Below are 57,671 nucleotides of genomic sequence, written 5' to 3'. Positions count from 1 at the left end.
ATTTTCGCTCAGCATTTCATTGGGCTGTTCATTCCAGAAGCGGTCAAATTGCTCCTTGTATGCAGGCAGTTCTGCATTCAGGCCTTGATTCTCAATCAGCGCAAAAAGCGTTTTCGCCAGTTCCAAAGCGGATGTATCCCCAGTGGCACGATAATACTCACTCAGTGAGTACACGCCAAAGGATTGCGTATACACATGTTTACTTGTGTCCAGCGGTTCCCCTTTGGCATCCACCATCCAGTACACCCCCCCATGCTCCGTATCCAGCACATGGTTCGCAAGAAACCGATACGCGTGCTCGGCGTGTTCACGCCAGATCTCATTCCCGGTTACCCGGTAGGCTGCTGCAAAAGACCAGAGCTGCCGAGCGGTAGCGATGCCGCCTTTTGGTGCGAGGCGATCCACTTGTAGATCATTGCCGACCCAGCCATAGAAGCCGCCGTTGTCATGATCCTTGAGGGCAGACCAGAACGGTAGAATACGGTTCTCCCAATGTTCCTTTATTTCAGTTTTGATGCCGTTGGTGTGAATCATAAGTGAGCGCTCCTTTAAAGAACAGGATTCGGAATAAATTAAGTTAACGTTAACTTTACTAAACAATATTAGTATCGGATAAAAGTGTTGTCAACGAGTCACCAAAGAAAAACTTTTTGTTAAGTAACAAATAATTTAATTGACAGGTAAGCGTTACCATAATAAAATTCATTTTGTAACCTTAACGATAACTTTAATTAACTTCAGAAAAGGGGTCGAATCAAATGAGAAAAAACAAAGGCTGGATGCTTCTGCTCACCATGCTGCTCATCACTTCTCTGCTCGCAGCTTGTTCTTCCGGAGGGGGATCACAAGCAGGAGAGGAAATCAGTACAGATCCTGCGGATATCAAGGGTGAAATTACCGTTCTTACGCAGCGTACCGATATTGTGGATACCGTATTTAAAGATTACGCCGCAGAGTTCAATAAGGAATATCCGGATGTCAAAGTAAACTTTCAGGCATTGGCCGATTACGAGGGACAAGTGAAGATCCGTATGAGTACCAAGGATTACGGTGATGTGCTGATGATCCCAACCAGTGTGCCGATTGCGGATATACCCGACTTCTTCGAACCGCTGGGCACATATGATGAGCTGAAGGAAAAGTATACAGGGATTGAAGAACGTATGGTGGATGGCCAGGTGTATGGCATCCCTACGGTCATTACGTTCTCGGGAATTATTTATAACAAACAGGTATTCAAAGACGCAGGCATTGCGGAAGTACCGAAAACACCCGAGCAATTCCAGGCTGCACTTCAGCTGGTGAAAGACAATACAGATGCAATCCCGCTGTACACCAACTATGCTTCTGGCTGGGCTTTGACACAATGGGAAGCAGATCTGCCGACAGTTGCAGGCAGTGTGGACTACGTTAACATTGACCAACCAAATACGGATGAGAACTTCGTGGCTGGCAAGCCGCACTATGAACTGTACAAAGTACTTTATGATGCAGCCAAGAATGGCCTGATCGAGAAAGACCCAACCACAACCGACTGGGAAAGCTCCAAAGCTGACTTGGCGAACGGCAAAATTGCAACGATGGCGCTTGGATCATGGGCCATTACACAAATTCAAGGCTTGACGGATACACCGGACAATATCGGTTTCTTGCCATTCCCTACCAATGCAAATGACGTGGTTGTTCCGCTCGCTGCAGACTACAACATCGGCATGAACGTGAACAGCGAGAACAAACCTGCTGCAAAAGCCTGGATCGACTGGTTCCTGGCGAAATCCAATTACGCCGTCGAGCAGGGCGGAGGCATGAGTGCGGACAAAAATGCAGAATTGCCGCCGATTCTGGATCAATACAAAGACGTTCAATTCTCCACGCTGACTCCTGCCAAAGAAGGACAAGAAGGTTTGGTTGACAAAATCGACAACGAAGGTGAGATTGGCCTCTGGCAGCCAGACTTCAAGAAACGCATTATCGAAGCTGCCATCGGTAATCGCAGCGAATCGTATGATGACATCATGAAGGATCTGAATGACAAATGGGTGAAAGCACGGGCGGAACTCGTGAAATAAACAGATTCCCGGGGTACATCGATATGTAAAGGCGTCACCTGTGACCGACCACCGCTGACATACAGCGAGGCACATTGCCTTTGCTGAGGCTAAGGAGAGAGAGGGTTGTCTATTTCCTTACGGCATTTTGCATCTGGAAGCAGTATATCGGATGTAAAATGCCATCTTCGGTGGTTGATTATCTAGCCGAATATGTTAATTGGACGGGAGTTTTCTTTGATATAAAGCGGTAGAACCGCTTGGAGGTGTGGAGAGCATGAAATATTTGAAGATTTCGAATTGGGGTTACTCAGCGCAACGCATATTTATTATCTGTGCCTTTTCAATCATTCCGCTGGCACTGCTGTTTACGTTTGCTTATTTACCTGTCATTAACATGTTCAAATACAGCTTTACCGATTGGAACGGATATAGCAAAAGGTTCGATTATGTTGGGTTTGAGAACTACACACGAATATTCAGCGACCCTGAGTATTTTAAAGTGTTTATTGTCAGTCTGTATTATTTTGTGGCTACCTTCGTACAAATGGGCCTGGCCCTCTACTTTGCAACGATTCTGAGCTTCAAAATCCGCGGCAAAAACTTTTTTAAAGGCATATTGTTCTTCCCCTATCTGCTGAATGGCGTAGCCATCGGATTTATCTTCCTCTTTTTCTTCAAACCGGATGGCACCCTCGATACACTCATGCAGGCCGTAGGGCTTGGACAATACACCCAGCTCTGGCTTGGGAATCCGAACATTATTAATGTGTCGCTCGCAGGCGCATCGGTGTGGAGATACATGGGCTTTAACTTCATCATCTTCCTGGGTGCAATTTCTTCCATTCAAAAGGACGTGTATGAAGCTTCGGATATTGACGGGGCCAATCGCTGGCAGCAGTTCCGCCATATCATCCTGCCGAGTATTACGCGTATCCTGCAGCTCAATCTGATCTTGGCGATTAGCGGCGCAATCAGTGCGTTCGATATTCCATATATCATGACCGATGGCTCCAACGGCAGTGAGACGTTTGTCATCCAGACGGTTCACCTCGCATTCAAGTACGGCAAGCTGGGCTTGGCATCAGCGATGGCTGTTGTGCTCCTGTTTATTGTTATTCTTGTTACGCTGGTTCAGCGTGTCACCATGAAAGGGGAGGAATGAACGTGCACCAATTCAAATACACCCTTGCGAGCATATTCAAATATGCTTCACTCATTCTCGCAGCGTTCATTGCGCTTGTACCCATCGTTGTTGTGCTGTTTGCATCACTCAAAACCAACGCAGAGTACGCGACCAGCAGTCCACTTGCCCCACCAGCCAACTGGCTAAACTTTGCGAACTATACCAAGGCTTTTGTGGACGGCAACATGCTGGTCGGTTTCAAAAATACAATTATCATCCTGATCATCTCCATTGTGGGTGCCACGTTAACAGGCTCCATGATCGCGTATGTGCTGGATCGATTCAAATTTAAAGGCAAAAAAATTATGGTCGCTGCATTCCTGCTCGCCACGTTAATCCCAAGTGTAACAACACAGGTGGCTACATTCCAGATTATCAACGCGCTCGATCTGTTCAACACCCGATGGGCAGCTATCGTCATGTACCTGGGTACAGATATCATCGCGGTCTATATTTTCCTGCAATTCCTGGGTTCCATCTCGAACGCACTGGATGAATCCGCCATGCTGGACGGGGCCTCCTACTTCACAATTTATTGGAGAATTATTCTGCCACTGCTGAAACCGGCGATTGTAACGGTCATTATCGTAAAAGGTGTTAACATCTACAACGACTTCTACACGCCATTCCTGTATATGCCCAAGACAGATTTGCAGGTCATATCCACGGCTCTTTTCAAATTCAAGGGACCGTTCGGATCACAGTGGGAGGTCATCAGCGCGGGGATCATGATTGCCATCATTCCAACGATGATCATCTTCCTGCTGTTACAGAAGTACATCTACAATGGCTTCGCACAAGGCTCAGTTAAATAAAAAAACAAAAGGCTATATGAAATGCATATGAGAATACACAGGAACGGAGAGGGCAGAAAAAACTTGGAGAAACGGAGTGGTCGCATTTATAACCGGATTTTCCCCTTTTATAAGGGGATCAAAAAAATCTGGGGATAACGGCGATCGGAAGGTTGTTCTGTCATCAAAGTGGTCTAGTGTAAGTTTAAGTATTCATTTCATAAAGCCTAACCGAAGGGAGAAATGAAACGATGACAGTTGTCGATATGAAAAATGTACATATTGTTGGAGAGGCATTACCGAATATGCCTTGGGAGGATAAACCGGAGGGAACGGAAGGTCCGGTGTGGAGGCACTCCGCCAACCCGATTGTGCCGCGTAACCCGGTCAAGGGGGTTGCCCGTATTTTTAACAGTGCAGTGATTCCATATGAAGGGAAATTCATTGGAGTATTCCGCGCAGAAACGATCAATGGCCGCCCACACCTGCACATGGGATCGAGTGAGGATGGTCTGGAATGGAAAATTGAAGAGGAACGCATTACTTTTGTGGATGAGAAGGGCGATCCCTTCATGCCGAACTATGCATACGACCCACGTCTGGTGAAAGTGGAAGATACGTATTACATCATCTGGTGTACCGATTTCTACGGGGCTGCGCTGGGCTTGGCGAAGACGGATGATTTCAAAACATTTGTGCGTCTCGAAAATCCGATGCTGCCGTTCAATCGCAATGGCGTGTTGTTTCCACGCAAAATCAATGACAACTATGTGATGTTATCTAGACCAAGCGACAGCGGACATACGCCGTTCGGGGATATTTTTCTGAGCGAAAGTCCGGATCTCGTGTACTGGGGCAAGCACCGTCATGTCATGAGCAAAGGCGGTCAGGGCTGGTGGCAGTCGGTCAAAATTGGCGGCGGTCCGGCACCGATCGAAACGTCCGAAGGCTGGCTGATGTTCTACCACGGCGTAACCGGGACTTGTAATGGTTTTGTCTACAGCATGGGTGCGGTCATTCTGGATCTGGATGAGCCATCGAAAGTAAAATATCGTTCCTCCAACTTTGTACTGACACCGGAAAAGTGGTACGAGGAGCAAGGGTTTGTAGACAATGTCGTCTTCCCGTGCGCCACATTGCATGATGCGGAGACTGGACGGATCGCCATCTATTATGGTGCAGCCGACACATACGTTGGAGTAGCTTATACCACTGTCGAAGAGGTCGTGAACTACGTCATTGAGACCGACGAAGTCATTGCCGGAGACCGTGAGGAAGGCAAGCTTTAATTGGAGTGAAACAATTTAAAATGAAGCTATGGTTTACACAACAACGGAGAGTGCAGAACCAATCTGAAGAAGCGGAGCGTTCGCATTTATCTCCGGATTTTACCCTTAATAAAGGGATTAAAAGAAAATCCGGGGATAACGGCGATCAGAGGATGGTGCTGCAATCGAAGTGACGAGTGGAAAGATCGTCTGTTCATTTTAGAAATATGTTGAACATGGAAGGGGCTTTAAAACGCAATGCCTATGGAATACATCAAGGGGTTCACATTTGGCTGGATGAGTGGCAGGGGTGAATTCCGCAAGCCGGAAGCGAAAGAGTCCTTGCGTCTGATGGCTGAACGGACAGGCAGTTCGCATGTTATTTTTGCACTGGCGGCCCATCAGGATCATCCGCAGGCCGTAGAGGTCAAGTATCGGGGTGCACATCTGGTGGAGGATGATGAACTGGTGGATATGATCCGTTACGCCCGTACGCTCGGGCTGCGCGTTATTCTGAAACCAACTGTTAATTGCACCGATGGGACATGGCGTGCACATATTAACTTTTTTGATATCGATGTGCCGTGTGAGCCGAAATGGAGAGACTGGTTCCGCAGCTATACAGCGTATCAGAAGCACTATGCAGCCATTGCAGAACGTGAGAAATGCGAGATGTTTATTGTGGGCTGTGAAATGGTGCAATCCGAGCGCCGGGATCAGGAATGGCGCGAGGTCATCGCGGGAGTGCGTGAAGTATATTCTGGGCTTATATCCTATAACACCGACAAGTACCAGGAAGGCCATGTGAAATGGTGGGATGCCGTGGACGTCATCTCGTCGAGCGGATATTATCCCATTGGAGACTGGGAAGCGCAATTGGATCGAATTGAACAGGTCATTGCACCCTACGGCAAACCTTTCTTCTTCGCGGAAGCGGGCTGTCCAAGCCGCAGTGGGTCAGCCCAGGTACCGAACGACTGGGGGCTGGAAGGTGAGGTTAACGCGGAGGAACAGGCGCAGTTCTATGAAGCGATGTTCCGTCATGCCAGCCAGCGGGATTGGGTACGGGGCTTTGGTCTGTGGGACTGGAGTGCGAATCTGCATCAGGAGCAGGATGCCCTGAACGACGATGGATATGGCGTTTATGGTAAACCGGCGGAGCAGGTTATTCGCCGTTTCTACCAAGGCATTGCTTTCGAGGTATAGAACAACCCATGACCTAACTGGTTCTATGAACCGTGATGTGAATGGAAGGGGAACGTTGGCAAGGGGACGTATGTGGAGATAAATCTTAGGGTTATCATCTGCATCGTCTCTTTTCCTTATGCTCGTAAAGGCCCTGATCGGCTGAGAATGAAAATATTTGAGTTGATGACAGGAGTGGGATTGATGGGCGATATGCCTTTGGAACATTTAAAAGCATACAACGGAAGCAGTCCGAAACCGGGTGATTTCGATGCGTATTGGGAGCGTGCCCTTGCGGAGCTGGACGCTCAATCGCTAGCATATGAACTGGTGCCTGCCAATTACGAGTCACCCCTTGCGGAGTGTTTCCACCTGTACTTCACGGGTGTAGGCGGTGCTCGCATACATGGTATGCTGGCTCGACCCAAAACAGGAGCTATGAATGTGAAAGGGCCAGGAATGGCGATGTTTCATGGATACTCTGGCGACAGCGGAGACTGGTTTGACAAGGTTGCCTATGCCGCCCATGGCGTGACGGTGCTGGCGATGGATTGTCGAGGTCAGGGCGGTCTATCCGAGGATAATCTGCATGTTCAGGGAACGACCATTCGAGGACATATTATTCGAGGAATCGATGATCCCGACCCTGACAAGCTGTATTATCGGAATGTATTCCTGGATACCGTGCAGACGGTACGCATCCTGATGTCGATGCCGCAGGTGGATGCAGAACGAATGGGTGTGTATGGCTGTTCTCAGGGAGGTGCTTTGGCAACGGCCTGTGCTTCGCTCGAACCACGCGTGAAGCTGGCGGTGCCTGTCTATCCTTTTTTATCAGATTACAAGCGTGCATGGGAACAGGGGGCTTCGACCTCTGCTTACGAAGAACTCATCTATTATTTCCGCTTCTTTGATCCGAATCATATGCGGGAGGAAGAGATATTCAACAAGCTTGGCTATATTGATATCGCCAATCTGTCCAGTCGCATTCAGGCCAAGGTGCTGTTCGTCACGGGCTTGGCAGATACAATCTGTCCGCCTTCGACCCAGTTTGCCGTCTACAACCGGATTCAATCCGAGAAAGAGCTGCTGATCTATCACGAATACGGTCATGAATATTTACCGCGACTGTCGGATAAAACCTTGCAGGCTTTTCTGAACCTGTAGAGCGTTCTCTGTGAACTGGAGGATGGTTCCATCTGTGATCAGCTCGACGTGGGCATTGTTCGAAATTCTCCATACAAAGAAGAACCTGCCTCTATCTTGGGCGGGTTCTTCTTTTTGTCATCATAAATATTAGGGTGTGTGGAATTACAACACTCTGCTTTAATTGTGGTACTAAAATTTTGAATTAATGAAGGGGAATGGTGTAAAACGTACGTTTTCCATCCACGTTGGTATACCAGATGATGCGGTTATCGGTCACAATGGGATCCGTCTCAGATAATACATAGTGAGGTAAGCTTTGGATTTCCCCTAATGTATTGCCTTGTCCGTCAATCTCAACATATTTGGCATCCTGGAGATGGTTATTCACATCGAATTCTTGCCAAAGAACGATCATGTTATTGTCAGAACGTTTGATCAATTTAGGTATAGAAGCCATATGGTCGCTTCCAACATATTTACTCAAGGTAACCTGTTTTGCAGCAGCGCTATTAAAATTGGCTTTCGGCATCAGGCTAAGAATAATGTCCCGTTGATCTCGGGGTAACCCAACCATCTCGTAAGAAGTATAATCTGTTACATAAGAGTGATCTATGGAGTTCATGGCAACGATGTAATAGTCATTGGACATTTCAAAGCCTCCGAGAGATACTCCCGTCATGTTTGCACCAATTCGGCCTGGAATCTTGAATGCGTCTGCTTCGGTATAGTCCGATCCACTACCACGATGGATAACTACAGAGCGAGGGTAGGCATCCCCATGATCCACAAGGACAGGTATGCTTCCATCGAACTGTACATACTGATCAAAAGAATGGCTCACATGATTCTTCTGGAACCGGCCCAAGTCATTTGTGACAGTCATTGTTGAAGTGTTGACTTGAATCGTTAACTGAGACTGATGGTTAAGTCCATCGGATGTAGTGTAACGTTTGCGTGCAGTGTGGAAGATGAGTGTGTTGTCCTGCTCTGCCATTCTTCCCGAACCGGAAGCAAACGGGTTTATTGTATAGCTCTCTCCACCTTTAATTGAGACACTATCTATTCGCTTGAAATTTTTGTCATAACGAACGATTCGGATAACTTCCTTATCATCGTTTTCTTCCTTATTTTCCTGTCCAAAGGCAATGTAGTTGTAGATTTTACCGCTATAGAACCCTCCAAACAACGGAAGCTCCAATTCAACCTTATGATTGTCGATTAACTCAAATTTTGTATTGTAAGTTTCAATGGTCACTCCCTGATTGGCCTCGACGACACTAACCGTTTGATCCCCGTTATTTATGAGATAGGAGAGGATTGGGCTCTTCCATCTTGGGAATTCAGACGATACGACATTGTCATTGATTGTGGTTGTAACGTTTGCGCGATATGTATTCTCAACGGCTTTGGAAAAAATATTAATCTGATTGGAGGTTTCATCGAACTCAACTTCAAAAGGTATTTGTACAGCTAAATCTCTAAGTTGGAAATAATTAGATCCATCTATATTGTATGCTTTAAGTTGTTGAGGAGCTCCATTAACGATTACTTTGGCATTGGACAAAATAGCTGTGTAGCTCTTGTTTGAAGAGTAGGACGTTTGTTTAATCGAATCATCAGGAGTATAAGACTGCTCCTTCACGATCTCGATCGAGTTGGTTCTCGTATTCCATGTGACATCAAACTCACTTGTTGTTCCTGATAAATGCTTGGAAATATCTCTTAGACTGTAATAGTTGCTTCCTGCAATATTGAAACCGGATAATCGTATTGTTTTTCCATTTACAGTAACATTGCTTTTGGTAACGCTAGCTTCTGCTTTCGCTTTAACAGAATTGGCGTAGGTAGATGTGCTCGAAGCTGGAAAAGCTACGAATAAAGCCAATAGTACGAACCATATCTTTCTCATTTTCGTGATCCTCCATGCTTTTTATGATGTTATGAGACGACCATTGAATCTATGGATACCTCCTTTTATGGCAACACTGTCACAACGTCTTATTTTAAGCGTACTCTCCATATTATGGAAGGATACAATTGGATATTTTCTAAGCGATGGAGGATGTACATTCTGATCGAATTTTATAATTTAACTACTTATTTCATCTTCCGTCCAAGCTGCTCAATCTTCTCCAACCATTTCTTTCTCTGTTCCTCAGTCTGTTTGCCCACAAGATCTACAGGTGTTATGCGGACAGGTTTGATGCCTGTCAGCGCAAACGTGGAGATCTTCATCATTTTGTGTGCGGGCTCACCTTGGAACCATTTGTAGTACCAGTTCGGACCATCCATGGTGGTTATCATGCGAGCGGTGCGGCCTTTGAGCAGCTGATCCGGGAAAAGTTTACCTTTGTGATATTTGAAGGCATAGCCTGGCATGAAGATGCGGTCGATGAATCCTTTGAACAAAGCTGGCGGTCCTCCCCACCAAATCGGGAATACCCATACGAGATGCTCTGCCCATTTAATCGCCTCTTGTGCTTCTAGCAAGTCCGGTTCGAGCGGCAGTTTATTACGATAGCCTCCCTCTAGATTCATGTTGAACTCCAGTTCGTTGAGGGTAATCATGCGGACCTCGGCACCTGCTTGCACAGCACCTTTCCGATAAGCTTCGGCGATTGCGCCATTGTAACTGGGGGAAACGGGGTTGCCTTGGATAATTAGTATTTTCTTCATAATGGGACACGTCCTGTCTATTTTAGTTAATGAACACTAACCTCATGTGCAAAAAGAAAAGGTCACGAATGACCTGATAACCGTTCAGGGATTTCCTGAAATCCGGATGACGCTTGTCTTGTATATAGGTGAAACCTCATACCATCGTTTATGCCTGATCTGATCGGAACGATTTCAAAGATGCAATCTGTCGGGTGTTATCCCAACTCAGCTGTTACCTGGCCCAACATCGATGCCAGACGATGAATGGTTTCCCCGGTGTAAGGTACCAACAACTCCGGCAGTTCTCCTTGCATACTGGAGACGGCCATGCGTGTAATGGCGCCAATAATCAGAACAGCCGTGAGCCGAGAATCCTGATCCGGCAGTTCACCTCGCATAATTCCTTGATCGATTAGATCCATCAACGCATCCAGCGGCTGACGGTAATCCTCACTGTTTCCAGCTTCAATGAAAATCTCGTGATTTTGTGAGATCAACAGCAGTCCGTAGGGATCTTCATCATGCAAGTGGAGAACTTCGGTAATCAGTTGTCGGAAGCGTTCGAGCACCGGACCATCCTGGCGAACATACCCGTCAATTAAGGCGGTATAATCCGCACAGTATTGTGTGAAGGCTTCAAGGGCAACGGCATCTTTGTTTTTAAAATGTTTGTAGATCGCCGCATCCGTTACTCCGGCGGCGTCACCGATCTCTTTGACGGAAATGCCGTCAACGCCTTTGGTTGCAAACAAGCGCATCGCCGCTTGTAGGATGTCTTTCTTTTTGCTGTCTACATGAGGTTTGTTCTTCATGATTGTATAGTAAGTGATTACTAACTAAATTGCAACTGCCATTTTAGAATCTCTTATTTAACGCTAGGAAAAGTGCTTTCGCTTAAAGCTTGCAGGCTTATGAACGGCAACGTATGATGGATAGAAATAATAACGGATAGACGGGCAAGGAACATGGATGGAAGTAAGGCTGCAAAGGCAAACATGAATAGCACCAGCTCCAGGCCTGGGGAACGAAATGGAAGGTGAATGGCGTGAATGAAGACGTGCAGGCGCATCGCTGGGTAACTCCCGAAGGGACGTTGAATGAGCAATATATAACAAGCAGGGAACAACTCTACAAAGGCATGAATGGTAAATATGTGGAGCGTTTCACTCTTCATAACGGGGAAAGTTATATTTTCAAACCGCTGACCAATCCTGCACAATATGGGCGCGAGCAATGGATGTCGAGGCATGTGCTGTCTGTATTGCCCCCTATATATCCAGCGCTAATTGCTGCATCAGACTGCAAAATTGACGCGGAACAGAGCTGGATCATCTATGAGGATCTGGGCGAACTGGTACATGATTCGCGGGAAGAGACGATGCTGGCTGCTGCTGTACATATGGCGGAGTGGCACTCATTATCTGTTGCTGATTGGGGCGAACTGCCCCGAGTGGGTCAGAAACCGCCAATTGGGGACATATTGGATGATCTGCTTAGGCAAAAGGAATCCACCGCTGAATTGTTGTCCAAGCTGGAGATCACACTGTCACCATCGGATTGGCACAACATCGCCGCGCTAATCCATACAGCTGAGGAGAAGTTACCTTGTGTTTTGTGTCACGGAGATCTCCATCCCGGCAACATGGCGGATGTGAATGGCAGGCTGGTCATTATCGATTGGGAGCATGCGCATCTGAATACGGCTCTCTGGGACGTGTACCATCTGGTGGATCTATCACATCCGCTGTTCCCGAGAACCGTTACGCCTGAGCTGCGGGAGCGGATTATTGATGTTTATCTAGACGGGCTGAAGCGCCATAGCGTTCAGGTTGAACGGGTTTCTTTTAAAAGGTGGTACCGTGCGTATGCCATTGTATTCTCGCTCTGGATGCTGCGTCTGATTGATGGGGATCTGAGAAGCGCAGACTGTGTATGGCCGGAGGAACAGCTGCGGAACCAGTGGCACGAGACGGCAATGACGCTGAAACAGTGCATGAAGCTGTTTTGATGGGAATAGAAATGAGGGGTGCAGAACATGCGTAAAGTAGGACTCGTAATGCGTAAAATTCAATTCACGGAGGCACAGGGCCCGCGCGTATTTGCCGATCGGTTGAAGCAGATTGGGCTGGAGCTGGGCGTGGAGATTGTGTTCATTTCGCCGGAGCGCCATGTCAGCGGGTATGACTGGTTGCCAGGTTATGAGCATGAGAAAGGTGACCTGGTGAACTATGATATCGTATTGGATCAGATCTATAGCCAAAATATAGAGCATGTCATCTACACCGTATCCGGGTTTACGTTCCTGAAGATGTTTCTTCCGAAGAGTGTGTTGTTCCCGCACAGCTTTCCCGACCCGGCGCTGACGGGGTATGAGATGATGAAGCCATTTTATACGATGGTGGATAAAGCGATTGTGCAGACGGAGTTCCTAAAAACAGAACTGGGCCGCAATTTCGGTGTACATGACGTGAACGTTATCCCGATCGGCTTCAATGAAGAACTGGCGCACCGCCACTATGACCCGAGTCAGGTCGTACATAATCGTGTGCTCTGGATCGGTCGGGATGAGGCGAATCGCCGCCCGGATCTCGTGCTGGAATATGCCCGGCAGAACCCGGACAAGGAAGTGTATATGGTTTTTGGCGGCAGACGGTACGAAGAGAGCATGAAAAAGTACGATATCCCGGACAACGTGAAGTTGAAGTTCGCGCTAACACAGGATGAGGTATTCACCCTGATGAACTCGTCCAAGGTATATTGGAGCTGTTCGGCCTTTGATACGTTTGCGATGCCGCTGACCGAAGCGATGGCGATGGGCAAAATGGTTGTGAAGCCGGAGCATGCTTGCTACGGCCACATCCGTTCCACACATGCTTTTGCAGGCAATGAGGATAACTGGTTTGAACTGGTGAACATGGCGGCTGCGGCGCCGCGCAGTGTGTCGGAAGACAACCGGGAGTATGCGTTTGGTGCTTTCTCGCGCACGATTATGAAAGAGGGATACCGGGAGTTTTTCGCCAACTGGTTGAAGTGACCCATATAAATGCAGGTATAAACGGTTTGCAAAAGGCTTCTAATCGGGTAGGGAATCCGATCAGGAGCCTTTTCTTTGTGCCTGAATCAACGGGTGTTCCGCTAGCGCTGAACAGGAGGTATATTAATTTGACCCGAATGAAATGGACATATTTTAGTATTTATCAAAAAAAATAGGGGTGTTATGCTGTGAGCGTAAGGAAGGAGTGATCCCCAAATGAAAGCGCTGTCTGCGAGAGAATATCAGATTTTGCATTTTCTATTGGAGCGTAGGGATTTCGTTCCGGTCAAAGAAATAGCCAGTCACATGAACTGGTCCGAAAAAACCATTTACAGGGAACTAAACGCCCTGGAGCACAATTTGGATACTCGCGGAATTCGCCTTGAACGGAAGCCGGGAACAGGTATTGCGCTGGCTTTAACTCAGGAACAGACGATGGAACTGAGGAGCACGCAATGGATTCCGGGAAAAAAGGTGGTGACGACCCTTTCCGTTGAGGCGAGGAGAATCAAAATATTGACGAATTTATTATATGATTCTCCTGAAGAAACCTCCATTAACAAACTGTCAGAAGAATACTTTATTGGCAAGGCATCAATTGTGAATGATCTCAAGGCCATTGAAGAACGAATTGAACCCTTTCATCTGCGACTGGAAAAAAGCCAACTCGGCACCCGTCTGATTGGTTCGGAGATTGACATTCGCAAAGCCATGGCTTCTCTCATTCATGAACTTGTGAGTGAAGAACGGAAGGAAGAACAAGAGCATCAGTCCCGGATTGATGGCAACACACTGGGTGAATTGATCGAGCATTTTGGCTACGATCCGGTAAAAGGAATTCAACGCATTCTGGAAGAAACCGAGCTGCAATTAGGATATACGATAGGCGACCCATATTACATCAACATGCTGACTCACCTGCTGATTTGTATCCGCAGACTGAAGAGTGGCAAAGTCATTCAACTGGCTGATGGAATTTCTGAACATCCAGTAACCGACCCAACTGTGCATTCGATCGCGAAAGACATGGCCAACAGGATCAGGGAACAATACGGATTGGAATTGCCAAGTGAAGAGATCTATTTCATCTATCAATATCTGATTTCGTCAGGAATGAGTGTCCCGTCCCTTAACCTTGAGTTGTCAGGTCTGATGGACAAAGCTTGTCCGGAGTCCAAAGTGATGGTCAAGGAATTGATTCAGACCGTATCTGGTATGATCCGACGTGACCTTACAACAGATGAACAGTTGTACAAGGGTCTGATTATTCATTTTAAACCGATGCTGAACCGTCTAAAATACAACATTTCCATTAAAAATCCTCTATTGGAGGAGATAAGCAAGGAGTATGCCGAGATCTTCTCCCTGGTCCGTTTGGGAATGCTGCCCATTGCCCAAGCCTGTGGGTTGAATACGTTTAGTGATGACGAGATAAGTTACCTGGTACTTTATTTTCAGGCATCCATTGAGAAAAGCAGCAAAAAGAAAAGAGTTATTCTGGTCTGCTCTACTGGAATAGGCACCTCTCATTTGCTGAAAAACCGGATCAACCGTTCATTTCCCGAATGGGAAGTCGTTGATGTCATTTCGGTAAGCTGGTTCAAGCGCACGGAGGATTGGACGGGAATTGATCTGATCATATCTACCGTTAAACTGGAGCATCAGGATCTGCCGGTTGTGTATGTCTCGGCGCTCTTAAATGATACGGATGTCAGCCTAATCAAGGCCAAGTTTAACGAGGAGAAGTTGAATCAGCATCAAAACAAGGTGTTTTCATTTCCGCTGCTCGGGGCGTACGTTCACCCTTCTTGTTTGCAGATTGAAACAAATACGAAGGCACCGTTTGCAGAAGGGGCAGCGTCCCGTCTGAAGTTGTTTACATCCATACTCAAACATGTAGGCGCTAACATGGAGAATCGGGCGTTTGCCGAGGCCAAGCTGAATAATCATTTGTCGGTTTTTCTGATCCGCAGTGATGTGAACGTTAATCCAGTCGTCGGTTTTAATATTGTTCAAGGTGGAGCGGCAAATAGCAAACTGGAAATTGTAATCGCTTTCTCAAAAGATGAACCAATAACTGAATTGCTGATCGAAATACAGAGTCTGTTGATGTGCAGGCGTATGTATGAACAGATCATGAGAGTGACTACACCTATGGAGCTTGTCGGGATATTACAGTCGAAGCACGATCAGGAGGAGGACCATGATGGATATAACCAAGATTATCAACGAACGGTTGATTAAGCTGGATCTACAAGCTCGAACCAAGGATGAAGCTATTGAGGAACTGGCGGATTTGCTGGAGAAGGATGGTGCGCTGTCCTCCAAAGAGGAGTTTATCAAGGACGTCTATGCAAGAGAGGAAGAAGGCCAGACCGGTCTGGAGAATCATGTTGCCATTCCTCATGGCAAGTCAGCTGCTGTTCTTAAAACCTCGCTCACCATCGGGCGGACAAAGCACCCGCTTGAATGGGAAACCCTGGACGGCAAACCTGTCCATGTCGTTATTTTGTTTGCCGTACGACTTGTGGACCGGAATACAACCCACATGAAACTGTTGGTCCAGGTTGCCAGTATGCTTGCTGATGAGGAGGTATTGGAACGTTTGATGTATGAGCCTAATCCGGCCCGGATTATGGAGCTGTTTGCAAGCAGGGAGAGCGTATCTTAGAATAAGTGACTTTCTGGATTTTAATTAAATGGAGCGCACCTACATCATTTGGAGGGATACTGATGAACATTGTAGCCGTAGCCGCATGCACTGCTGGTATTGCCCACACGTATATTGCCAAGGAAAAATTGATCAAAGGCGCGAAAGCCCGTGGACATGAGATTAAAGTGGAGACTCAAGGCACCATAGGAACTGAAAACGAGCTTTCCAGGGAAGAGATCAAAGATGCTGATGTTGTCATTGTGGCCGCAGATATCAAGATCGGTGGAGAAGAACGGTTCAAAGGCAAGCGGATCATTCGGGTGAAAACCGAAACGGTTATTAAAGCGCCGATTAAATTCATTGAAAAGGTGGAGCAGTCTTTAGGGGTATCCTCATAAAAAGGGAGGCGAGACGATGAGCGCTAAATCCAATAACGCAGGTTCAGTGATCAAAGGCCATTTGTTAACCGGAATTTCCTATATGATTCCTTTGATCGTTGCTTCAGGGCTGTGTATCGCGCTGGGTCAAATATTAGGAGGAGCTGATGTGGGCAAGGCGGAAGGGACCATTCCGTATATGATTAACCAAATTGGCGGTTGGGGAATGGGACTGGTTGTACCTTTAATTTGCGCAGCGATTGCTTATTCGATCTCCGACCGTCCCGGAATTGCCCCAGGATTAATTGTTGGTTTTATATGCAGTCAGATTCAAGCGGGGTTCATCGGTGGGATGTTGGGAGGATTCCTCGTAGGTTATGTCGTTATTGGCATCCGAAAATATGTAAAGCTGCCAAAGTCCATGCAGGGATTAATGCCCGTCCTTGTTATTCCGTTTCTGGCCACATTGATTTCCGGTTTGTGTATCTTCCTTGTTATTGGTCAGCCGATTGTCTGGCTGCAGGACAGCCTCACCCATGTGCTTGAATCGATGCAGGGGGGCTCCAAATTTGCGCTCGGGGCCATTCTGGGCTTGATGGCTACCTTTGACTTTGGAGGACCTGTTAATAAAACGATGTCGCTGTTTGCCGATGGAATGCTGGTCCAAGGTATCTATGGGCCGGAGGCTGTAAAGTTTGTCGGCTCGATTATTCCACCACTGGGGATCACCCTATCGTACTTCCTGACGAGAAACAAATACACAGCAGCAGAAAAGGAATCGTTAAAGGCTGCATTTCCGATGGGAATCTGTATGGTTACGGAGGGAGTCATTCCGATTGCAGCAAGGGATCTGGTCCGGGTGGTGACTTCCTGTGTCATTGGCTCAGCGATAGCAGGTGGTCTGATTATGATCTGGGGCGTTGAGGCTCCGGTGCCGCACGGCGGATTGTTCGTTGTTCCCCTTTTTACGCATCCGTGGCTGTTTATGCTGTCTCTTCTCATTGGTACCGGAATCTGTGGAATAACCTTATCCCTATTAAAGAAGCCAGTAACGGCTGTGGATGAAGAATTCGACGACACGGAAGATGAAAGCGTAAGCTTTGATGACATTGTGTTCAAAGTGGAGTAAGGCCTCCAAGATGAGAGCGCTTACTACTAAATCTATACACTAATCCAAAGGAGATGTGAACTTATGTTGATTACGATGAAGGAATTGCTACAGGTAGCCAAGGAACACAAATTCGCGGTAGGGGCATTTAACGTGGCAGACAGCACATTTTTGAGAGCGGTGATTGAGGAGGCCGAACATTCCAATTCACCGGCTATCATCGCCATCCACCCCACGGAACTTGAATTTCTGACGGATGAATTTTTCGCATATGCCCGCCAGCGTGCACATGCCAGCCATGTTCCACTGGTGATCCATCTTGATCATGGCGGGTCCATTGCTGATATCATCCGGGCGATCAAGTGTGGATTCACCTCCGTCATGATTGACGGTTCCCTGCTCCCTTATGAAGACAATGTGGCTATTACAAAACAGGCGGTGGAAATTGCACACGCGGTCGGCGTCTCTGTTGAAGGGGAATTGGGAACGATTGGGCAGACCGGTAACTCTATCGAAGGCGGCGTATCTGTAGTAACTTACACGGACCCGGCTCAGGCGGAAGATTTTGTGGCACGCACAGGGATCGACACGTTAGCAGTAGCCATCGGTACAGCCCATGGCATATATCCCAAGCATATTAAACCGGAGCTGCAAATGGATATCCTGAGAGAAATCAATCAATTGGTAGACATCCCTCTCGTTCTTCATGGGGGGTCCGCTAACCCGGATCAGGAGGTTTCCGACTCCGTTCAGCTGGGCATTTGTAAAATCAATATTTCGAGCGATATGAAATATTCATACTTCAAAAAAGCTCGTGAAATTTTGAGTACAACGGAGTTATGGGACCCTAATGCCATTTATCCGGAATGCATTGCCGAGGCCCAAAGCGTCATTCGCTATAAAATGAATCTGTTCAATTCGGTTGGCAAAGCGGATTTATACAATGGACTGCGTTATGAACAACGCCAGGCTGAAAGTGTAAGTCTTTACTGAGCCTGCTGGCAGGAACAAGGCATCATAAGAAATATGCCAATTGGATATCATGAAACCTCTTTGAAGCTCTCCTTCACGAATTCGATTTATCGTGAATGGAGGGCTTCATTATGTGATAAACTCTACACGTATCCAGAATGCTGAGTGTCAGTGGTCATTCGGAGGAATGTATGGAGGAGAAGGGGGCGTATAAGTGAAAGGTCTTATTATATTGATACTCCTTATTTGGCTCGCATTGCTGCTTATTGAATGGCTTATCTATCGATTGCAAGGTCGGCGGATGACAAGGGCTCAATATATTATGCCTTGTGTGGCCTTACTGGGTGGAGCCATCGTTATCATGATCAGCGTCGATATTGGCGGCTGGAACGGGATTGGCTATGCTCTGCTGGGGGTATCGATTGCAACTTCCGGCCTGCTCACCCTGATCACGATCATTATTGTGGACCTGGTTATGCGGCGGCACAGAAGGAACTAATCGGAACGGTTTAGTTGCTGTACAGTAAGAGTGAATTGGGCGACTGACGGTTGCAGAAATGCATTCGTCTGTGATATAGTGACCTTAATTATGACAAGGGAGGTGAAGACAGGTGAATCACGCGATGCTTAACAACCGTATTAGCCAGCTGCCGATTGCTATGGCTGGCATTGTTCATACTTTTCCAATCAACGGGAGAAGTCTGTCCAATTTTGAATATACGGAAATTAACATTTGCGAGAAGATGCCTGCCTTGACCTCATTCGGACGATAAGCAATTTTGCTTGAATTCTGAAGGGCCGCGGAGCTAACCTCCTGCGGCTCTTTTTGTGTTGCGGTCAGGATCTTCCAATCCATAGGAGGAACCTTATTATGATGATTATTAGCGCACAACAACTGACCCAATACCACGGAGCACATCTGGTGCTGGACGGCATTACGTTTGAAATTATGGAGGGCGACAAGGTCGCCCTGATCGGCCGCAACGGAAGTGGTAAAACGACATTAATGCGTCTGATGGCACGACTGAACCAGCCGGATGAAGGACAATTGATGATCAAGAAGGATACACGTATCGGGTACGTGGCTCAGGTGCCGGAAGGAATGGATGATTACACGGTGCTGGATGTGCTGAGTCTTGGATTCAGGGAGCTTATGGAATGTCGGAGTCAAATGAAGGAAATGGAGCAGCAGATGTCCGATCCGGACTGCGCAGCTGATCCAAACCAATTGGAGCGTCTGTTGAAACGGTATGCGGCATTGCAGGATCAGTTTGAACGCGAGGGTGGATATGAGATGGATGCCCGGATCGATCAGGTGGCGGACGGTCTGGATATTGCCAAGGAGCATTACGGATGGCGTTTTGGTTCGTTGTCTGGTGGTGAACAGACCCGGGTTGTGTTGGCTTCACAGCTAATTGTAAGACCTGATCTGTTATTGCTGGATGAGCCGACCAACCATTTGGATCTGGAACGGGTGGAATGGCTGGAAGGATTTTTGCGCGAGTACACAGGTACGATGATCCTGATCTCACATGATCGCTACTTTTTGGACCGTGTAGCATCCCGGACGTTGGAACTGGAGGATGGAGAGGCGCAGACGTCAGCTGGTGGTTATTCGGAATATATGAAAGTGAAGGAACAACGATTGCTGCAGCAATTCGAGGAGTTCAAGGAGCAGCAGAAGGTGATCAAAAAAATGAAAGAAACGATCCGCCAGCTGGAGGAATGGGGCCGTGTGGGCGGTAATGAAAAGTTCTTTCGGCGGGCTGCCTCCATGCGCAAAGCATTGGAGCGGATGGAACAGGTGAAGCGACCTGTGCTAGAGCGCCGTAATGCAGACTTCGATGTGCGTCCAACGGATCGCACAGGCAAACGCGTGGCTGTCATGGAACAGGTCGAAAAGGCTTATGGGGAACGCCTTATTCTGCGAGGAGTCTCTGGATTGCTCGAATATGGCGATAAAATTGCCCTGATTGGACGCAATGGTTCAGGCAAAACGACGTTGTTCAAGCTGCTGCTGGGACAGGAGCAACTGACTGCAGGCAACCTGGAGTGGGGGGCACGTGTGGACGTCGGTTATTTGGCCCAGCAGGAGGAACCTTCCAATCCGAAGCTGAACGTACTTGAATATTTCCGTCTGGAAGCAGGTGTGGAGGAAGGAGAAGCACGCGGCATTTTGGCCCGATATCTATTCTATGGAGCAGATGTATTTCGCTCGGTAGGACAGTTATCCGGTGGGGAATGGACACGACTAAGGCTGGCTCTGCTGGTTCAGCGCAAGCCGAATGTGCTTTTGCTGGATGAACCAACCAACCATCTGGATATCGCTTCAAGGGAAGCGCTCGAAGAGTCGCTCGTTGATTTCGAAGGAACGGTGCTTGCCATCTCGCATGACCGTTACTTCGTCAATCGACTTGCTTCCCGTGTGTGGGAATTGGAGAATGGGCGGATGACCGCTTATCTTGGGGACTATGAAGCCTATCGGGAGAAGAAGCTTGATCTGCAAATCCGCGCAGCGGCGACAAATCAGCCTATAGCAGCTGTAGCGACTCCACCCCGTGGGAGTTCAAAACCTGCACAAGAGACGAAGTCTGGTAGAACAGCTGATATGAAGCACCAATCTCAAAAGCTGTCCGCTGAACAATTGGAGCAGAGACTGGCCCGCCTTGAGGGGCAGATTCAGGCGCTGGATCACCAGCTAGAATCCGTACAGAACAATCCAATCGATCTGGAACAACTGTGGAACGAACGCGAGCGGCTTTCTGGTGAATACAATGATATATTGGCCCAGTGGGCAGAGCTGTGAGACAGGTCAATCATGGAGCTGATCCTAAGATAGATCTTGAAATAGGTGAAGAAGGTGAGAAGGCTGGAGAATTGTTCTCTGGCCTCTTTGCTTTTTTACATGTCAGCGGGAACAGTGTAACTTTTTTCCTTCTCATGCGTTTAATACGTTTGTGTTATTGAAACGGCTCCTCTTAGAGCTTACAGAAAGGCAGGTTATCATTATTTATTATTCATTGACTTATCGGAATTGGTCAGATGACCGGCAGGTGGAGACGGGGGTATTGGAGCAGGTATCGGTCACTCGCGATGAGCTGTTCATGCGCAAGCTGGTTGATGCTACCCTGATGAAAAATAAGCTCTGGGCGCATCTATCCAATGAATGCGAGGATCGTCGGGAGCATGCAGTCTACGTGACCGAGTATCACAATCAAATGCGAGAGGAATTCGGTACAGCGGTTGCGGACGCTGCACTGGCAATGTGTAAAATGTCTTCCATGTACAGCGCGGAATATATGCTGTGGAATGGGAGCGCATTTCAGGAATTGGACGTGGCGGAATCCTCCTCGTACACGATGGAGCTTGCCGAGCAGCTGCTGGACCATTACATGGTCCGGGGCGGTACGACCTATGAATTTGTGTATTCCGTGCTGGATGCGGATCGCAAGAAAGTGTTGTTTTTTATGAAGGAGGTGGATCTGTAATGGCCGAAAATCCTATATCCAAACCGGGTTCGCGCGCCAAGCTGGTTGCCTTCTCGCTAATGCTTGCCGTTCCAGCCGTATTATCCGGTTGCAGCAGCAATAGCGATGAATGTGACCCGGAATACGATACCGGATGTGAGTATGATTCCAGTAGTGGACACTATTACTACGGTGGCGGATCGTCCTATCGGAGCAATAAGGACAGCAGTTCCTACAGTAAATCCAGTTCGAAGTCGAGCGGCTTTGGCAGCTTCTTCCGCAGTTCGGGAGGTTAGAACCATATGAGGCATGTTTACCAACTGCCGTTCAGTCATGAAGAAGTATTCAGGGGCGAAGCAGGACAACAAGTTCCCTATCACCGAATGTATGGCAAGCAATATGCTGTACCTGCGTTAACGGTCTATTCCCCTGTGGAGATGCAGGAACTGCGTACAGCAGTTGAGGCTGTAGACGGGATTTATTGCAAGGTCATGCGTTTTATCCAGCAGTACATGCCCGACTCCTTTCTGGAGCACCAGTTAGGTATTCATCCAGGCCTTATTCCAACGGCGCGTATGGAGAAGGTGACAGGGGGAATCACTCGACAGGACTGGATTATTGGGGAAGCCGGGATTAAATGTATTGAAAATAATACGGATACCCCAACCGGCATACCTGAAGCAGCTGCATTGGAAGGTATTTTGGTGAGGATGGCTGAAAAAATATCGTTCCATGCTCCATCCAAAGGAATGGATGAATGTATCCGGGAATGCTTTCGCCGCTGGCTGGATGCTTACGCACAGCAGGGTTTGCTGGGCCCGGTGACCTTTACTTCATTTGGGGAGCATGTGGAGGACCGTACCAATACAGAGTACCTGATGAAACGGTGTCAGGAAGCGGGATATGAAACGTTCTACGCTCCACTGGAGGAGCTGGAGATTATTCCGGGCGAGGCGCTCTACCATCAAGGGCGTGAGATTAACCTTCTGTACCGTCTCTATCCTCTGGAGTATCTGATCGATGATCGAGATGAAACGACGGGGGTGGACATCGGTGCAGCGCTGCTTGGGCTGGTACAGGATGGGCGCTTAGGGCTGATGAATCCTGCACAGCATGTGCTGATGCAGAGCAAGGGCTTCATGGCTGCGATCTGGTCGCTCTATGAACGCAATGAACAAACCCCAGAGTATTGCGGGTTTCGGCTGTTTAACGATGCAGAGTTGTCTGCAATCTCCCGGTATCTGCTACCGACTTATTTCGAAGCCGGGCCATTCGAATGGAGCGCAATGCCTTATGTGGCAAAAGGCTATTGGGGCCGTGAAGGTCGAGGCACCTCGCTGCTGGGTGAGGAGTCGGTTCATAATGCGGGCCAAACGGATGTCTCTAATCAGCTGGACGTCCACATAAAATCCAATATAGCAGCTGAAATGCACGAAGATGAGGAGATTGCAGCCTATTATAATAACCAGCCTAAAATTTATCAGCAGCTGGTTCCGATGGAGCAAGCCGTGATTCAGACAGAGGATGGCGAGTACAGCGGCTATTTGCTTACAGGGGTGTTTGTCATTGGTGGACGCTTTGCTGGAGTGCTGCCCCGGATCGGGGAGAAGGTCACCGGAGATATGGCCTATTATTGTGCGGCTGTAGTCAATGAACGGATGGAAGATGAGGAGGAGAAATAATGGACAATTTGGGATTGAATCTGCTGAATGTAGCGATAGGTATTGGCATTCTGCTGATTGTATTGGTGTGTGGGTATTTTGCTTTTAGCCGGTTGACCCGGTATAACGATAGTGAGGAAATTGCGAAAGGCAACGAGGCAGCGGGCATGTATATGGGCAGTAAATTGCTGGGCCTGTGTATCATTGTGGGCATGGTGTCCTTCTCCACACATTCGTGGCTGGATATGCTGCTGTGGTCAGCGCTGGGGATCATTATTCTGTGTCTGGTCTATATTATATTTGACTTCCTGACGCCAAAAATGCGGGTATGTGACGAAATCGCACGAGGCAATATGGCGGTAGCACAGCTGCTGCGTTCCATTATCATCGGTGTTTCCATCGTCATCGGTACGTTTTTGATGTAAAATAAACCCTAGCGATAAACGATAATTTAGATTGAATATCCAACCAAGAAGGAGCGCGGCATCATGAGAAAAGTCATCATCGATACAGATACAGCAGGAGACGATACGATTGCGATTCTGACAGCACTGCACCATTTCCAGGTGGAGGGCATTACAATTACAGGTGGTAACGTGCAGTTTGACCAGGAGGTTGAAAATGCTCTGTACACGGTACAGGTTGCAGGACATGGCGGCAAGGTGCCTGTGTACAAAGGGTGCGAACGCCCATTGATGGCCTATGGCAAGGCCCAACACCGGACGGTGGAAGACGTACATGGCGATGACGGCATGGGCGGCGCCCATTTCCCGAAGGCGGACCAGCGTCCAGAGGCAGGGCATGCGGTTGATTTTATCATTGAAAAGGTACACGAACAGCCTGGTGAGATCTCGCTTTTGGCGATTGCACCCCTGACCAACATTGCGATGGCCATTCAGAAGGACCCCACGATTATCCCGGAAATTGCTCACCTCTACATCATGGGAGGAACGAATAATGCACTGGGCAATATCACACCAGCTGCGGAGTATAACTTCTATGTGGACCCGGAAGCAGCCAAAATTGTACTGCACGCGGGCATTCCGATCACCATGGTTGGCTGGGAGATGTGTACCCAATATTCTGTTATGGATGATGACGATCATGCTGAGATTGCAGCACTGGGTACATCCGGTGCGAATTTCTTCACCGCCATCAACAAAGTGGTCATGCAGTTCAACAAATCGGTACATAAACTGAATGGTACCACTCACCCAGATACCTTGCTGATGGCTGTTGCCGCAGATGAGTCACTGATGACCAAATCCGGTCAGTATTACGTGGATGTGGAAGCAGCAGGAGAATTAACGCGAGGATATAGTGTTGTGGATATTAACGGACGTTTCGGCAAAGAGCCGAACGTACGCGTCTGCGAGGCCATTGACCGTCCAAAATTCAAATCGATGCTGCTGGATGTGCTTTCAGCTATTCAATAATTTCAAACCTGACTGAGAGGTTTAGCCCCCCGATCCGTATGTGATCAGGAGGGCTTTTTTTCATTTTCCCAGGCTAGTCTTGCTGCAACAAAAAGGAACGAATCCCGGAGGTGACAAGTTCATGGTCTTCCTCATCTGGCAACCCGGATACCGTAATGGTGCCGATCTGTCCCTTGTCCTCCACAATCAGTGGAAAAGCACCTCCAGCCAGAACATAGTCAGTGGAAGGCAAATCAAAATCATGTTCAAGCGTCTTACCCTCGCTTCTCAGTCTCAGCGCTGTGTGCCAGGAGCTGGAGGAAAAGTGATTCACGACGTTGTTCTTGCGTCGAATCCAGTCTTCATTGTCAGGGTGAGTTCCTTCCATGGCATGCAAAAAAAGACGATGTCCTTTGACTGTGATATCGATTGTGACCGCCTTGGAACGAAGTTTCGCCTCCTCCACCAAATGCAGTCCGAGCTTGAGCGCCAATTCAGCATCAAATTCCTGAAATATCAGGTCCTTCTCTTCCTGCTGCATTTTGCTTAATGTTTCTTTCATCGTTAGGTTCAAATACATGCAGCTCCTTTGTGTGTGTGGTTCATGTCTACATTCGACATGCAGCATTAAGTACCTGCTGCAAGCGGACAGGACAGCAAGATAGGTTTTTGCACATTATACCTTTATACCAGGGGTTTTCATTTGGAGACATCGCTTCGGCTGTGTTAAAGTGAAAGGAACGTTACAATAGTAACCTTCGAGGTTTATATCGTCTATAACACAGGTCAGGCAGGAGGAGGGACAGTATGTTATTTTATTTTATTGCACTGCTGGTTACCTTGGTGGATCAGGGAACCAAAATAGCAGTGAGGATGTATATGGAAGTTGGCGACATGATGAGACTCGGCGATTCTGGAATGCAACTTCAGCATTATGAGAACAGCGGAATGGCTGGCAGCCTGTTTCAGGGGAATGCCCGTTTGTTCGGAGTAGTTGCGATTTTATTTGTAGCGGGTATGATGTATTATCGGAGAAAAGGTGAAATTCGCGGATTCTGGATGCAGGCGGGTGCCGGCTTCATGGTTGGAGGTGCCTTGGGTAATGCCATCGACCGTTTTGTGTACGCACGCGTAACCGATTTTCTCGTATTTCCGTCGGGACGCGGTATTCTCAATTTGGCGGATGTTGCGATAAATGTGGGTGTGGTATTGTTGGTAATCGGCATGCTGATTCGGGCCTATCAGAGTTATCGGGCCAAGCGTTCACGCAATGCTTTGCCGAAAATCGGGCGTCCATCCTGAGTCAATAACAGCTTTGCTGTGAGTCGTCGTAAATGAATAACTGGGGGACATTGGACATATTCCAATGTCCTTTTTGTTGTACTGAAGAAGGCACTTGCGGTCAGTGGGCTTGATTCAAATTTACCGAAACCGTTTTAGGAATAATAGGACACATTATAGTCAACGCTCTTAGTATGAAACGGTGGAAGGATTAACCACGTGGTTACTTCACTAATGTAATGGGTAAATTCTTAACGTATATAAGCTGAGGGAGGTACAACATGAGAACATCGCTTACCAAGGCACTCGGGATTATGCTGCTGTGTGGAATAACGGCTGTACTTCTGTCTTCCTGCACCAGTGGGAATAATGCCAATGGCAAAGTACAGATTGAATTTTTTCAGAACAAACCCGAAGCCAAAGGAACCTTTGACGAGTTAATCAAAACATTTAACGCCGAACACTCCGATATCCAGGTCACACAGGTGAATCCACCCGATGCGGAAACGGTGCTAAAGACCCGTGTGGTGAAGAACGATGTGCCAGACATTATGGCCATGGGGGCGACCGATACCTACTCGATTCTTGCACAGAGTGATATTTTCGCTGATCTGACAGACAGTCCATTGTTGAAAACGATCGATCCCAACTACATACAGATGCTGAAAGATGTTACGGGTATGGATGAAGTGACAGGTATTCCTTACGCAACAAATGCAAACGGCATCATGTACAACAAAACGTTGTTTAAGGAAATGGGTCTGGATGTACCCAAGACCTGGGACGAACTGATCGCTACAGCCCAAAAAATTAAGACTGCGGGTAAAATTCCATTTTATTTCACATACAAGGATGACTGGCAGACGAATCTGCCGTTCAATGCACTCGGACCTAACTTGGTTGGTATTGATTTCTACCTGGAGCGTCGCGAGAACAAAGTGACCTTCAAGGAGAAATACCGCGAGGTCGCGGAGAAGCAATTGGAACTGATGAATTACGGTCACGGCGACAACTTTGGTAAAGCGTATTCGGATGGTAACCGGGCCTTTGCCAATGGTGAGGCGTATATGTACATCCAGGGTACCTGGGCGATCTCCGAAATTCGCAAAGCGAACCCAAATGTGGATATCGGTTTCTTCCCGTTCCCGACAGGCAATGATCCGAGCCAGATCAAGCTGGTGAATGGTATCGACTCCCTGTTTACCATTTCTGCCAATACGCCGCATAAAGAGCAGGCTGAGCAATTCCTTGCATTTCTGGTGGAGCCTAAAAATATTGGCAAGTACATTGAGGAACAGACATTGTTCTCTGCGGTGGAAGGTGTAAAACAAGATGATCCTGCGGTACAGGAGCTGACACCTTACATTGAACAGGGCAAGGTTATCGATTTCGCCGATCACTACATTCCGGCTGCGGTGCAGCTGAATTCCATCGTACAGTCCTTTTTGCAGAACAAGAACATCGACAACTATTTGGATACACTCGACAAAGAATGGGACAAGGTAGCGAATCGGCGATAACGCCTTGTCCGAAGGAGGATGGAGTATGAACAAGCGCATCGCACCCTATTACTGGATGACGGTTCCGGCGGTAGTATTGTTCTTCGTATTTATGACGCTGCCGGCCCTCCAGGGGATTTATTATTCATTTACAAACTACAACGGATTCGGTAAAGGCTATGACTTTGTCGGATTCAAAAACTATTTCAATCTGTTTCAGGATGACAATGTAGGGAACGCCTACTGGTTCACTTTCAAATTTGCGATCGTTGTAACAATCCTGACGAATATTCTAAGCCTGCTCATTGCACTCGGGCTGAATGCCAAAATCAAATTCCGCAACTTTTTCCGGGGCATCTACTTCTTGCCGAATATCCTGAGTGTATTGATTGTAGGTTACATATTTAACTACCTGTTCTCCAACGTCTTCCCGATCTGGGGACAAAATCTGGGGATCAACGCCCTATCCACGAACATTCTGGGCAGCGAAAGCCTGGCTTGGATCGGGATCGTGATTGTAGCGGTATGGCAATCAGTCGCGTTGAATACGATTCTGTATTTGGCGGGATTGCAAACCATCCCTACGACATTGTATGAAGCATCAAATCTGGATGGCGCCGGCAAATGGCGTGAATTCTGGAGCATTACGTTTCCACTTATTGCCCCGTTCTTCACGATTAACATGGTGCTGGCGATGAAAAACTCACTGATGGTCTTCGACCAGATCGTGGCCTTGACCAATGGTGGACCTGGACGGGCAACACAGTCCATCTCCCATCTGATCTACACGGGTGGGTTTGAAGGCGGCGAATATGCGTATCAATCTGCGAACTCGGTTATTTATTTCATCGTTATCGCGGTGATTTCGATTCTACAAATCCGGTTCCTGCAAAGAAGGGAGATGGATCTGTAATGAGAAGCCGTTTACGTACCAACTGGCCTGTCATGCTGTTGATTGTTCTGGGTACTTTGTTCATTCTGTTCCCTTTATATATGACGGTTACAATTGCATTGAAAAATCCGGAGCAAATGGCCCAATCCGTATTTGCCATTCCGACCACGCTCCACTGGGAGAACTTTGCAAGTGCAATTGACATGACAAACTTCTTCCAATCGTTCCGTAACAGTGCCATTGTGACTGCATCGACAGTCATTCTGACCTTGCTCAGTAACTCCATGGTTGCTTACGCGATTGCACGAAATATGGAAAAACGGAAGTTTTTCAAAGGGCTGTACTATTACTTCGTCAGCGCGATGTTCATTCCGTTTCCAATCATCATGCTGCCGATTGTTAAGCTGACTGCATCACTGGAGATGACCAATCTGCTAGGTCTGATCCTGCTGCATACAGTGTACGGTCTTGCTTTTAACGTATTTGTGTACGTAGGTTACATTCGGTCCATTCCGGTAGCACTGGAGGAGGCAGCCTTCGTCGATGGAGCGACAACCTGGGGCACGTTCTGGAAAATCATTTTCCCATTGATGGCGCCGATCAGTGCCACGGTGGGTATCCTGACCTGTCTGTCCACTTACAATGACTTCCTGCTGCCACTCATTATCATTAGTGATCCGGCACAATACACGCTGCCGCTGGTACAGTATGTGTTCCAGGGTCAGTTCAATACCGACTTCAACCTGGCGTTTGCGTCGTATCTGTTGGCTTTGCTGCCGATGATTATCATTTATCTGTTTGCGCAGAAGTGGATCATCAACGGGGTGACACAAGGCTCGGTAAAATAATGTAGAAGAGGTGGGCTCATAGAGCCCACCTTTTTTTGTTTTAAAGGCTACTTTGACAGAGACGATAGATTTAAGTGATTGATAAACAAAGGAAACTGTGCTATTTTTTAGTCGTTAGTTTAATCGATAAACAAAGAACGTTGAAAGAGAATGATCATTCATTTTGTAAACGCTTTAATTTTTGGCGATGCTGGATTCGGCATAACTTGTATTTCATCGTCACCCAGCTTGAGATTCGGGTGGCGATTTTTTTTACATACGGTGAGGAGGATGGGGCTTGCGGGGGAAAATGGGGAGATTGAATTCATTACGCAATCAGATCTTTGTTGGTTTTGTACTGGTGATGCTGATGGTCTTGTTCATTGCAGGCATTGTTGCCTATGATCGGGTATCCGGTCTCCTGAAGACCAATGCGGAGAAGCATATTCATCAGACGGCTGTTCAGGCCAATGGCAGATTGGATGCCCTCATTTCACAGGTGAACTCCCTGACAGCCCAAGTGGCAGATGACCCCTACGTTCAGCGTTTGCTGAGTAATGAAAAAAGCGGAGAATTGGCTACATTCAATCAGCGTCAGGCCCTCCTGCAGATTGTGGACAGCTATCAATCCTTTATGAATGGTGTGCAGAGTATGGAAATCTACACCACCAATTACAGCCGGATTTTTCCCATGGATGACCGTTCCCTGGATGGGCGGCTTGAGCGAAACTGGATTACGGAAGCGGACAAGGAAAAAGGAAGGCTGATCTGGACTGGCCCCGATCCGGAAGATCCCAGCGTGATTATGGCTATTCGGCGAGTCAGCTTGATGGACCGGGCCTTTGAACATGGAGGCTACGTCGTAGTGCGAATGCATCGCAGTTTTTTTCAGTTGAATGATCTGGATGATGCGGACGATACGCTAGATTCGATTTTGTTAGTGGATGCCAACGGGAGTGTTGTGACTTCCAATCTGGAAGCGGACCTGAATGTGGAGGCATTGCTGAGCAGTGATCGCTCCATCGTTCAGACCCGGGATGAGCCCTATATCGTGGTCAGACAGCATTCCGAAATTACGGGGTGGACCCTGGCTGTCCTTACTCCTGTGAGTGAGACTACGGAGGGAGTATCCATCCTTCGAACGGCGCTGCTCATTTCCGGATTGTTTGGGGTCGTTTTGTTTCTAATCATGTCCTTCCTCTTGTCGACCATGATTACACGTCCAATCAGGCGACTGATGAGAGCGATGCGCTGTGCACGTCCGGGAGCGATGGAGCCCAATATTATGGTGAGTTCAACAATGGAGATACATAAGCTCAATGAAGTATACAATCAGATGGTATACAGGCTGAACGAGTTGACGCAGGAGGTATATGAGAGGGAAATTATGCAGTCCCGAACGGAACTAAAGGCGCTTCAATCGCAGATCAATCCCCATTTTCTGTTCAACACGCTGGAGGCGTTCTATTGGTCACTTGAGGACAAAGGAGATGAGGAGATGGCACGTATGGTTGTCGCGATGTCCCGATTATTTCGCTATATCATCTCCAGTCCGAACCAGAACGAATGGGTTACGCTTGCCGATGAATTGGAACACGCCGAACGTTATCTTCGAATCATGGAGATGAGACTTGGGGAGAGACTGGGATGGGAGATTCAACTAAGTGATAACATGCGGACGGCGAAAATCCCCAAACTGCTCATCCAGCCATTGGTGGAAAACGCCATTCTTCACGGAGTAGAGAGCAGAATCGGACCAGGAAAGGTAAGCGTTCGTGTCTATGCTTCGACACAGGAGGGACTTGTTCACATTGAAGTTCGGGATGACGGACCCGGAATGGATGATTCAAAGCTTCAATCTGTCGTTCACGCATTGAATGGGGGCCCTGCTGTTTCCGACAAGGGAACAGGCGTGGGTCTGATTAACGTCGATCGTCGGCTGAAGCTCTATTTTGGCAATCAACTCGGTAAAGCTTGCGGGTTGTCCGTGAAAAGTGGACCTGGTGAAGGAACCATTATTAGCTTTGATATTCCGAAGGATACGGAGGGCGCATATGATTCATGGCAAAACGATTCTAATCGTGGATGATGAGCCGCGCACAAGAGAGGGCATCCGCAAGACGCTGGAAGGCTGGTCGGCTGGCCGGAATGAGATCAGAACGGCAGCTAGTGGAGTCGAGGCAGCCGAATGGCTCAAGGTACAGTCAGTGGACCTGCTGATCACAGACGTCCGAATGCCGGAGTTCTCCGGCCTGTCTCTGGTTGAAGCGGTACAGGATTATCCGAGTAAACCTGTTGTACTGATCATGTCCGGACATGCCGATTTTCAATATGCCCAGCAGGCCATCAAGCTCGGTGTGGTGGATTATCTGCTCAAACCGATTGAGAAGGAGCAGCTGATCCAGACGGTTGAGAAAGCCCTGGAACTTGGTGAGCAGCAAAGGCGGATTCAAACGATGCAAAAGCTCGTTGATCCCAAGCTGCTGGATGCCAGGGAGCGAGGAGATCAGCGACTTAATCCCCAGATCAGTGAGGCTATTGCTTACGTGGAGGCGCATCTGGGCGAGCCTGTCACCATGCGGGAGATCGCTGAGCTTTTGCATTTGAACTCAAGCTATTTCAGCGTGCTGTTCAAGGAGCAGATGGGAATTAATTTCAGTGAATATCTGACCCGCAAACGTGTTCAGCGAGCCAAGGAATTGCTCGTTCAGACCGCCTTGCCCATCTCGGAGATCGCCGAGCAGGTGGGGTATCAGACAGATAAATATTTTATTAAAGTGTTTAAGAGCCTCGAAGCAATCAGCCCAAGCAAATATCGTCATTCCATTACCGCCCAAGAGAATAAATAACCATAAAATAGTGGAGTTTTTCCAAATCATCCTGGTCTTATGGGGTCGATGTGCCCATGCTAGAATTTGATTAAAGCGGTTACATCAACCGAAAAACGATTACAGGGGGTTGGGAAAATGAATAAAAAGCCCATAGCAATGCTTCTGACACTGACGTTTATCCTCACCATATTTTTATCCGGATGCAGCAATTCGGATTCCGATGGAAAGGGTGAAGCAAGCGGCAGCGGGTCTGACGGAAAGGTGACCCTCAAGTTTATGCACCTCTGGCCAGCGGGCAGTTCTGCACAGCAGAACAAGCTGGTTAACGACATCATCAAGCAGTATCAGACCGATCACCCGAACGTAACGATCAAGCAGGAAGTACTGGAAAATGAGCAATATAAAAACAAGCTTAAAATTCTATCCGCTTCCAATGAACTCCCTGATGTAGGGGTAACCTGGGCTGCAGGATTTCTTGAGCCTTACGTAAAGGGAAACCTGTTTGCGCCGGTGGATGAGCTTCTGAGTGGTCCACTTGAAGGCAAGTTCATTGCCGGAACGACCGATGCGTATGCCGTAGAGGGCAAAACCTATGCGCTCCCGATTGAGTTGAATATATCTCCGATCTATTACAATAAGGATATTTTCGCCAAGTATAATCTGCAGCCCCCGGCCACGTATGATGAGTTCCTGAATGTGGTGAAAACGCTGACAGACAATGGCGAGGTTCCTATCGCTCTAGGTAACAAAGATCGCTGGACCGGTTCTCTCTGGTACATGTATCTGGCTAACCGATTGGGCGGGGATGCACTGGAGAAGGCTATCCAGGGCACAGGCAAGTTTGACGATCCCGCTCTGATTGAGGCGGCTGCCGAAGTACAGAAGCTGGTGGACATGAACGCGTTCAACAAGGGCTTCAACGGCTTGTCCAACGATGAAGGCAAATCGGAATTCATGAATGAGAAAGCAGCCATGTATCTGATGGGCACCTGGGAACTGCCGAACTATACAACCAACCCGGATGTACCTCAGGAGTTTAAGGATAAGATTGGATTCTTCAAATTCCCAACGATGGAGGAAGGCAAAAGCGATATTAACAGTTGGGTCGGCGGCCCGGGCGTAGGTCTGTTCGTCGCACAGAACTCCAAGGTGAAGGATGAAGCGCAGAAGTTCGTGCAATATTTCGTGGAAAAATGGGGTGAGAGCTCCGTAACTGAGGCGGGCGTCATTCCGGCAACGAAAGTGGACACTGCGGAAGTCCAACTGCCGCAGCTCTATACTGATCTGCTGAACGAATTAAATCAGGCCAGCAGCTTGACACTGTTCGCGGATGTCCAGATGAAACCAGCGGCAGCTCAGGTCCATCTGGACATGATCCAGGCCCTGTTTGGAAAAGCGGTGACTCCAGAGGAGTTTGTGAAGAATCATCAGGCAGCCATTGATAAAGGCAACTAACGTACAACGCTCATAGGGAGGATATTCTGATGGATAAAGTCATGTCCAACCGTTTAGTCGCTGCGTTGTACGTACTTCCCGCACTGTTGCTGTTAGTGGTACTGATCTATATCCCAATCGTGCTAACCGGATATTACGGATTGATGCAGTGGGACGGGATCGGCGCAATGACCTTTATCGGTTTAGAAAATTACACAAGATTGCTTCAAGATGGAACGTTCTGGCAGAGTGCTTATCATACTTTTCTGCTGGCTTTGTTCTCCGCACTCAGCTTGATCGGTTACCTTATGATTGCCCTTGTGCTGTCAGGCAAAATTAAGGGAGCCAACCTGTTTCGGAAAATATATCTGATTCCGATGCTGCTGTCCTCGGTAGCGATTGCCCAGCTGTGGCTGAAGATTTATCATCCCAGCAACGGTGTGCTCAACACCTTTCTGGAAGCAATCGGGATTGCCAATCCGCCAGCCTGGCTGGCGGAGCCATCCCTGGTGCTGTATGCCCTGTTTGTACCGATCTTGTGGCAGTATGCCGGGTTCTATATTCTGATCTACTATGCTGCGCTCAAGAATATCCCGGAATCGTTGGTTGAAGCAGCGCGGATTGATGGAGCAAGCCCTTGGCAGATAGCCTTTCGCATCAAGTTGCCCCTGATCACGGAAGTGATCAAAGTGACGATCGTGCTGGCTGTCGTTGGCTCGCTGAAGTACTTTGACCTCATCTATGTGATGACAGATGGTGGACCGAATGGCTCCAGTGAAGTAATGGCTTCCTATATGTATCATCAGGCTTTCCGTGGATTCGACTTTGGTTACGGGAGTGCCGTTGGTTTCTTCCTGCTCGTGATATGTCTGGTTGTTACCTGGCTGCTTCGGAAGGCTACGGCATCCAAGGATACCATTCAGTATTCTTGAGTAAAGTCAAATGAAAGGAGGTCCTTCCCTGTGAAGACCGATACCGCGGCTCGGTTGCCAGCCTATCCGGGAACAGGCACGGGGTCAACAGTGCTGAGAAGGCTCGGATATGTTCTGCTCTACGGCCTGCTGATTCTGGTGGCGCTGCTGCAGATTCTGCCCCTGATATGGTTGCTTCTGTTCTCACTCAAAAATAATCAGGAAGTATTCGATATGGCACCGTTCGCCCTTCCTGCGACTCCACGTTGGGAGAATTATGTAAAGGTATGGACGGAAGGCAACATCAGTTTATATTTCTTCAATAGTGTCTGGATCACGGTGGTGTCCGTTGTGTTCACCGTGTTGTTTGCGAGTCTCGTCACCTTCGCCATCACTCGCATGCGCTGGAAAGGGCGTTCTCTGGTTCTCGGATTGTTCATGGTAGGTATGATGATCCCTGTGCATTCTACGCTGATCCCACTGTTCAGCCTGTTCCTGAAGCTTCATCTTACGGATCATCCATTGTCGGTCATTCTGTCATACATCGCGTTTAATATGCCGATCACCATCATGATTCTGCTCGGTTTCTACTACGCTCTTCCGCGGGAAGTGGAGGAAGCAGCGGTAATGGACGGCTGCTCGGTCCATCGGATTTTCTTCCGTATTGTCCTGCCGATGACAGCTTCAGTGATTGCCACGACGGCGATTATTAACATGATCTATGACTGGAATGAGTTTATCTTCGTGAATACGTTTATCAGCACAGATGCGTACAAAACGCTGACCGTTGGGGTTCAGAATTTTATTGGACAGTACACAACCGATTGGGGAGCGATTGGTGCGACACTGATGATCAGCATCCTGCCGATCCTGATCGCTTTCCTCGTTTTGAGCAATCGAATTGTGGAAGGTATTGCTGCCGGATCGGTAAAAGGATAAAATTAAGCATCCCATATGAGTCATTGGCTAACTTAAATCTTGAACCCTTACATATCCGATCCAAAAGGGATGTGTAAGGTTTTTTGTTTATAGCCCCGGTTCTAGATAAATTGAACCAAATAAAATCTGGGGATAACAGCGATCGGAAGGTTGTTCTGGCATCGGAGTGGCAAGTGTAAATAATATTAGTTCGATTTATATAAATGAAAGAACTGAAAATACCTATTATTGGAATTTCAAAAAACTTTCATTTTTTTTCGCAAAACTACTGCATTTTCAAACCACCTGTGCTAACATACCCTAAGAATTAAAGCCCACACGGGAAAGGTGAGAAAATGACAGCAATATCCTCAACCAAAGAGTCCCTGCGTTCGGATGCCAAGGATCTGAATCTGATTCGGCTAACATGGCCTATATTCCTGGAACTCTTCTTGTTTATGTTGATGGGGAGCGTGGATACGTTCATGCTCAGTTCGGTGTCCGATAATGCAGTATCCGGGGTCGGAGCAGCCAACCAGATTATTTCCATTGCGATTCTTGTACTGGAAGTCATTGGACATGGCGCTGCTATTGTTGTGGCACAATATATTGGTTCGAAGAAGTTAAGTGAGGCGGCACAGGTTACGGGTAATGCGATTACACTGAATCTGATTGTCGGACTGGTCCTGAGCGGAGGCTTTCTTCTGTTTGGAGGGCATCTGCTTACACTGCTGCATATCCAAGGTGAAATATACGATTTTGCCCGTTCTTATATAAGTATCGTCGGAGGCGGGATCTTCCTTCAGGCCCTTATTAATGCGCTGGCTGCGACGATTCGTACGCATGGTTACACGAAAGAGACGATGTATGTTTCCGTTCTGATGAACGTGATTCACGTCGTTGGTAACTATGCCCTTATTTTCGGCCATTTCGGCCTGCCGAAGCTTGGTGTGGAAGGGGCGGCGATCTCCACGGTCGGAAGCCGCTTGATCTGTTTGATTATTTTCTTCTGGCTGCTCTATCGCGTTATGGAAGTCAGAGTAGAGTTTGGTTATTACATCAACCTGTCTAAGAAATTTATTGGAAAAATATTGCGGATTGGGATTCCATCTGCACTGGAATCCGTTGTATATCAGTCCTGCCAGCTTGTCTTCACACTGTACGTGACGTATCTGGGCGCTGAAGCGATGGCAACCCGGCAATATGCGGGCAACATTTCAAGCTACATCTATCTGTTCAGCATGGCGATCGGAATGGGGACATCCATTATTGTTGGCCGTTTGGTCGGAGCACGACGCAAGAATGATGCATACAAACGCGTATTTGACAGTGTGAAGTGGGCATTGCTCGCCACAATCGTTATTGATGTTATTATTATTCTCTTCCGTGTTCCGTTGATGAGTGTCTTTACGGATAATCCGGAAATTATCAAACTAGGTGCGCAGGTCATCCTGCTCAGTCTTTTGCTGGAGACGGGGCGAACCTGCAATATTGTCATTATTGGTTCGCTTCGTGCCGCGGGTGATGCCAAGTTCCCGGTATATATGGGACTGATCTCCATGGTCTGCATGAGTCTGCCGCTGGGCTACCTGCTGGTGTTCAAGCTTCATATGGGGCTAGCCGGTGTCTGGCTTGCGATTGCCGCAGACGAGTGGACACGCGCTGTCATTATGTATTTCCGCTGGAAGAGCCGGGCTTGGGAGAAACATGATCTGTTGGATCATGAGGAGGAAGTTGGAGCTCAGCCGGTGCCGGCAGTATGATGTTGATTTTGGAAAATAATTTCGATTTGATCGGGATACAGAAATAAAAAAAGGCGCCGCACTTGGAGCCGTTAGTCTTATTCAAGAAGAGTCAATCATGGGATGGAGCATTTCTCCTTATGGTTGGCTCTTTTTTTGCGTTAATCTGTGCGTCATTACGTTGTTACCTTGGAGAGGTGCAGATCATGGGCGCGGTTTGTATCGGAGGTTGTCCCCAGAACAATTTAGCAAAAATGATCAAAACGAGATGTGCAGCCTCACGTATAGTAAGGATATGGAAAGGGGCTGTACTTTATTTGAATTCATACAGTGGATTGATTCAGCAAAGTCTCTACTTTATTGAAACGAATCTGTACGAGGATATTGGGCTTGAAGAAGTGGCATCTGAAGCTCTCCTGTCACCCTATCATTATCATCGGGTGTTCCGCAGGGAGGTTGGCATGACCGTTGTGGAATATATTCGGCATCGTCGAATGAGCTATGCTTCCGCTGCACTGCGTTCCACCAATGTGGGTATTCTGGACATTTCTCTGGAGTGCGGATTTGATAGTCAGGAAGCTTTTACTCGTGCATTCAGGAAAATATACGGTATGCCGCCTGGTCGTTTTCGCAAATTGTTTGATCTAAGATTATTTGAAGGAAGAACCAGAGGAGGAGAAATACAGATGAATGAGATGTCAATGATCAAAGGGTGGATGTTGACCGGAAGTCATCCGCAAAATTATGAGATGGGTATTGATCCTGCCGAAGTACACCAGGGCAAGTCATCAGGCTATCTGAAAGCTGTTACGCCGATGGAGAGTAATGAGTTTGCTACCATGATGCAGCAGTTCAAAGCGGACAGGTATGTGGGCAAACGGATGAGATTATCCGGTTTTGTGAAGACTGACCGCGTTGAAGGATTCTGCGGATTATGGATGCGTGTGGATAACAACGCTCTGGATGTGCTCCAATTCGATAACATGCATGAGCGACCGATTACGGGAACGCAGCCATGGAATCAGTACCATATTGTACTGGATGTTCCGCAGGGCAGTGCGGTCATCTCATTCGGGGTTATTTTGAACGGCAAAGGCAAAGTATGGGTGGATAGTTTCCGCTTCGAAGAGGTTGATCCGAATACACCATTGACTCATATGGAGACGCAGTATGAGCTGTCGGACGAGCCAATGAATTTGTCTTTTGAGGAGTGATTAGATAATGTGTGACGATCAATATTTTAAATTACTCATGTCTGGATAATGAACGATATCACAATGTTTTTCATTTACGTGAAGATCATACAGGTATTGGTTTGACAGATGATATAGAAATTCATGTGATGGAATTGACCAAACTGGATCAACACCCTGTCCCCATGGACAAGGGCGGACTGGTAAACTGGCTTTTATTCTTAAAAGGGATTGATCCATCAAACTGGGAGGTGCTGGCGATGAATGAACCGATGCTAAAAAAGGCGATGGACACGCTGGAATTTCTGAGTCAGGATGCGGCTACGAGAATGGCTTATGATGCACGGATGAAAGCACTAAGCGATGAGAAATCGATGATAGAAGGTGCACGTGCTGAGGGTGAAGCCAAAGGGAAAGTAGAAGGCAGAGTAGAGGGCAGAATAGAGGGTAAAGTGGAAATGGCTCGCGAGCTGCTTGCACTTGGCGTAGATATGTCTGCTGTGGTGAAAGCATCTGGACTCTCCGCAGAGGAAATCAAAAAACTGCTGCCTAAGCAGTAACTAAAACTGAATTGACACTTTCCAGAGCTGATCCAATCACGGATTGGCTCTTTTTGTTGTGTTTGGGGTATAAAAAAAGTAAAGCGGAGTCGAAGCTGAGAGGATAAGACCGTGCAGTATCTGACGTTTCTCGCAAATCGTAAAGTCCTCCATAGCTAATCAGGCCATACCTTGTTAACATAGATCCAAAGAATAATATAACTCATGACATATATAGAGGATGATTCGGATGAATAAAAAAGTGCTTGTTGTGGATGACGAGTCAAGCATCGTCAGTGCCATTGCTTACGCGCTGCGGCGCGAAGGATATGAAGTAGAAACAGCAAATGACGGCGAGGAAGCGCTGGTCAAGGTGGCCTCATTTCATCCCCAGGTCATGATTCTGGATGTGATGATGCCCAAGCTGGACGGATACGGCGTATGCCGCAGGCTGGAGGGCAGGGAGGATATCGGCATTATTTTGCTGACCGTCAAAAATGACATCGTGGATAAAATCGTCGGCCTGGAAATGGGCGCGGATGATTACATGACCAAACCGTTTGAGATCCGCGAACTGCTCGCCCGGGTAAAGGCACTGATGCGTCGTGTAGAGAAAAGCAGTCCACCTTCTGATGATCCCAAGAATCAGGCAATCGTCAATGGTACACTGCGCATCCATATCGCTCACCGCACCGTGACGGTGAATGAGGAGAAGCTGGATCTGACGCCAAAAGAGTTCGACTTGCTGACCATTCTGATGTCCAACCCTGAGCGTGTATACACGCGGGATGATCTGCTGGACCGGGTGTGGGGTATGGAATATGCCGGGGGCACACGCACGGTGGATATTCATATTCAGCGGCTGCGCAAAAAAATCGGCGATACCGACCAGCAAAAATTGCAGACGGTATACGGCATTGGTTATAAGGCCTCAGCCCCTGAACCGGGCGGCTTGGTATGAGAGTCAGCATCAAGCTGAAGTTCAGCGTTTTTCTGGCCGCCTTGCTGATCCTGACCGTCGTTGTGCTCAGTTCTCTTGTACTGCGCGGTATTGAGCGCAACCAGCAGACGCAGATCGAGACCATTTTGTCTCAGCAGACCCGTCTGGTGAATCTGAATGTGCGGCAGTCGTACTATACCGAGTCTGTTCGTCTGGAGCAGGAGGTTTTTTTACAGCAAAATGGCCGCAGGCTGGCGCAGGAGCTTGCAAGCTCCACAGGTCTGCCCATCGCGCTATATGATATGAAGGGACAGCAGGTGGGTTCATCGATCATGTCTGAAGAAAGTCCAGATATCACAGCGACGCTGAACTATGCGCTGCAAAATAAAATTGCTTACCACGAACAGGGGGATACCCTGCTATATATGGCACCGCTCGACGGCCCGGATGGACAGATGGGTGTCGTGCGCATGCAGTATCCGGTTCAGAGCTATCATGAATTTTATGCCCGTATTCTTCAGTTGTTTATGTGGGCGGGGATTGCGGTTGTTGGGTTAAGCTTCATTCTGGGATATCTCTTCTACAATCGCTTTGCCGTTGCCATAACCCGCTTGAAGAAGTCTGCCGATTCCATTCGTGAAGGGCATTATATTACCAAATCACCCTTGAGTCGCAAGGATGAGTTAGGTGAGCTGGGACAGGGCATTTATTATATGAGTACATCGATTCAGCAAAATATTGAAGCCATGCATGCGGAGCAGCAGAAGCTCCAGCTCGCTATTGAGAAGCTTCAGGCCCTGGAGCAGCAGCAGAAACAATATATCGGCAACATCAGCCATGAGTTTAAGACACCGCTTACGTCAATTAAGGCATATGTGGAGCTGCTGGACATGTATAAAGATGATCCCCAATTGCTGGATGATGCCACAAGCAATATTGGCAAGGAAACCGAGCGGCTGTACGAGATGGTAGAGAAGGTATTGCATTTGTCTGCTCTGGAGAAATATGATTTCGAGAATCAGGCGGAAGATGTAGAGGTGCGTGCCCTGCTGGAGGATGCCTGTGGCCGGATGCGAGGAAAGGCTGAGAAGTTTGCGCTGAACATGGAACTGAATCTGCAGCCTGCGGTGATCCGCAGTGATCGCGAGAGCCTGATGCATATTTTCATCAATATGTTGGATAATGCCATTAAATATAACGTGCCGGGAGGTGTCATCCGGGTAAGCAATGAACTGCGGATGCAGGAGCGACAAGCGGTTATTCGCATCTTCAACTCGGGTACGCCGATTCCGGCAGAGGCGCAGGAGAAGATTTTTGAACCCTTTTACACCGTTAACAAAGACAGGGCCAGAAAAACCGGAGGAACCGGGCTGGGGCTATCGCTCGTCAAACAATTTGTTGAGAAGCAGGGCGGTACGATTGAACTGTTGCTTAATGAGCCGAATCATGTGGAAGGAACAACGTTCCAGCTGATTTTCCCTCTGGCTGATTTGAGTTTACAAGTTGGAAACAAGTCTGAATAACTTTGGAAGTATGCGGTGTGTATGCTTGGTCTATAGAAAGCAATCAGGGGGGACCATGATGAATTGGAAACAGGCGGTTTTGGGTACGCTCGGGGCAATCGCCCTGTTGTCAGCAACAGCATGCGGGGGAACAACGGAGCCGGGGAGAGATACACAGGATGGGAAATCCGGCACGGATATTACGGTGAAGGATAACACGAATACGTCGGTCTACCAGAGCTTTAAGCTGGAGAAAATCGATAAACTGCCGAATATGCGCGGGGTAGCGTGGCTGAGTAATGATTGGATTTTGTCGGATAAAGAGAACACGTCCATGAAGCCTGTCACGGTTGAGGGGGAGAAGCGTTATCCGCATAACTTATACATGTATGATCTGACGAAGGGCACAGATACACCTGTGAAGGAAAGTGAAGTGAGTCTGGGCTCACCACTGGTGTCACCGGATAGTCAGTATATTTTTTACAGAGAACCAGAGGAATCGACCGGCAAAGGCTTCATTCTGAACCTGCACAACGGGGAAGTGGTGCCTGCAGGCAAGGACGATGGATTTGTCTTTGAAGGGGCATGGCTGGATAAGGAGCATGTCGTTTTTCCAAACATGAATGGGGATATCGTATCCGCGAGTGTAGATGGAACGACCAAAGTGCTGGTCAAGACGGGAAATTTCAATATAAGCAGTGTCAGCGTTTCGGGGAATGTGATTTACTACATCACAGGCACGGACGGACAGTTGAATAGCTACGATACGAAGACCGGGGAAGTGAAGCAGGTGTTGAAAAGTGTAGAGAGGGTAATCCCGTCCAACGATGGCTCAAGACTGGCGATTGTGAAAAAAACAGCCGATACCAAACGGGCGCTGGTGCTAACCGATCTGGAAGGGAATGAAAAAGCCACGCTTGCCAGAGGCACGCAGATCTTCGGCACGAGCTGGTCTGGTGACGATTCCAAAATCGCCTACACGATCAATTCGGAGAGTGATGAGGAGAAAGGGCTGTTCGTCTCCAATACGGAATCGGCAGAGCAGTTCCAGGTCTCGGCCGATATGGATAACGCATCGGATCCGCTGAGCTGGAGCCCGGAAGGTAACCGGATTTTGCTGTCACAGTCCGTGCAGGAGAACGAATCGTATCATTTTGTCACTTCGGTCATTACGATTTCGCAGTAAATCATTGCAGGAAGTCATTATCCAAGAAGAAGCAAATCAGTATGGCGGGCCTGACTCATATCGAGTTGGGCTTTTTCTGTACCTTTAACGCAGGTTTCCTGGGTTATACTGAAGAGACGAGAAGTGAAAGGGGAACATGATCATGGATGAAAAGGACTGCCGTCTGCTGCTGAGCGTTTCCGAAGAGAGCAGTCTGACCAAGGCTGCGGAGCGCATGTTTATGACCCAGCCGGCTTTGACATACCGTTTGCAGCAATTGGAGAAGGAATTTGGCGTACCCCTTATCGATAAAACGTTAAAAGGTGCCAGATTCACTCCCGAAGGGGAGCATCTTGCAATTTATGCCCGTAAAATGCTCCACGGGCTCAACCAGGTCAAGGAACAGCTGTCGAATATTCGTAATGAGGTTAAGGGAACGCTGCGCCTCGGGATTGCCAATCATTATTCGTTGTACAAGCTTCCTCCATTGTTAAAGCAGTTCAAGGAGCTGTATCCTGAGGTTCAGTTTGCAGTGACCTGTGCTCTGAGTGTGGAGGTTATGGAGCTATTGATGCGGGATGAAATTCAGGTGGGTGTCATACGGGGGGAGCATCCATGGTATGAGGGGAAACATCTGCTTCATGATGAACCAGTCTGCATTGTATCCCGTGAACCCATTGATCTGGATGAACTTCCAGAGCTTCCGCAAATTGCATTTCAGGAGCCTTTGACGAAAGCGGGTGGTTCTTCCGCAAGCCCCTTCCGAGAGGGAGTAGCGTCCTGGTGGTATGAGCGTTATGAACGTTCACCAACCGTAGCGATGCGTGTGGATAGCTATGAGACATGCAAGGAAATGGTGCGTTATGGGCTGGGTTATGCGATTATTCCGGGCATTTTCGTATCTGCTTCGGATGGCCTTCATCAGCAGGAGCTAATCCGACAGAATGGACAGGGAGTGCGGCGTAATACGTGGTTGGTGTATAAGGAAAGTGTGCTGCAGCAGGCAACGGTGGGTCGCTTTGTTGACTTGATGAAAACGGCTGGAACACAGCATGTTGTGGGTAGAGGCTGATACAGACGTAGTGGACAAGATGCATTGCTTTCTGCATAATTATCCGCTGTTTTCTTGCCATAAAGAGTATTTTATTGCTATTGGGCGGGATCCTTTTCATAAGGATTATCCATTCAAAGGATGTACATAAGATCAAAATGCATATGGACGCTGTCTTGATAAAAGTATAAATGAACCAGTAATATGCTGACATCTCATGATATCCATATGTAAATACCAAATGAGCCCATAAAATTTTTTATGGGCTATTCCTTAATTTTTTTGAATTTACTTATGGCTTGGTCACACATACAATATATCCAATCTGATTGTATATTTATTCGATTACATTGAATATAGAAATGCTGTGTTTGGAGAAAGGCGGCAAAAAATATGTATACTGACCCTGCTCATATGAAGCAAAAGATCAAAGAAACCGTAGATCGGCTGGACCCCGACTTGCGGGAATTATCCCTGCGCATTCACGCTAACCCTGAGCTTAGTTTTCAGGAAGTTCAAGCACAACAATGGTTAACCGAGCCGCTGGAAGCAGCCGGATTTCAGGTGGAAAAAGGTATTTCCGGCCTCGACACCTCGTTTCGTGCCGTATGGGAAGGCCAGCCTGGAGGACCTACGATTGCGCTGCTCGCCGAATATGATGCACTGCCCCGTATCGGACATGCTTGCGGGCACAACCTGATCGGAACCTCTGCTGTAGGTGCAGCACTGGCGCTCAAGGAAGCTTGCCCTGATCTTCCGGGACGGATCATCGTTCTGGGCACACCGGCTGAGGAAGAAGGCGGGGGCAAAATCATTATGGTGAACGATGGCGTATTCAATGAGATGGATGCCGTCATGATGTGTCACCCGCAGCAAAAAACGATGGTACTGAGAGGTGCGCTGGCTTGTGTGGACGCAACCTTTACGTTCCACGGCAAACAGGCACATGCTGCCTCATCTCCTGAGAAGGGAATTAGTGCACTGGATGCCTTGGTCAACGCGTACGCGGGAATAAATTCACTGCGCCCCTATTTGAAGGATGACGTTCGGGTTAACGGGATTATTACCAAGGGTGGAGATGCGCCCAACGTGGTGCCTGAGTTAGCTGAAGCTGTATATATCATTCGGGCGAAGACCGTCGAAGAGCTGAAAATCGTCATGGACAAAGTATATCGTGTCGTGCGCCATGCTGCGGAAGGCGTTGGGGCTACGGTAGATATTACAGAAGGTCTGATCTATGCCGAGCGGAATAACAACAAAACTCTGGCGGGCTTGTTCCAGCAGAACTTGGAGGATATGGGCATTGAAGTGCATGATCCACCGCAAACAGGCGGTGTGGGCTCCTCGGATATCGGTAACGTAAGCCAAATTACAGCTGCCATCCATCCGTATATTCGGTTAGGAGATGCGACAACACACACACCTGAATTTGCCCGGCTTGCCGGAGCAGAGGAAGGCATGATCGAATTAAACCGTGCGGCGAAGGCACTTGCACTGACAGCGTTCGATTTGTACGCAGACAAGGCAGCACTTCAGCAGGTACGGGATGAGTTTGAAACCTGGAAACAACAGAAGGACGAGGGATGATGAATTGGAAAACATAACAAAACAACCACAACAACGGCGTAAATGGTTCAAGATGCCTCACACCTTCGTTATCTTGTTCATTCTGGTGCTGGTCGCTACTGTGCTGACCTACATTATTCCTGCAGGGGAATTTGATCGGGTGAAGGATGAAGCGACAGGCAAATCCTTGCTCGTTCCAGGTTCATACCATCATGTAGAGGCTAATCCAACGGGGTTATGGGATATTCCCAAGTCCATCGTTCGCGGACTGGTGGATTCCGCTGACGTTGTATTCTTTATTTTCATCATCGGTGGAGCATTTCAGATTATTACGAGCACAGGAACAATTGAAGCTCTTACAGGTCGGGTAGCCCGTTCGTTCGCCAACAAGGGGTTATGGGTCATCCCGGTATTCATCACCTTGTTCTCTGTGGGTGGGTTTACGATGGGCATGTCTACAGAGGTTATGGTCTTTGTGCCAATCGGGATCGCTATCGCGCGTGCGCTGGGGTATGACGCTCTAACCGGGACAGCGATGATCTCGCTGGGGGCCTCGTGTGGTTTTACCGCGGGACTTCTCAATCCGTTCAACGTTGGACTGGCTCAGGCCATTGCAGAAGTTCCGATCTTCTCAGGCATGTGGCTGCGCGCGATTATTTTGGTTTGTCTCATCTCTGTGACAAGTATCTATATCATGCGTTATGCGTCCAGAGTGAAGTCTGATCCAACTCGTGGTTTGGTGCATGAACTGGAACAAGAGCAAGCGGCAGATGCACCTGCGGTAGACTTGAACCAATTGCCAACGATTCGCATCACACATATTCTGACCATCATTACCATTGTAGCTGGCTTTACCCTGTTAATCTGGGGTGTGTCGAAAGAAGGCTGGTGGATGGAGGAGTTGGCGGCTCTCTTCCTGAGCATGGGTGTGATCTCTGGTCTCGTGTCTGGTTTCGGTCCTAGCCGGATTGCCAGTGAATTCGTCAAAGGCGCAAGCAGTATCGCTTATGGTGCTTTTATCATCGGTCTGGCAAGAGGTATCATGGTTGTGCTTGATCAGGGTAACGTAATTGATTCCGTAGTATATGGAATGTCCACAGCGGTTAGCGAATTGCCGTCTTCCGTTCAGGTATTGGGTATGTACTTTTTCCAAAATATCATGAACGTATTCATCACTTCGGGTACAGGTATGGCCGTGACAACGATGCCGATTATGGTTCCATTATCCGATCTGCTCGGAGTTACCCGTCAGACTGCGGTACTGGCCTTTCAGTTCGGAGACGGGTTCACCAACATGATTCTGCCAACGTCTTCTGCTTTGATGGGCAGTCTCGCGGTATCCGGCATTCCATATCAGAAATGGGTTAGATTTTTCTGGCCGCTGATGGTAATGTGGATTGCTATGGGTATTGTGTTTATGCTTATTGCAAATGCCATTCAGTATTCTTAAAACGCAAATAGCCTGTGTTCTGTGGTTGCCCCTCTCAAACTGTTATATCCAGTTTCGAAAGGGTGCTCCAGAACGCAGGCTTTTTTTATGGTTTGTTATTTTGGCATACTCAGCAATAACTTCACCGCTTCTGCACGTGTGGTTTTGTCTCTAGGAGCAAAGGTGTTCATTCCTTTGCCGTTCAGCAATCCGGACTCTTGCAAGCCAGCGACAGCTGCTCTGGCCCAAGTCGGAATCTGTTTATCATCTGCAAAGGATGATTGGGTGCCGGAGTCTGCCTTTAATTGCATAGCGTTGGCGACCATGACAGCCATCTCTGCACGGGTTACAGATTCGTTAGGACGAAAAGCCCCATCCGGGTCTCCTTGGATAAATCCGGCTTGTACTGCATGTGCTACAGCAGATTGTGCCCATGCTCCTATTTGTGAATGATCGGTAAAAGGTAATGTCGCTTCCTTGTAATCTGTTTGCAGTGCATTCATCAGCATCACCGTAAACTCTGCACGTGTAATGGATGCATTCGGCTTGAATGTTCCATCGGCATATCCTTTCACTATGCCTTCACGAATAGCCTGTTGGATGACTTCTTTCCCCCAGTGACCTTCGACATCATTAAATGAAATTTCTGTCGGCTTCTTGGGCTGATCAACCGCCAATACGGCAAATTTGGTGAAATGGTCTACGTCTACCCGAATTTGATTTCCATTCACAGATGATTTACCGGCGGAGAGCCAAACCTTATCCTGTTCATCAAAGTAAAATAGTTCAGCCCGCTGATTGCGCTGTAAGCTTGATGAATCAAATGTCAGCGTTAATGTGACGGGTACATTGAAGTTTTGCGGAACATTTTTGAGCAGTTCATATACCGGGCTGAGCAGTTGGATCTGATGGGTCAGCAAGGCAGAAGGATCTGCAATCTGTTCAATAGTGACTCTGAGTTCCTGGTTCATTGCCCCCGCAGGGATATTTACAGCGATGCCACCGCCCAAACTTACTTGCCCGACCTGCCCCGATGCGAGGGTTAAACGGCCATTATTGGATGAATTCGTTGTGTTAGGTGGCGAAGGATTACCGCTCGCCCCGTTGTTATTCTGGTTACCGGAGGAGCCGCTGCTGTTACCACCACTCCCACCTGACGGTGGCGTGGAATTAACACTCCATTTGGCATATAAGGTCAGATCGGCTGTAATTACTGTTTGAGCAAAGTTGAATGGCGTCTTCAACTCGGGGTCTGTATACCAACCTGCAAACGTATAGCCGGAACGGCTTGGCGAAGCAGGTGCTGAAAGTTTCTTTTCGTATTCAACAGCTATATTGGATACTGTGGATCCTCCAAGTGTATTGAAAGTTACCGTATATGTGTTTGGTGCCCATTTTGCATACAATGTGGTGTCCTGGACAATCGATGCAGTATTCAGATCAAATGGCGTACTCAGTTCAGGTTCATGATACCAGCCGGCAAAAGTGTGTCCTGCTTTGGTTGGAATGTCAGGTGCAGCCGCCAATTCACCATATGGGACCGTCTGATCAGCAACGACTGTACCACCATTAGAATCGAAATTAACGGTATAGGAGTTGACCGTCCATTTTGCATAGAGGGTAAGGTCGTTGGTTACGGTTGTGTTATTGAAATCAAAAGCCTGACTCAATCCTGAATCGGTATACCATCCACCGAAAGTGTGTCCTGCTTTGGTTGGACTGTCAGGCACAGCCGCCAAGTCACCATGTTGAATAGATTGGTCAGCAACGACTGAACCACCATTAGATGCGAAGTGAACCGTATAGGAGTTGACCGTCCATTTTGCATACAGCGTGATATCAGCGGTAACGGTGGTAGTGTCGAAATCAAAAGCCTGACTCAATCCTGAATCGGTATACCATCCACCGAAGGTGTACCCTGCTTTGGTTGGAACGTCAGGAGCTGTCACCAACTCACCATATGGGACCGTCTGATCAGCAACGACTGATCCACCAGTAGGATCGAAATTAACAGTATAGGAGTTAACCGTCCATTTCGCATACAGAGTGGTATCAGCGGTAACGGTGGTATTGTCGAAATCAAAAGCCTGACTCAGACCTGAATCGGTATACCATCCACCGAAAGTGTGTCCTGCTTTGGTTGGATCAGATGGAACAATTACCTTGTCACCATAAGAGACTGTTTGTTCTGTTACTTTAGAGCCGCCGTTACTATTAAAGTTGATTGTTCGCGGCGCATAAAAGCTGAAATGTAGGGTTGTGGTATTGCCTGCACTATCGGTAACAATCAGTACATATTCTCCTTCAGATTGAACCGTTTCTCCGCTGCTGAAGGGTGAACCGTTCAGAGTGGCTGTTCCTTCATTAAAAGTGATTGTTGGGCTTTCATTGTATTTTCCATTATCAGTGACACCCAATACAACAGGAGCTGCTGTATCAATGGAAAAATTCAACGTTGTAGTGCCAATACTGTTGGTTACCACCAATGTATAAACCCCGTCAGCCGTAACTGTAGTGCCATTTGCGAATGCAGCACCATTCAAAAATGCGGTACCACTATTAAATGTAGGTGTTACCGTTTGATTATATATTCCACCGTCAGATATGCCGTTGACTATAGGAGGAGTGGTTTGCTCAATCGTTATGGTCACTGACACCGGAATACTTGTGCCCCATGGATTGCTGGCACTATAGGTAAAGCTGTCACTTCCCACATAATTGGCGTTCGGAGTATAAGTAAATGCCCCGTTAGCATTCATTACCAATGTTCCGTTCATCGGCCCACTTTTCAAAATAGCGATAGAACCGTCGCTATCATTGGAAAGCACGCCTGGTGCAGACTCAGCCAAAGTGGAGTTTTGGTTCGTGGTATAGGTGTCTTCCATTGCTTCCGGAAGCTGCCCACCGTCCAAGCTGGGGAACGCCCCTTCGTTAGCAACATAATAAACCAAGTCGGATTGGCTGCTGTTCAAATTAGGTACTTTAAAGTTCACCTGACCATCGCCCCCAAACCTGGTGCTCAACAGACTAAACAGGGGCTGATTTTCGTTAGTGCCAAGAGTGGAGCCATCCGCCAATATCCAGTTTTTTGTCGAAAGACTGACTAACATGGGAATGATCTCACCAATGTACTCGTTACCTGTACCATTCTCGGCATGGTTGGCTGGGTTTGTAAATATAGCGTAATGTACACCATTAATCTCTGGGAAGTTAGGCAACTTGAATTCATCCGGTTTGTCTGATCCGTAGGTTGTACCAATCATTTTATATAGATTCGAATATACGGAGGTATTAACGTTCTGCCCTTCAGCAGTTAACCAACCTGTGGGAGAGAAGAAATATGGAAATAGGCGAACCTCGCCTAACACAGCATTTTGGGTGTATATAACATCTGGGTCTCGGGAAGGGAATATGCCATTCATAGCTATGTAATAGCCCATCCCTTCTGGTGCAGCATTGGTAAGGTTAGGTAAGGCAAATGTTGATGAGCCGTCACCGCCATATTTATTGCCTAGCAGTGAGAAGAGTGTTGTATTTTGGCTTACAGAGAGCGTCTGTCCTCTGGCGGGCATCCACCCTGTGGGCACCGCTCTGTAAGGGAATAATCTGATCTCACCAAGGTAGGGATTTGCGGCTGCGGCATGCGCTTGTTGTACAATGCTGATATTATTCCATAGACCACTTAGTCCGATCAGGAATACCAACCATATGATGCTTACTTTCCTGAATAGTGTTAAACTCACGTTCTCATCCCCATTTTCCATTTAAATATGTTACGTTATGCTTATTCCTGATCCACATTATCTTTCTAATTCACAGGGGGAAGTCATATAATGATGAGCATAGTTTAATGGATATGAAAGCAAAAATGAATACGATTTTAGTTCGGATTTGAAATATCTTTATGAATTTTCCAAAGATACATCATTTATGGTTGAAATGTTCCATAACTTTCATCCCTTTCTATACATTAATATTGACTAAGCTGTTCCGCTTCCGATAAACTAGAATGCAGGAATAAAAGTCGAATGTTCAAAGCAGCAGTTCGAGACATTGTTTCGGACGGCTGTTTCTTTTCTTTTTCATAAGCAAGGTTGCAACGTTGTAGTCATGTCGGATGATCCGGCCAATAACAACACGGAATAGGAACAGGTGATACACATGTGTAACAGCGCGTACCGCGTGCTTTTATATTATAAGTTCGTGAAGATTGAAGACCCTGAAACGTTTACGCAAGAGCATCTGCAATACTGTAAGGACCTGGGTGTAAAAGGCCGTATTCTCATTGCATCGGAGGGTATTAACGGCACTGTATCCGGTACGCCGGAGCAAACCGAGCAGTACATGAAGGATATGCATGCCAACCCGCTGTTCAGCGATATGGTATTCAAGATTGATGATGTCGAAGAGCATGCGTTCAAGAAAATATTTGTTCGTCACAAAGCCGAGCTGGTTACGTTCCGCGTGGACGAAGAGTTGGACCCGAACGTTATTAGCGGTAAACGGTTGTCCCCGAAAGAATTTTACGAGCATCTTCAACAGGAGGATGTCATTGTAATTGACGGCCGTAATGACTACGAATATGAAATTGGTCATTTCCGAGGTGCGATTCGTCCGGACGTGGAGTCGTTCCGCGAGTTCCCGGAATGGATTCGGGAGAACCTGGGTGACATGAAGGACAAAAAGATCATTACCTACTGTACTGGCGGCATCCGTTGTGAGAAGCTGACCGGGTTCATGATTAACGAAGGTTTCCAGGACGTGGCACAACTTGAGGGTGGAATTGTGACCTACGGCAAGGACGAAGAGGTACAAGGCCGATTGTTTGATGGTAAATGTTATGTATTTGATGAGCGTATTTCCGTGCCCATTAACCGGACGGATGAAGATATCGTGATTGCCAGCTGTTATCACTGTGGAACGACACATGACCGTTATATTAACTGTCCAACCTGCAACCTGCAGCATGTATGCTGTGAGGATTGCGAAGAGACGCATAACCGCTTTTGCTCGGATGCCTGCCGGGAGGCAGCACCGGTAACCGCATAAGCAGGGAGAGCAGGTGCTGATCGTGAAGCGCGAAGAGGAACGAACGACGCGTGAACGGATTTTGTTCATGCTGAAGCAGCAAGGCACAATGACCGCAAGGGAAATGACGGCTGAGCTTGGTCTGACCGGCATGGCGATTCGCCGTCATCTGACGGCACTGGAGCAGGATGGATGGATTGAGGTTCGGGAAGCCAGAGCTACAGCTGGACGTCCATCCGCTGTGTACCATCTAACGGTACGCGGGGATAGCTTTTTTCCAAAATCATATTCATCACTGACCCTGGAACTTCTGGAGGAACTGTCGGATTCGGCGGGCAGCGGTGTCGTGGATGCATTGTTTGAGAGCCGCCGGGACAAGCTGCTTCGCAGCGGACAGCCGCAGATGGAAGGCCAGGATCTGGCCGGACGTGTCGAGGAACTTGCGCGCATTCAGAATGCAAACGGATATATGGCCGATGCCTCCAGGGAAGAGGATGGCACCTATGTGCTTACCGAGCTGAACTGCCCCATTGTTCAGGTAGCAAGTGTGTATAAGCAGGCTTGCCGCTGTGAACTGGAACTGTTCCGTTCATTGCTTCAGGCTGATGTGGAGCGCACTGAATGTTATGCCGACGGAGGCAAAAAATGCACGTACCAGATTCGCGAAGCGGCTGGGAATTAGCATGTAAGGAGATTGTTTCGATCACTCGAAACAGTCTCTTTTTTTGTATAAACGTTATGTACGAGGAAATCTTATCGCACATGCACACTTGACACATATATATTGTTACAATAACATACGTTATATAACATGTGTTATTTTAAAGAAAAGGAGAAAGTAATGCCACCAAAATCCGAGATCACGCAAGAAAAAGTGTTATCTGCCGCATTTGAGCTTGTGCGGGAGCAAGGGCTGGAGGCGATCACTGCGCGAAACGTCGCTCAGACGCTCCATTGCTCCACCCAACCGATCTATAGCCTCTATAACAACATTGAAGAGTTGAAAGCAAGCGTGTATGACAAAGCTGCCGAATTTGCTCGCCATAGCATGATGGAGTATAAGGACTGCGCCAATTCCCCTGCCCTGAACCTGACCATCGGCTTCTTGTACTTTGCACAAAACGAGAAACAGCTTTTTAGAGCCTTGTATCTATCAGGTTACCGACAATACAACCCGCACACCGATCAGTTTCTGGGTGAAGAACTGACCACGTATTATATGCGATACAGCAAGCGATTGCAGGACGTTTCCTACGAGCAACTCAAGCGCATTTTCCTAAAACTAACGATCTATTTAATCGGTATTGGAACGTTACTGAACTCTCACACTCTGGAGCTGGAAATGAACGAAGCGATTGAGATGATTCGGGAAATGTATGAGATGTTGCTGCATAAAGAAGGTCTCACTTATTAAATCCAAATAGGGAGTGAGCATAATGGTCCATAGGCTCGGTAACAAAATTGGAGAAGGCGGTTGTGCAGAAGTATTCGAATGGGAGGATGGAAGCAAGATCATCAAGTTGGCTAAGCCTAACACCGTTTTGGCTGCTTTGCAGGCGGAATTGCACCATTCTCGAATTGCTTGGGCATGTGGGCTACCAGTTCCACAACCTTATGACCTGGTGAACGTTGGAGGCCGGTCAGGTGTTGTATTTGAACGAATTTATGGCGACCCCATTATAAAGCGATTTGTGGAAAAAGCAGTAGAGCAGTCCAGACTGCAGCAACCCATAAATATGATGGATGATTACGTTAACGCCGAGACTACAGCACAGCTGTTTCATCACATTCATTCCCATTCAGTGTCCAATATGCCAAGTCAGCGGGAAAATATCAGAAATGATATTCATAGAGCGCAATATTTGACCGAAGCGGAGAAGACCGCCGTGACCGCCGAATTGGACCGGTTACCCATTAAGCAGCAACTATGTCATGGAGATCCGAACCCGGGTAATATTTTGCTTAGAGATGATGATGCAGTCATTATCGATTGGAACAATGCTTCGACCGGAAATCCGGAAGCTGACCTGGCTGAATATGTCATTATGATTCGATATGCAATCTTGCCTCCACATCTGCCCAATGAAGCGAGAGTTGCACTCGATGCTACGAGGGAAACCAGCATTCGCTTATTTATGCAGGAGTATGAGAGGTTGTCTGGCATCAGTTATGCAGATATTGATCCTTGGATTGGTCCTGTGGCGGCACGCAAACTGGTTGCTGATGGGATATCCGAAGAGGAAAAAGTTTTGCTTATAAACGAGATTAGAAGAAGACTTGATATTGGTTAGCAAAATCCGATATATAAGAAATGATAAAGGTGCCATCGACAGATTAATGTGGATGGCTTTTTTGTTGTATGTAATGTTTTCTCTCATGTATCTGCAACGAATGCAAATTGGAAGCGGTTCAACCATTGACGGGAAACAGGTCGCACCTTAATATTAGGGAAACAAAGAAATATCAACAGGGTCATGGACTTCAGTCGCATGAGGAAAGTCTATATTTGTCTGCTTTTGTCGATAAAAGCAACAATGCGTTGAAGCGTTCGTCTTGTCCTGCTCTATCGTGTCATTTGGCTAACGATGAGGGTATCAACATTTTAGAAGATGGAGAGGGGTTCTCACACATGAAAAAGAAATTGGTAATGTCTCTGATGATGGTTGCATCCATGATCGTAGCGGCTGGTTGCGGAAATAACAGCGGCGGTAGCACAACGACCGAGGGGTCGGGCAGCACAACAAGTGAAGGTACTGCGGAAAAATCGTATCGCATCGCGATCTCGCAGATCGTCGAGCATCCGTCGCTGGATGCCACACGTGAAGGGTTTATCGCAGCACTGAAAGATGCTGGTTTGGAAGAGAACAAGAACCTGACGATTGACTACAATAACGCGCAAGGCGATTCAACGAACAACCTGTCCATTGCCCAGAAGATTGCCGGCGACTCCAAAAATGATCTGGTCCTTGGGATTGCAACCCCATCCGCATTAGCTTTGGCTCAACAAGTCAAGGACAAGCCCTTGCTGTTCGCAGCAGTGACGGACCCGCTCGGTGCCAAACTGGTGAGTGACATGGACAAGCCAGGTGGTAACGTAACCGGTGCATCAGATACGAATCCGGAAGCAATTGTGCAATTGGCTGATTTTATCGCCAAATATTTGCCGGATGTGAAGACGGTAGGTCTGGTCATTAACGAGGGCGAACCGAATGCGGTTGTGATGGCGAACAATGCAGAAAAAGCGCTGGCAACACATAACATCAAGCTGGTCAAAGCACCGGTTACGAACACATCCGAAGTAAAACAGGCAACCGATTCACTGGTTGGCAAAGTGGATGCCTTCTATATCACGCTGGATAACTCAGTGGTTAGCGCAGTGGATACCATCATCCAGACAGCGAACAAAAATAAAATTCCGTTTTTCTCCAGTGACCGGGATACCGTGGAAAAAGGGGCTTTCGCAACTGTAGGTTTCAAATACTACGATCACGGATATCAGGTTGGTGAAATGGCTGCGGATATTTTGAAAAATGGTACAAAACCGGGTGACATGAAAGTCACTGTTCCGGACAAGCTGGATCTGATCCTGAATCTGAAGGCTGCTGAGGCTCAAGGCATCACCATTACCGATGAGATGAAGGCAGAAGTGAAGGATCAGGATAACAACATTATTCAATAATCTGACCGGATGATCCTCCGGCAGTACGGATGCGAGGCGGACGTGCAGGCGGGTTCGCCTCATTCTTTTCGAAAGACAGGGAGGAAGCAATGTGAATTTGACTTGGGGTTCAATTGAAGGGGCAATCGAGCTTGGATTGTTGTATGCACTGATGGCACTGGGTGTATATATTACATTCCGCATACTGGATTTCCCCGATCTCACCGTAGACGGAAGTTTTACAACAGGAGGCGCAATCGCGGCGGTCATGATATCCAACGACTTCTCTCCTTGGCTTGCTTGTTTGGCGGCAATGGCTGGAGGCATGGTGGCTGGGGCCTGTACAGGTCTGCTGCACACCAAAGGCAAAATTAACGGGTTGTTATCCGGTATCCTGATGATGATTGCCCTGTATTCGATTAATATGCGTATTCTTGGCGCACCGAACAAATCCATTATGGGTATGGACAACCCCTTCTCCGGGGAGCATGTCATGATTATTATTATCGTGGTTGTGCTGGTATTCAAAATCATGCTGGATCTGTTTATGAAAACAGATATCGGTCTGGCCCTGCGCGCAACAGGTGACAACAAACGCATGATCCGCAGCTTTGGTGCAAATACGGATGTCACCACCATTGTGGGTGTCAGTCTATCCAACGGACTTGTTGCGCTGTCTGGAGCATTTATTGCGCAGCAATCCGGTTTTGCAGACATTACAATGGGCATTGGGATGATCGTTATCGGATTGGCCTCCGTTATTATTGGTGAAGCCATTCTGGGTGCAAGAACGGTATTCTGGGCCACGCTTGCCGCTGTTGTCGGTTCAATTATTTACCGGATTGTGGTCGCGATCGCACTCCAGGTCGAATGGTTTGACACATCCGATCTGAAGCTGATTACCGCGGTGATCGTTATTATCGCACTTGTTTTCCCAACCATGCAGCGCTCCATGAAGCAAAAAAGCCTGGCTCGCAAACGAACCGAAGAACTTATGGGCTCGTCGAGTCAACAGGCGAAGGGAGGCATGTGATCATGCTTGAGATCACACAAGTGACCAAACTGTTTAATCCGGGAACGACGGATGAGAAAACTGCGCTGGTTGGTGTAAATCTGACGATGAATCCGGGAGATTTTGTGACGGTAATCGGCAGTAACGGCGCGGGCAAATCAACCTTGATGAACATTATCTCAGGTGTGATGAAGCCCGATATGGGTGATGTCCTGATCAATGACCGTTCCATCAAAAGCCTGCCTGAGCATAAGCGCAGCAGCTGGATTGGCCGCGTCTTTCAGGACCCGATGGCGGGTACGGCACCGCATATGTCCATTGAGGAGAACATGGCAATGGCTTACAAACGTGGCAAAGGCCGCGGACTGGGCTTCGGAGTTACCCGCGCCAGACGGGAGATTTTCAACGCCCAGCTGGAGAAGCTCGGTATTGGGCTCGACAAACGTCCCAATGCCAAAGTGGGCCTTCTGTCCGGTGGTGAGCGCCAGGCGCTCAGCCTGCTGATGGCGACATTCACCCAGCCGCAAATATTGCTGCTGGACGAGCATACAGCTGCGCTTGATCCTTCTCGTGCAGAGTTGATCACGGAGTTGACAGAGACGCTTGTACGAGAAATGAGACTTACAACCCTGATGGTTACACACAACATGGAGCAAGCCATTCGTTTGGGCAACCGTTTAATTATGATGGACAAAGGACGGATTATTCTGGATGTTACCGAAGAGCGCAAGCGAACGCTGACCGTACCTGAGCTCTTGGGTGAATTCGAGCGCATCAGCGGCAAAAAAATGGCGGATGATCGCGTGGTGCTGGGCTAAGTCCACCAATTCTGCCTGTTCATTCAGGCAGATCGCGTTGGCTCATCCATACTAAAACCTTTTGCGTTCTCGCAAAAGGTTTTTTGTGATATGGTGAACACAAATAATTCATCACACCATGTGATGATTGAGCTTATAGTTATTCTCATCTCAACCCGTAAATGTGATTTAGTTATTTGGACAGGAGGACCATGATGTCGTTGCAATTTGATGAAGGAACGTACACCGTAACCCGGCGTACCGATTCCATTCGCCTTCTCGCGAAGGAATTTGCGCTGCTGCATTTTCTGTATGAGAACAAGGAAAAAGCCTTTACTCGCAGCCAGCTGCTGGACCGGGTGTGGCCCCTGGAATATCCGGTAGAGCGAACCGTGGATGACCATGTGTATAGATTGCGCAAGAAACTGAAACGTTGGGAAGAAATTGGACTGGAGACCGTGCGTGGTTATGGTTACCGGCT

General features: G+C 47.8%; 52 protein-coding genes and 1 pseudogene (2 of these 53 cut by a window edge). 47 read left to right on the top strand and 6 right to left on the bottom strand.

From position 1 onward, the window contains the following. On the bottom strand, positions 1-534 hold the 5' end (the start) of the coding sequence (locus tag MHB49_RS32660) for an AGE family epimerase/isomerase (RefSeq protein WP_405154371.1). 648 nt of this gene lie to the left of the window's left edge; 534 of the gene's 1,182 nt are visible here — the first part of the coding sequence; its start codon is at positions 532-534; its stop codon lies beyond the left edge, outside the window. A 224-nt stretch (positions 535-758) separates the two neighbouring features. Here MHB49_RS32660 and MHB49_RS32655 point away from each other — a divergent pair, with 224 nt between their 5' ends. The 6 genes from MHB49_RS32655 (at position 759) to MHB49_RS32630 (ending at position 7,648) form a co-directional block, all read left to right on the top strand. After that, positions 759-2,069: an extracellular solute-binding protein gene (locus tag MHB49_RS32655; RefSeq protein ID WP_247899850.1), complete on the top strand. Its 1,311-nt coding sequence runs from the start codon at positions 759-761 to the stop codon at positions 2,067-2,069. Between the two features lie 256 nt (positions 2,070-2,325). Continuing rightward, the gene (locus tag MHB49_RS32650) at positions 2,326-3,213 is read left to right on the top strand and encodes a carbohydrate ABC transporter permease (protein ID WP_062323195.1); all 888 of its coding nucleotides are present in this window, start codon (positions 2,326-2,328) and stop codon (positions 3,211-3,213) included. After that, a complete protein-coding gene (locus MHB49_RS32645) occupies positions 3,210-4,049 on the top strand; it encodes a carbohydrate ABC transporter permease (RefSeq protein ID WP_379437339.1) in 840 nt (279 codons plus the stop codon). The genes MHB49_RS32650 and MHB49_RS32645 overlap by 4 nt, the downstream gene beginning before the upstream one ends. Before the next feature lie 230 nt (positions 4,050-4,279). After that, entirely contained in the window at positions 4,280-5,317 is a 1,038-nt protein-coding gene (locus tag MHB49_RS32640) for a glycosylase (RefSeq protein WP_405154370.1), read from the top strand. A gap of 243 nt (positions 5,318-5,560) precedes the next feature. Beyond that, positions 5,561-6,502, top strand: coding sequence for a glycoside hydrolase family 113 (locus MHB49_RS32635; protein WP_405154369.1), 942 nt, complete (start codon positions 5,561-5,563; stop codon positions 6,500-6,502). Between the two features lie 180 nt (positions 6,503-6,682). Next, the gene (locus MHB49_RS32630) at positions 6,683-7,648 is read left to right on the top strand and encodes an acetylxylan esterase (protein ID WP_405157295.1); all 966 of its coding nucleotides are present in this window, start codon (positions 6,683-6,685) and stop codon (positions 7,646-7,648) included. A 184-nt stretch (positions 7,649-7,832) separates the two neighbouring features. Here the strand turns inward: MHB49_RS32630 and MHB49_RS32625 are convergent, their stop codons facing one another. The 3 genes from MHB49_RS32625 to MHB49_RS32615 all read right to left on the bottom strand — a co-directional run bounded on the left by MHB49_RS32625 (position 7,833) and on the right by MHB49_RS32615 (position 11,100). Next, entirely contained in the window at positions 7,833-9,539 is a 1,707-nt protein-coding gene (locus tag MHB49_RS32625) for a hypothetical protein (protein ID WP_405154368.1), read from the bottom strand. Positions 9,540-9,727: 188 nt separating this feature from the next. Beyond that, positions 9,728-10,309 carry an NAD(P)H-dependent oxidoreductase gene (locus tag MHB49_RS32620; protein WP_405157294.1) on the bottom strand — a complete coding sequence of 194 codons (582 nt, stop codon included), beginning with the start codon at positions 10,307-10,309 and terminating at the stop codon, positions 9,728-9,730. Positions 10,310-10,503: 194 nt separating this feature from the next. Next, on the bottom strand, positions 10,504-11,100 hold the full coding sequence (locus tag MHB49_RS32615) for a TetR/AcrR family transcriptional regulator (protein ID WP_405154367.1): 597 nt from the start codon (positions 11,098-11,100) through the stop codon (positions 10,504-10,506). A 233-nt stretch (positions 11,101-11,333) separates the two neighbouring features. Here MHB49_RS32615 and MHB49_RS32610 point away from each other — a divergent pair, with 233 nt between their 5' ends. From MHB49_RS32610 to MHB49_RS32540, 15 genes are all read left to right on the top strand, one after another. After that, entirely contained in the window at positions 11,334-12,296 is a 963-nt protein-coding gene (locus tag MHB49_RS32610; protein ID WP_405154366.1) for a phosphotransferase, read from the top strand. 27 nt (positions 12,297-12,323) lie between these two features. Beyond that, the gene (locus MHB49_RS32605) at positions 12,324-13,322 is read left to right on the top strand and encodes a glycosyltransferase (protein ID WP_405154365.1); all 999 of its coding nucleotides are present in this window, start codon (positions 12,324-12,326) and stop codon (positions 13,320-13,322) included. A gap of 216 nt (positions 13,323-13,538) precedes the next feature. Beyond that, positions 13,539-15,566, top strand: a complete 2,028-nt coding sequence (locus MHB49_RS32600; RefSeq protein ID WP_405154364.1) for a BglG family transcription antiterminator — start codon at positions 13,539-13,541, stop codon at positions 15,564-15,566. Further along, on the top strand, positions 15,526-15,993 hold the full coding sequence (locus MHB49_RS32595) for a PTS sugar transporter subunit IIA (protein ID WP_405154363.1): 468 nt from the start codon (positions 15,526-15,528) through the stop codon (positions 15,991-15,993). Before MHB49_RS32600 ends, MHB49_RS32595 begins: the two co-directional genes overlap by 41 nt. A gap of 62 nt (positions 15,994-16,055) precedes the next feature. Beyond that, on the top strand, positions 16,056-16,373 hold the full coding sequence (locus MHB49_RS32590; protein WP_405154362.1) for a PTS fructose transporter subunit IIB: 318 nt from the start codon (positions 16,056-16,058) through the stop codon (positions 16,371-16,373). 16 nt (positions 16,374-16,389) lie between these two features. Beyond that, positions 16,390-17,481 carry a PTS fructose transporter subunit IIC gene (locus MHB49_RS32585; RefSeq protein ID WP_405154361.1) on the top strand — a complete coding sequence of 364 codons (1,092 nt, stop codon included), beginning with the start codon at positions 16,390-16,392 and terminating at the stop codon, positions 17,479-17,481. 63 nt (positions 17,482-17,544) lie between these two features. Further along, a complete protein-coding gene (locus MHB49_RS32580) occupies positions 17,545-18,453 on the top strand; it encodes a ketose-bisphosphate aldolase (RefSeq protein ID WP_405154360.1) in 909 nt (302 codons plus the stop codon). A gap of 193 nt (positions 18,454-18,646) precedes the next feature. Next, positions 18,647-18,931, top strand: a complete 285-nt coding sequence (locus MHB49_RS32575; RefSeq protein WP_405154359.1) for a hypothetical protein — start codon at positions 18,647-18,649, stop codon at positions 18,929-18,931. Between the two features lie 112 nt (positions 18,932-19,043). Continuing rightward, the gene (locus MHB49_RS32570; RefSeq protein ID WP_405154358.1) at positions 19,044-19,205 is read left to right on the top strand and encodes a hypothetical protein; all 162 of its coding nucleotides are present in this window, start codon (positions 19,044-19,046) and stop codon (positions 19,203-19,205) included. A gap of 98 nt (positions 19,206-19,303) precedes the next feature. Further along, entirely contained in the window at positions 19,304-21,238 is a 1,935-nt protein-coding gene (gene abc-f / locus MHB49_RS32565; RefSeq protein WP_405154357.1) for a ribosomal protection-like ABC-F family protein, read from the top strand. A 214-nt stretch (positions 21,239-21,452) separates the two neighbouring features. Continuing rightward, positions 21,453-21,920, top strand: a complete 468-nt coding sequence (locus tag MHB49_RS32560) for a hypothetical protein (RefSeq protein WP_405154356.1) — start codon at positions 21,453-21,455, stop codon at positions 21,918-21,920. Next, positions 21,920-22,195 carry a hypothetical protein gene (locus MHB49_RS32555; RefSeq protein ID WP_247899833.1) on the top strand — a complete coding sequence of 92 codons (276 nt, stop codon included), beginning with the start codon at positions 21,920-21,922 and terminating at the stop codon, positions 22,193-22,195. The genes MHB49_RS32560 and MHB49_RS32555 overlap by 1 nt, the downstream gene beginning before the upstream one ends. Before the next feature lie 6 nt (positions 22,196-22,201). Further along, on the top strand, positions 22,202-23,581 hold the full coding sequence (locus tag MHB49_RS32550) for a glutathionylspermidine synthase family protein (protein WP_405154355.1): 1,380 nt from the start codon (positions 22,202-22,204) through the stop codon (positions 23,579-23,581). Continuing rightward, positions 23,581-23,985, top strand: coding sequence for a DUF350 domain-containing protein (locus MHB49_RS32545; RefSeq protein WP_405154354.1), 405 nt, complete (start codon positions 23,581-23,583; stop codon positions 23,983-23,985). Before MHB49_RS32550 ends, MHB49_RS32545 begins: the two co-directional genes overlap by 1 nt. A 63-nt stretch (positions 23,986-24,048) precedes the next feature. Next, positions 24,049-24,996 carry a nucleoside hydrolase gene (locus MHB49_RS32540; protein WP_405154353.1) on the top strand — a complete coding sequence of 316 codons (948 nt, stop codon included), beginning with the start codon at positions 24,049-24,051 and terminating at the stop codon, positions 24,994-24,996. A gap of 73 nt (positions 24,997-25,069) precedes the next feature. On the opposite strand, the gene MHB49_RS32535 is transcribed toward MHB49_RS32540, so the two are convergent. Further along, entirely contained in the window at positions 25,070-25,537 is a 468-nt protein-coding gene (locus MHB49_RS32535) for a heme-degrading domain-containing protein (RefSeq protein ID WP_405154352.1), read from the bottom strand. Between the two features lie 245 nt (positions 25,538-25,782). Here MHB49_RS32535 and lspA point away from each other — a divergent pair, with 245 nt between their 5' ends. The 18 genes and pseudogenes from lspA (at position 25,783) to MHB49_RS32445 (ending at position 46,716) form a co-directional block, all read left to right on the top strand. Beyond that, positions 25,783-26,277: a signal peptidase II gene (gene lspA, locus MHB49_RS32530; protein ID WP_247899828.1), complete on the top strand. Its 495-nt coding sequence runs from the start codon at positions 25,783-25,785 to the stop codon at positions 26,275-26,277. Between the two features lie 260 nt (positions 26,278-26,537). Further along, a complete protein-coding gene (locus MHB49_RS32525) occupies positions 26,538-27,776 on the top strand; it encodes an ABC transporter substrate-binding protein (RefSeq protein ID WP_405154351.1) in 1,239 nt (412 codons plus the stop codon). Between the two features lie 25 nt (positions 27,777-27,801). Beyond that, positions 27,802-28,668, top strand: coding sequence for a carbohydrate ABC transporter permease (locus MHB49_RS32520; protein ID WP_247899827.1), 867 nt, complete (start codon positions 27,802-27,804; stop codon positions 28,666-28,668). Beyond that, positions 28,668-29,495: a carbohydrate ABC transporter permease gene (locus MHB49_RS32515; RefSeq protein ID WP_076287389.1), complete on the top strand. Its 828-nt coding sequence runs from the start codon at positions 28,668-28,670 to the stop codon at positions 29,493-29,495. The genes MHB49_RS32520 and MHB49_RS32515 overlap by 1 nt, the downstream gene beginning before the upstream one ends. A 277-nt stretch (positions 29,496-29,772) precedes the next feature. After that, the gene (locus MHB49_RS32510) at positions 29,773-31,563 is read left to right on the top strand and encodes a sensor histidine kinase (protein WP_405154350.1); all 1,791 of its coding nucleotides are present in this window, start codon (positions 29,773-29,775) and stop codon (positions 31,561-31,563) included. Then, positions 31,529-32,323 (top strand): response regulator, encoded by a 795-nt coding sequence (locus MHB49_RS32505; RefSeq protein WP_405154349.1) that lies wholly within the window; start codon positions 31,529-31,531, stop codon positions 32,321-32,323. The genes MHB49_RS32510 and MHB49_RS32505 overlap by 35 nt, the downstream gene beginning before the upstream one ends. Positions 32,324-32,440: 117 nt before the next feature. After that, positions 32,441-33,760, top strand: a complete 1,320-nt coding sequence (locus MHB49_RS32500; RefSeq protein WP_405154348.1) for an extracellular solute-binding protein — start codon at positions 32,441-32,443, stop codon at positions 33,758-33,760. 29 nt (positions 33,761-33,789) lie between these two features. Then, the gene (locus MHB49_RS32495) at positions 33,790-34,671 is read left to right on the top strand and encodes a carbohydrate ABC transporter permease (protein ID WP_247899824.1); all 882 of its coding nucleotides are present in this window, start codon (positions 33,790-33,792) and stop codon (positions 34,669-34,671) included. A 30-nt stretch (positions 34,672-34,701) separates the two neighbouring features. Beyond that, a complete protein-coding gene (locus tag MHB49_RS32490; RefSeq protein ID WP_405154347.1) occupies positions 34,702-35,589 on the top strand; it encodes a carbohydrate ABC transporter permease in 888 nt (295 codons plus the stop codon). Between the two features lie 335 nt (positions 35,590-35,924). Then, positions 35,925-37,331, top strand: a complete 1,407-nt coding sequence (locus tag MHB49_RS32485; RefSeq protein WP_405154346.1) for an MATE family efflux transporter — start codon at positions 35,925-35,927, stop codon at positions 37,329-37,331. A gap of 296 nt (positions 37,332-37,627) precedes the next feature. Continuing rightward, positions 37,628-38,524 (top strand): helix-turn-helix transcriptional regulator, encoded by an 897-nt coding sequence (locus MHB49_RS32480; RefSeq protein ID WP_405154345.1) that lies wholly within the window; start codon positions 37,628-37,630, stop codon positions 38,522-38,524. An 8-nt stretch (positions 38,525-38,532) separates the two neighbouring features. Continuing rightward, positions 38,533-39,063, top strand: a pseudogene (locus MHB49_RS32475) (Rpn family recombination-promoting nuclease/putative transposase); the annotation flags it as partial. Positions 39,064-39,292: 229 nt separating this feature from the next. Next, positions 39,293-40,003: a response regulator transcription factor gene (locus MHB49_RS32470; protein ID WP_405154344.1), complete on the top strand. Its 711-nt coding sequence runs from the start codon at positions 39,293-39,295 to the stop codon at positions 40,001-40,003. Next, positions 40,000-41,505 carry an ATP-binding protein gene (locus MHB49_RS32465; protein ID WP_405154343.1) on the top strand — a complete coding sequence of 502 codons (1,506 nt, stop codon included), beginning with the start codon at positions 40,000-40,002 and terminating at the stop codon, positions 41,503-41,505. Before MHB49_RS32470 ends, MHB49_RS32465 begins: the two co-directional genes overlap by 4 nt. Before the next feature lie 55 nt (positions 41,506-41,560). Next, positions 41,561-42,670: a hypothetical protein gene (locus MHB49_RS32460; protein ID WP_405154342.1), complete on the top strand. Its 1,110-nt coding sequence runs from the start codon at positions 41,561-41,563 to the stop codon at positions 42,668-42,670. 142 nt (positions 42,671-42,812) lie between these two features. Next, positions 42,813-43,721, top strand: coding sequence for a LysR family transcriptional regulator (locus MHB49_RS32455; RefSeq protein WP_405154341.1), 909 nt, complete (start codon positions 42,813-42,815; stop codon positions 43,719-43,721). Positions 43,722-44,093: 372 nt separating this feature from the next. Next, positions 44,094-45,287: a M20 family metallopeptidase gene (locus MHB49_RS32450; RefSeq protein WP_405154340.1), complete on the top strand. Its 1,194-nt coding sequence runs from the start codon at positions 44,094-44,096 to the stop codon at positions 45,285-45,287. A gap of 4 nt (positions 45,288-45,291) precedes the next feature. After that, positions 45,292-46,716, top strand: coding sequence for a YfcC family protein (locus MHB49_RS32445; protein WP_247899815.1), 1,425 nt, complete (start codon positions 45,292-45,294; stop codon positions 46,714-46,716). Between the two features lie 95 nt (positions 46,717-46,811). Here MHB49_RS32445 and MHB49_RS32440 read toward each other — a convergent pair whose 3' ends face one another. After that, positions 46,812-50,438, bottom strand: coding sequence for an InlB B-repeat-containing protein (locus MHB49_RS32440; protein WP_405154339.1), 3,627 nt, complete (start codon positions 50,436-50,438; stop codon positions 46,812-46,814). A gap of 418 nt (positions 50,439-50,856) precedes the next feature. On the opposite strand from MHB49_RS32440, the gene MHB49_RS32435 reads away from it, so the two are divergent. From MHB49_RS32435 to MHB49_RS32400, 8 genes are all read left to right on the top strand, one after another. Then, the gene (locus MHB49_RS32435; RefSeq protein WP_405154338.1) at positions 50,857-51,744 is read left to right on the top strand and encodes a rhodanese-related sulfurtransferase; all 888 of its coding nucleotides are present in this window, start codon (positions 50,857-50,859) and stop codon (positions 51,742-51,744) included. A gap of 22 nt (positions 51,745-51,766) precedes the next feature. After that, a complete protein-coding gene (locus MHB49_RS32430) occupies positions 51,767-52,405 on the top strand; it encodes a helix-turn-helix transcriptional regulator (protein WP_405154337.1) in 639 nt (212 codons plus the stop codon). A 159-nt stretch (positions 52,406-52,564) separates the two neighbouring features. Further along, complete coding sequence (locus MHB49_RS32425; protein WP_405154336.1) at positions 52,565-53,137, top strand: TetR/AcrR family transcriptional regulator; 573 nt, start codon at positions 52,565-52,567, stop codon at positions 53,135-53,137. 22 nt (positions 53,138-53,159) lie between these two features. Beyond that, on the top strand, positions 53,160-54,014 hold the full coding sequence (locus tag MHB49_RS32420; RefSeq protein ID WP_405154335.1) for a phosphotransferase family protein: 855 nt from the start codon (positions 53,160-53,162) through the stop codon (positions 54,012-54,014). A 338-nt stretch (positions 54,015-54,352) separates the two neighbouring features. Continuing rightward, entirely contained in the window at positions 54,353-55,402 is a 1,050-nt protein-coding gene (locus tag MHB49_RS32415) for an ABC transporter substrate-binding protein (protein WP_405154334.1), read from the top strand. A gap of 151 nt (positions 55,403-55,553) precedes the next feature. Then, a complete protein-coding gene (locus MHB49_RS32410; RefSeq protein ID WP_064642035.1) occupies positions 55,554-56,414 on the top strand; it encodes an ABC transporter permease in 861 nt (286 codons plus the stop codon). 2 nt (positions 56,415-56,416) lie between these two features. Further along, positions 56,417-57,211, top strand: coding sequence for an ABC transporter ATP-binding protein (locus tag MHB49_RS32405; protein ID WP_247899810.1), 795 nt, complete (start codon positions 56,417-56,419; stop codon positions 57,209-57,211). Positions 57,212-57,402: 191 nt separating this feature from the next. Then, positions 57,403-57,671, top strand: the beginning of a protein-coding gene (locus MHB49_RS32400; protein ID WP_405154333.1) for a winged helix-turn-helix domain-containing protein. It continues 913 nt past the right edge of the window; only the first 269 of its 1,182 coding nucleotides appear in the window; it begins with the start codon at positions 57,403-57,405; its stop codon lies off the right edge, out of view.

This window comes from Paenibacillus sp. FSL K6-0108 (assembly GCF_045040695.1).
GTDB classification, from domain to species: domain Bacteria; phylum Bacillota; class Bacilli; order Paenibacillales; family Paenibacillaceae; genus Paenibacillus; species Paenibacillus pabuli_B.
This window is presented reverse-complemented; position numbering and strand designations above follow the sequence as displayed.

Coding starts and splice junctions, on each gene's coding strand:
- MHB49_RS32655 (WP_247899850.1), top strand. CDS start 759: ATGAGAAAAAACAAAGGCTGGATGCTTCTGCTCACCATGCTGCTCATC.
- MHB49_RS32650 (WP_062323195.1), top strand. CDS start 2,326: ATGAAATATTTGAAGATTTCGAATTGGGGTTACTCAGCGCAACGCATA.
- MHB49_RS32645 (WP_379437339.1), top strand. CDS start 3,210: ATGAACGTGCACCAATTCAAATACACCCTTGCGAGCATATTCAAATAT.
- MHB49_RS32640 (WP_405154370.1), top strand. CDS start 4,280: ATGACAGTTGTCGATATGAAAAATGTACATATTGTTGGAGAGGCATTA.
- MHB49_RS32635 (WP_405154369.1), top strand. CDS start 5,561: ATGGAATACATCAAGGGGTTCACATTTGGCTGGATGAGTGGCAGGGGT.
- MHB49_RS32625 (WP_405154368.1), bottom strand. CDS start 9,539: ATGAGAAAGATATGGTTCGTACTATTGGCTTTATTCGTAGCTTTTCCA.
- MHB49_RS32615 (WP_405154367.1), bottom strand. CDS start 11,100: ATGAAGAACAAACCTCATGTAGACAGCAAAAAGAAAGACATCCTACAA.
- MHB49_RS32605 (WP_405154365.1), top strand. CDS start 12,324: ATGCGTAAAGTAGGACTCGTAATGCGTAAAATTCAATTCACGGAGGCA.
- MHB49_RS32600 (WP_405154364.1), top strand. CDS start 13,539: ATGAAAGCGCTGTCTGCGAGAGAATATCAGATTTTGCATTTTCTATTG.
- MHB49_RS32595 (WP_405154363.1), top strand. CDS start 15,526: ATGATGGATATAACCAAGATTATCAACGAACGGTTGATTAAGCTGGAT.
- MHB49_RS32590 (WP_405154362.1), top strand. CDS start 16,056: ATGAACATTGTAGCCGTAGCCGCATGCACTGCTGGTATTGCCCACACG.
- MHB49_RS32585 (WP_405154361.1), top strand. CDS start 16,390: ATGAGCGCTAAATCCAATAACGCAGGTTCAGTGATCAAAGGCCATTTG.
- MHB49_RS32580 (WP_405154360.1), top strand. CDS start 17,545: ATGTTGATTACGATGAAGGAATTGCTACAGGTAGCCAAGGAACACAAA.
- abc-f (WP_405154357.1), top strand. CDS start 19,304: ATGATGATTATTAGCGCACAACAACTGACCCAATACCACGGAGCACAT.
- MHB49_RS32555 (WP_247899833.1), top strand. CDS start 21,920: ATGGCCGAAAATCCTATATCCAAACCGGGTTCGCGCGCCAAGCTGGTT.
- MHB49_RS32550 (WP_405154355.1), top strand. CDS start 22,202: ATGAGGCATGTTTACCAACTGCCGTTCAGTCATGAAGAAGTATTCAGG.
- MHB49_RS32545 (WP_405154354.1), top strand. CDS start 23,581: ATGGACAATTTGGGATTGAATCTGCTGAATGTAGCGATAGGTATTGGC.
- MHB49_RS32540 (WP_405154353.1), top strand. CDS start 24,049: ATGAGAAAAGTCATCATCGATACAGATACAGCAGGAGACGATACGATT.
- MHB49_RS32535 (WP_405154352.1), bottom strand. CDS start 25,537: ATGAAAGAAACATTAAGCAAAATGCAGCAGGAAGAGAAGGACCTGATA.
- lspA (WP_247899828.1), top strand. CDS start 25,783: ATGTTATTTTATTTTATTGCACTGCTGGTTACCTTGGTGGATCAGGGA.
- MHB49_RS32525 (WP_405154351.1), top strand. CDS start 26,538: ATGAGAACATCGCTTACCAAGGCACTCGGGATTATGCTGCTGTGTGGA.
- MHB49_RS32520 (WP_247899827.1), top strand. CDS start 27,802: ATGAACAAGCGCATCGCACCCTATTACTGGATGACGGTTCCGGCGGTA.
- MHB49_RS32515 (WP_076287389.1), top strand. CDS start 28,668: ATGAGAAGCCGTTTACGTACCAACTGGCCTGTCATGCTGTTGATTGTT.
- MHB49_RS32505 (WP_405154349.1), top strand. CDS start 31,529: ATGATTCATGGCAAAACGATTCTAATCGTGGATGATGAGCCGCGCACA.
- MHB49_RS32500 (WP_405154348.1), top strand. CDS start 32,441: ATGAATAAAAAGCCCATAGCAATGCTTCTGACACTGACGTTTATCCTC.
- MHB49_RS32495 (WP_247899824.1), top strand. CDS start 33,790: ATGGATAAAGTCATGTCCAACCGTTTAGTCGCTGCGTTGTACGTACTT.
- MHB49_RS32485 (WP_405154346.1), top strand. CDS start 35,925: ATGACAGCAATATCCTCAACCAAAGAGTCCCTGCGTTCGGATGCCAAG.
- MHB49_RS32470 (WP_405154344.1), top strand. CDS start 39,293: ATGAATAAAAAAGTGCTTGTTGTGGATGACGAGTCAAGCATCGTCAGT.
- MHB49_RS32465 (WP_405154343.1), top strand. CDS start 40,000: ATGAGAGTCAGCATCAAGCTGAAGTTCAGCGTTTTTCTGGCCGCCTTG.
- MHB49_RS32460 (WP_405154342.1), top strand. CDS start 41,561: ATGATGAATTGGAAACAGGCGGTTTTGGGTACGCTCGGGGCAATCGCC.
- MHB49_RS32455 (WP_405154341.1), top strand. CDS start 42,813: ATGGATGAAAAGGACTGCCGTCTGCTGCTGAGCGTTTCCGAAGAGAGC.
- MHB49_RS32450 (WP_405154340.1), top strand. CDS start 44,094: ATGTATACTGACCCTGCTCATATGAAGCAAAAGATCAAAGAAACCGTA.
- MHB49_RS32435 (WP_405154338.1), top strand. CDS start 50,857: ATGTGTAACAGCGCGTACCGCGTGCTTTTATATTATAAGTTCGTGAAG.
- MHB49_RS32425 (WP_405154336.1), top strand. CDS start 52,565: ATGCCACCAAAATCCGAGATCACGCAAGAAAAAGTGTTATCTGCCGCA.
- MHB49_RS32420 (WP_405154335.1), top strand. CDS start 53,160: ATGGTCCATAGGCTCGGTAACAAAATTGGAGAAGGCGGTTGTGCAGAA.
- MHB49_RS32415 (WP_405154334.1), top strand. CDS start 54,353: ATGAAAAAGAAATTGGTAATGTCTCTGATGATGGTTGCATCCATGATC.
- MHB49_RS32410 (WP_064642035.1), top strand. CDS start 55,554: ATGGCACTGGGTGTATATATTACATTCCGCATACTGGATTTCCCCGAT.
- MHB49_RS32405 (WP_247899810.1), top strand. CDS start 56,417: ATGCTTGAGATCACACAAGTGACCAAACTGTTTAATCCGGGAACGACG.